The sequence below is a fragment of the Erythrobacter sp. SG61-1L genome (assembly GCF_001305965.1).
Classification (GTDB): domain Bacteria; phylum Pseudomonadota; class Alphaproteobacteria; order Sphingomonadales; family Sphingomonadaceae; genus Andeanibacterium.
The window spans coordinates 2,988,473-3,044,602 of sequence record NZ_JXQC01000003.1; the positions used below are offsets into that span (position 1 = coordinate 2,988,473).

Here is a 56,130-nt window from a genome sequence, read left to right on the forward strand (position 1 = left end):
GCGGCTTCGATGCCTATCGGTCCAACAGCTTCACCTACAAGACGAAGGTCACGCTCGACATGGGCGGGGGCGTTACCCAGACCGAGACGCAGGATGTGACCGACAAGGGCCGCGCCTATCACTCCAGCTATTTCGAGATGCTGGGCGAACAGGGTTGGCCCGGCTTCATCCTGTGGATCTGGCTGCATGCGCTGGGCCTGTGGCAGATGGAGCGGCTGCGGCGGCGCTATATCCAGCGGGCAAAGACCGATCCCCGGCCGGAGGATGCGTGGAAAGCCCCGCTCGCCACGGCACTGCAGCAGGCGCAGATCGTCTATCTGGTCGGCTCGCTGTTCGTGGGCATTGCCTATCAGCCCTTCATCCTGATGCTGATCGGCCTGCAATGCGCGCTGTGGGCCTATCTCAATCGGGTCGATTCGCCGGTGCGCAAGCGGATCGGGCCGGGGCGGCGGCGCAGTGTCCCGGCGGCGGGCGGCGATGCCGTAGCGGCAGGGGCAGGCGCGTTGCACTGAGCCTCACAATGGGCCATGAATCCGCCAATTCCGCGATTGTTGGAGAGGCAGAGACATGACCCCGCAGGACTTCGCAGCCAAGGTTGGCGAAACCATCGGCACTTCGGAATGGCTGCTGGTCGATCAGGAAATGATCGACAAGTTCGCCGATGCCACCGGCGATCACCAGTTCATCCATGTGAACCCGCAAATGGCGGCGATGACGCCCTTTGGCGGCACTATCGCCCATGGCTTCCTGACCCTTTCGCTGATCCCGGTACTGACCGAGAAGAGTGACATCCAGAAGCCGGAAGGGCTGAAGATGGCGCTGAACTACGGCGGCAATCGCGTGCGCTTCCTCCAGCCGGTCCGCTCCGGCAAGCAGGTGCGTGCCCATTTCAAGCTGATCGGCATGGCGGAAAAGCGCCCCGGCCAGTGGGAGCAGACCGTGGAGATCACGCTGGAGATCGAGGGCGAAAGCAAGCCTGGCTATGTCGCCGAATGGATCAGCCTGCTGTTCTTCTGATGGAAGTATAGTCATTGCGAGCGGCCGCAGGCCGCGCGGCAATCCAGGGCGGATCGCATTGTGCCATGGATCGCCACAGGGCTTCGCCCTTCGCGATGACGAAATTGTAGAATGCCCGTTGGGCACCCGCGCCAAGAGAGGATTCCGCCATGCGTGACGCAGTCATTGTTTCCACCGCCCGCACCGCCATCGGCCGCGCCTATAAGGGCGCCTTCAACGCCACGCAGGGACCGACGCTCGGCAGCCATTCGCTGAAGGCCGCAGTGGAGCGGGCCGGGGTTGAAGGCGGCGAAGTGGAAGACCTCGTCTGGGGCTGCGCCCTGCCGCAGGGCAGCCAGACGCCCAATATCGCCCGCCTCGTGGCCCTGCGCGCCGGGCTTCCGGTCACCGTGCCGGGCATGAGCGTGGACCGGCAATGCGCCTCGGGCCTGATGGCCATTGCCACCGCGTCCAAGCAGGTGGTGCTGGACGGGATGGATATCGTGGCCGCCGGCGGGCAGGAATCGATCAGCACGGTGCAGACCAAGGAACTGCGCGTGGCCTTCGACATGGAACTGATCGCCATGCACAACGCCACTTACATGCCCATGCTGCAGACGGCCGAAGTGGTGGCCAAACGCTATGGCATCAGCCGCGAGGCGCAGGATGCCTATGCCCTGCAATCGCAGCAGCGCACCGCCGCCGCGCAGGCCGCAGGCAAGTTCGATGACGAGATCGTTCCCGTCACCGCCACCATGGCCGTGGCGAACAAGGAAACGGGCGAAATCACGAAGCATGAAGTGACCATCGCCAAGGATGAAGGCAACCGGCCCGAGACTACGCTGGAAGGCCTCTCCAGCCTCAATCCGGTGGTGCCGGGCGGGGTGATCACCGCGGGCAATGCCAGCCAGCTTTCGGATGGTTCCAGTGCCGTTGTGGTGATGGAAGCCTCGCTTGCGGAAAAGCGCGGGCTGCAGCCGCTTGGCCGTTATGTCGGCATGGCCGTGGCCGGGACCGAGCCGGATGAAATGGGCATCGGCCCTGTCTTCGCCGTGCCGAAGCTGCTGGAACGCCACGGGCTGAAGATGGACGACATCGGCCTGTGGGAACTGAACGAGGCCTTCGCCGTGCAGGTTCTCTATTGCCGCGACCGGCTGGGCATTCCTGACGAGTTGCTCAACGTCAATGGCGGCTCGATTTCCATCGGCCACCCCTATGGCATGACGGGCGCGCGCTGCACTGGCCACGCCTTGATCGAGGGCAAGCGCCGGGGCGCGAAATATGCCGTGGTGACCATGTGCGTCGGCGGCGGCATGGGCGCGGCTGGCCTGTTCGAGATATTCTGAGGCCGGGTTATGGTCGGGGCCGAAGTTGGGGGCCGAAGTTTACGCAGAACGGCCCCCGAAACCCTGTGACCTTTCCCGGAGATTCAGTAGCATTTTCAAAGGGGTGTTCCAAAAATCCCGCATAAGGCGTGTGACCTTGCGCGAGAGAGGCGCCGCTGGGGGCACGGACTTGTGTGCCGGGCAATTTCGCGTGCGGGCCATGCTGACGATGGGAAAGAGCGGCGGGAAAGAGCGGCGGGAAAGAGCGGCGCCACCCCTAGCGGTTTTGGGGCATGTAGGAAAATGCGCCGTGCGGGCGGGGCAAGGGCCGGGTTCCGCTGGCGCCCATACCTTTCCGCAACAGAACTTGCGTGGCCGGTCAAGATCGCGCCGCGCCGATGTGTAGCTTCCTATTCGCCGGAAGGCCGAGCGAGGGAGCGCATCCATGCACATGACCTACACCACGTTTTTCACCCGCGATGTCAATCGCATGGCGGATTTCTATGTGGCGATCGGCCTGGAGGAGATCGAATCCTCCCGCTCCGAATTCTACCGCGAAGTCTCGGCCGGCGGCGCCAAGATCGGCTTTGCCGGGCAGGCGGCCTATACCAATCTCAATATTCCCGATGATGCCAACCCCACGGGCCTGCGCAATATCCTGACGCTGGATGTCGGCACGCCGGATAATGTCGGCCCCACGGTCGATAAGGCCGTGGCGGCGGGCGGTGAGCTGGTGAAGCCGGGGTTCGAAACCACTTTCGGCCAGTTCCTCGCCGTGGTGAAGGATCCCGAAGGCAATGCCGTGCGTCTGGCTGCGGCGGTTGCGGCATGATCCCCTATACCCCCGCCCGCGCGGCGACTCACATTCCGGTCATCGACCTTTCCGGCAGCTTCCAGCCCGGCCCCGCGCAGGACGAAGTGGCAGCCGCGATCCATCGCGCCTGCCGGGAAACCGGCTTCTTCTATGTCTCCGGCCATGGGATCGACCCGGAACTGGTCTCTGGCCAGATCGAGGCGGCGCAAAGCTTCTTCGCCCTTCCTGAAGAAACGAAGCTGGATGTCCATTCCAGCAAATCCCCCCACTGGCGCGGTTATCAGGGCACGGGCGGGCAAGTGCTGGATGAAGGTTCCGCGGCCGATTACAAGGAAAGCTATTCCATCGCCTGCGACTTGCCGGAAGATCACCCGCTGGTGGTGTCCGGCGTTCCCGGCCAGGGGCCAAACATGTGGCCACAGGGCCTGCCCGGCTTCAAGGAACAGATGAACGCCTATCAGGCGGCGGCGATCGATCTGGGGCGGCATTTGATGGGCCTGCTCGCCCGTTCGGTGGAACTGGAATATGATTATTTCGCCGATGGGCTGGGCGAGCCGCAATGCGGCGTGCGCCTGCTGCGCTATCCCCCGCAGCCCGAGGAAGCGGCGGGCAATATGCTGGGCGCCGGGGCGCATACGGATTGGGGCTCGATCACTATCCTGCTGCAGGACGGCAAGGCCGGGCTGGAAGTGTGCAATGCCGATGGCGAATGGATTCTGGCGACCCCGATCGAGGGTACTTTCGTGATCAATATCGGCCAGATGATGGAGCGCTTTACCGGCGGTATCTACAAGGCCAACCTGCACCGCGTGCGCAATGGCGCGCAGGATACGGCCCGGTATTCCGTGGCGACCTTCTTCGAGCTGGAGCCGTGGTATCGCATGGGCGTTGCCCCGACCTGCCGCGCAGACGATGCGGGTGAACCGGAGCCGGGCCTGACCGTCGCCGAACATATCGACCAGATGGTCAAGGCGACGATGAATACGGGCTATTGATGGGCGGCGACCTGATGGGCCGGTGTACACTCGATTGCGCGCCGGGGTGGCCCCCGTCGAAACGGGGGCCGGGGCAACCGGACCTGGTTCAGCAGGGCGCCTCGCCAGTGTGATATTCGACATAGGCGACCACGTTGGTGATCAGGCCGCCGCTGGAATAGAGCGTGCCGTCATCGCAATACATCTCGGCGCCGGACACGCCCCAGATGTAGTCGTAATAGACAATGTAATAAGCACCGGCAGGCGATGTCAGCAGCATCGACGTCAGGGCAGCGCCTGCGCCAAGAATAAGCTTGCGTGCAGAAATCATCATCCTCTCCTCAGTGTTATAACGCAACACCACGGCGGGGAATTTGGTTACTCAGCAATTAAGGATGTCGCGCAAATTGTTATATTTGCTGGTAATACGACTCGCTCCCCGCAGGAAACATAACATCACGGGGTTCTATTACTAATATAGATGCGGTGAATTCATCTGGCAGGCCGGGCATTGGCGCGGTTCATCTGCCGCGCAAGGCCAAGGATGCCCGGAATTGCGGGATTGTCGGCACGCCAGTGAAGGTCCGTATCGGATCAAAACATGCCGGTGAAGGCATCGGCGAGCATCGATCCAGCCATCAGCGATCCCGGTTTTCGCCGGATGGCCATGCAGGCCTGCCAAGGCGCCGGGAGGCCTGCCCCGTCACGCCACGGCGTGCAGCTTCGTTCCCTTTGCGCCCGGATTGGCCCGCATCCATTCTTCCACCACCGGAGCAATGCGCGCGCGCCATTTGCTGCCGTTGAAGATGCCGTAATGGCCGACATCGGGGGCGAGGTGATAGAGCTTCTTCGCCTCGGGCAGATTATGGGCAAGGTCCAGCGCGGCCTTGGTCTGGCCGATGCCGGAAATATCGTCGCGCTCGCCCTCGATCGCCAGCAGCGCCGTGTCGCGGATTGCGCCAAGGTCGATCGCCTTGCCGCGATGGACGAACTTGCCGCGCGGCAGGGAGTGTTCCTTGAACACATGCTCCACCGTCTGGAGATAGAATTCCGCCGTCAGATCGCAGACGGAGAGATATTCGTCATAGAAGGTCTTGTGCGCGGAGGCCCCATCGCCATCGCCTTCGATCAGATGATTGAAGTACTGGTAATGGCTCATCAAATGGCTGCCCAGGTTCATCGCGATGAAGCCGGAAAGCTGCAGGAAACCGGGATAGACCTGCCGTCCCGCGCCCGGATAGGCGACCGGAACGGTGGCGATCACATGATTGCGGAACCAGCTCAGCGGCCGGTCGGTCGCCACGTCGTTCACGCTGGTGGGCGATGCGCGCGTGTCGATCGGGCCGCCCATCATGGTCAGGCTGGCCGGGCGGCAGGGATGGTCTTCCGCGCCCATCACTGCCGTGGCGGCATAGGCGGGCACCGAAGGCTGGCACACGGCCATCACATGGGTGTTGGGGCCAAGGAAGGTCAGGAATTCGATCAGATAGTCGATGTAATCGTCCAGATCGAAACGGCCCTTGTGCATCGGCACCATCTTCGCATCGGCCCAGTCGGTAACATAGACGTCCTGGTTCTCGATCATGCGGGCCACCGTGCCGCGCAGCAGGGTGGCGTAATGGCCGCTCATCGGCGCGACCACCAGCAGGCGGGGCGCATCTTCGGGCAGGCCTTCGCGGCGGAAATGCTTGAGGTCGCAGAAGGGCTTGTGCAGCACCACGCTCTCATTCACCGGCCAGTCCTGCCCATCGACATAGGCATGGCCCAGATGCCATTCCGGCTTTCCGCGCGGGGCATAGGCATGGGCGAAGACTTCCAATGCGCTGGCCATCACTGGCGCGGCACCGGCATAGCCGAGCGGATTCGTGGGGTTGGAAAGGAATTCGGCCCAGACGGAGGCCCAGGTGCTCGCGCCCGAGAGCATGGCGCGCTGGATCTCGTATGTGTGGTAAAGCAAGCGACGCTCCTTCATGACCCACAGGGGCCTTGCTGGACCGACTCCGGACGGGCGGGAGCGGCCCTTTGCCAAGCATAGTGGCGCGTTTCGTTTCATTGTGCAATGCAGCAGAGATGGGCCGAGGCGGGGCATTGCGATCCGGGCGCCGATCTTCGCTTCATTCCGCCGCCGGATTGGGCTAGGCGCGCGCCATGGCACGCGCACCGCAGAACCGGCCCGATGTAGAACCCGCCAAGTCGCTCGGCCCGCTGGGCATGATCTGGCAGGCGGCTATGCGCTATCCGGGGCAGGTGGCACTCTCGCTGCTGGCCCTGACGGTGACGGCAGCGGCCACTCTGGCGATCCCCATGGGTTTCAGGCAAGTGATCGATCAGGGCTTTGCCCAGGGTGGTGATCCGGCCGGTATCGCGCGCTGGTTCCGCTATTTGTACCTTCTCGTATTTGTGCTGGCCATCGGCACAGGCTGCCGGTTCTATTTCGTCAGCTGGCTGGGCGAGCGGGTGGTCGCCGATATTCGCAAGGCGGTTCAATCCAATCTGTTGCGCCTGTCGCCCGGTTTCTTCGAAGAGAACAGCCCCAAGGAAATCTCTTCGCGCATGACGGCGGATACGTCCCAGATCGAACTGGTGGTGGGTACCACCGTGTCGGTCGCCCTGCGCAATCTCATCACCGTGATCGGCGGTATCGTAGTCTTACTGTTTCTTGCGCCGCAGCTCACCTTAATGCTCGTGATCGTGGTTCCGGTAGTGGTCCTGCCCATCGTCTGGTTCGGCCGCCGTCTGCGCAAGATTTCGCGCGAAAGTCAGGACCGGGTGGCCGATGTCGGCGCCATGACCACCGAAGTGCTGGGCGCGATGAAGATCGTGCAGGGCTTCAATCAGGAAGGCCGCGAGGCCGGGCGCTTCGCGGCGATCGTGGAGTTGACGTTCGACACGGCTCGCCGACGGATCCTGCTGCGCTCCTTGATGACCGCCATCATCATCCTGTTCATCTTCGGATCGATCACCGCCCTGATGTGGCGCGGCGCAATGCAGGTGGCCGAAGGCGCGCTTAGCGGCGGCACTATCGCCGCCTTCGTGCTCACCGGTGCGCTGGTGGCAGGGGCCTTCGGTTCGCTGACCGAAGTCTATGGCGATCTGCTGCGCGGTGCCGGGGCGGCCAGCCGCCTCAACGAACTGCTCAAGGAAAAGCCCGCCATCGCCCCGCCCGCGCGCCCGTTGGAACTGCCGGTTCCGCCGCGCGGCAGCCTTGCGTTTCAGGGCGTGACCTTCCGCTATCCCACACGGCCCGAAGTGGCGGCGGTGCAGGATTTCGACCTGACCATCGAGCCGGGCGAGACAGTGGCGATTGTCGGCCCGTCCGGCGCGGGCAAATCCAGCCTGTTCCAGCTGGCAGAGCGTTTCTACGATCCGCAGGCCGGCACTATCCGGCTGGACGGTGTGCCGCTGACCAGCGTGGACCCAGCCGAAGTGCGCCGCCGCATGGCGCTGGTGCCGCAGGAAGGCACTCTGTTTGCCGCCAATGCGCGCGACAATCTGCGTTACGGCGCGTGGGACGCCAGCGACGAGGCGATCTGGGAAGCGGCCCGTGCGGCCAATGCCGAGGAATTCCTCACGGCTCTGCCGCAGGGCCTGGACACATATCTGGGCGAAGGCGGCGCGCGCCTTTCGGGCGGCCAGCGCCAGCGCGTGGCGATTGCCCGCGCCCTGCTGCGCGATGCGCCGATCCTGCTGCTGGACGAAGCGACCAGCGCGCTCGACGCGGAAAGCGAACGGCTGGTGCAGCAGGCGCTCGAGCGGCTGATGGAGCATCGCACCACGCTGGTCATCGCCCACCGCCTCGCCACTGTGCGCGCGGCGGACCGGATCGTGGTGATGGATGGCGGCCGGATCGTGGAACAGGGCACCCATTCCGAACTGACGGCGGCTGGCGGCCTCTACGCACGCCTTGCCTCGCTCCAGTTCGACGATGTGGCTTTTGCCCCCGCGAAATAGGGCGCGCATTCGGCCCCGGCAGGGCTTGCATTCCGTCGCCTTTTTCGACCAAGTAACAAATGCAACCGATTAACGACGGCCTTTCGCCGTCCGACATCGCTATGGCATTGCCCATGTCCCCCTGACGGAGTCAGGTGCGCCCCCGCGCCTGGCCCGCTTGATCGAAGGCTGATTGATGATCCGATCCCTGATCCTGGCCGGCGCCTCTGCCGCCGCGCTTGCAATTTCCGCCCCTGCCCTTGCTGCTCCGGCCGCCAATGCTCCCGCGCTCGAAACGCTCGAGCATGAATTCGACGCGGCCCCTGCCGCGGAAGGCGCCGCCGCCCCGGAAATGAGCTTCGGCACATGGGGTTTCGATCCGGCCACGCTCGACCCCGCGGTGAAGCCGGGCGACGATTTCTTCGCTTACGTCAACGGCAAGTGGGTGCGCGATAATCCGATCCCGCCGGAATATACCCGCTATGGCGCTTTCAACTATCTCGACGAAAAGTCGAAGGGCGACGTGAAGACGCTGATCGACGAACTGGTTTCCAAGAAGCAGCAGCCCGGATCGGGCGAACAGCGCATCGTCGATGCCTATAATGCCTATCTCGATACGGCGGCGATCGACGCCAAGGGCCTCGCCCCGGCCTATCCCTATCTCACTCGCATCTTCCAGGCGAAGGATCTGGCCGAACTGAACCAGCTCTTCGCCGTGCCCGGCATTCCGGGGCTGGTCGGCGCGGGTATCACTGTCGATGACAAGGATCCGGACGCCTATATCCCCGCCATGGGCTTTTCAGGCATGGGCCTGCCCGATCGCGACATGTATCTGGTGGACAGCGAGAAGAACCGCGAGATCCAGGCCAAGTACAAGGATTACCTCGGCTGGATGCTCGGCAAGGCCGGCTATGCCGATCCGAAGCCGGCGGCCGAAGCGGTCTATGCCTTCGAACACAAGGTGGCCGAACTCGAATGGGCACGCACCGCCCTGCGCAACAGCGATCTGACCTATCACAAGCTGAGCCGCGCGGAGCTGGAAGCACTGGCGCCCGGCTATCCGCTGGCGACGCTGCTTGATGCCTCGGGCCTCGGCAAGGCCGACTATTTCCTCGCCGCGCAGATTCCGCCGACGAAGGAAAAGGCAGAGGAACTGGGGCTGACCACCGATCAGCTTGCCGAAATCGGCGGCGGCCTGCCCGCGATGATGAAGCTGCTGGGCGAAACTCCGCTGCCCACGCTCAAGGCCTATATGGCCGTGCGCTTCCTCTCCGCCCATGCCGATGTGCTGCCCAGCGAGATCGATCAGGCCAATTTCGATTTCTACGGCAAGGTGCTCAACGGCGCGCAGGAACAGCGCCCGCGCTGGAAGCGCGCGATCGAAGCCACGGAAGCCCAGTTGGGCGAAGTGCTGGGCAAGGCCTATGCCGCGCGGTATTTCCCGGCGGACAGCAAGGCATCGATGCAGGAACTGGTCGCCAATCTGCGCAAGGCGCTGGGCCAGAGCCTGGAAGAAAACAGCTGGATGAGCGCCGAAACCAAGGTGCAGGCAGAGGCCAAGCTGGCCAGCTTCTTCCCCAAGATCGGCTATCCCGACAAGTTCGAGACCTATGAAGGGCTGACCATCAGCCCCACCGATCCGCTGGGCAACGAAATCGCCGCGGGCGATTGGCAGTGGAAGAAGGACCTCTCCCGCCTCGGCACCCCGCCGGACCGGGCCGAATGGTTCATGCTGCCGCAGACGGTGAACGCCTATTACAACCCCTCTTTCAACGAAATCGTGTTCCCGGCCGCGATCCTGCAGCAGCCTTTCTTCGGGCCGAGCGCGGACATGGCGGTGAACTATGGCGCCATCGGCGGGGTGATCGGCCATGAAATGGGCCATGGCTTTGACGATCAGGGTTCGAAATACGATGCCAAGGGCCGTCTGGAAGACTGGTGGACCGATGCGGACCGAAAGGCCTTTGACGCCAAGGGCGACAAGCTGGCCGGTCAGTATGACAAGTTCTGTCCGCTGGACGAAGGCAAGACCTGTGTGAACGGCCGCCTGACGCTGGGCGAGAACATCGGCGATCTTTCGGGCCTCAGCCTTGCCTATCGCGCCTACAAGATGGCGCTGGGCGGCAAGGAGGATAAGGTGATCGACGGCTTGACCGGCGATCAGCGCTTCTTCCTGTCCTGGGCGCAGGCGTGGCGTTCCTCGATCCGGCCCGAGCGGCTGCGCCAGCAGATGCTGACCGATCCGCACTCCCCGGCGGAGTTCCGCGTCAACGGGCCGCTGCCCAATGTGGATGCGTGGTACAAGGCGTTCGACGTGAAGCCGGGCGACAAGCTGTATCTGCCGCCGGAAGAACGCGTCCATATCTGGTGATCGGGCATATCTGGTAATCGGGCTGTTCGTCATTGCGAGGGCCAATTGGCCCGAAGCAATCCAGGGCACCACGCGTTGGGCCCTGGATTGCCGCGCGACCTGCGGTCGCTCGCAATGACGATTGGGGCTGATGGCGATGCCAGATGACGACGGCAGATGGCGATGAAAATGCGTGAAGAATGGCGTGGCTGGCCGCAGTCCTCTTGACTTGGCCCGGCCAGCCGCCATCACCGCCAACCTATGGACCTTACCCTTACCGCGATCCTCCTCGGCATAGTCGAGGGCCTGACCGAATTCGTGCCGGTATCCTCTACCGGGCACCTGATCCTCGCCACGGAGCTGTTCGGTTATGACGCGCACCAATGGGCGATGTTCAATGTCGTGATCCAGCTCGGCGCCATCCTCGCGGTGGTGGTGCAATACTGGCCGACTTTCTGGAGCGCCGGGATCGGCATGTTGCGGATGGAGCGCGGCAGCCTGCTGTTCGTGCGCAATATCCTCGCCGCCTTCCTGCCGTCTGCCGTGCTCGGCCTGCTCCTGAAGGATTATATCGATGTGCTGCTGGGCAGCCCGTCGGTGGTTGCATGGGCACTGATCCTTGGCGGCATTGCGATCCTTGCGATCGAAAAGAACGCCCATCCCGGCCCGGAACAGGGCGTGGCGGCCCTGCCGCTGAAGCAGGCGCTGGGCGTGGGCTTTGCGCAATGCCTGGCCATGGTGCCCGGCGTCAGCCGGTCCGGCGCCACGATCATGGGGGCACTCGCCATGGGCATTGGCCGCAAGACGGCGGCGGAACTGTCGTTCTTCCTGGCCGTGCCGACCATGATCGGCGCCTCAACGCTGGAACTGGCCGGCGGGCATGAGGAAATCGCCAGTGGCGTGGCAACGGTGGGCTGGGGCGAAATCGCCATCGGCTTCGTGGTCAGCTTCGTGGTCGCGCTGATCGTGATCCGGGCCTTCATTGCCTATGTCAGCCGCCACGGCTTCTCTCCCTTCGGATGGTATCGCATCCTGCTGGGCGGGGCGGCCGTCGCCTGGCTCGCCTTGCGCTGAGCGTCGGGGCGGGGCTACAACACCCGCCTCTGGGGGGAGCGCGCGGATCATGGGCAAGCTCAAGGGCAAGAAATACGAAGAACTGCTGGAGCCGCTGCAGATCGGCCTGATCTCCATGGCGCAATGGGCCAAGGTCACCGGTGCGCGGGTGCTGGTGCTGTTCGAAGGGCGCGACGCGGCAGGCAAAAGCGGCGTCATCAATGCCATCACCGCCCCGCTCAATCCGCGCCAGTGCCGCACCGTAGCCCTCGCCAAGCCGAGCGAGCGCGAGGCCGGGCAATGGTATTTCCAGCGCTATATCGAACATCTGCCCAGTGCCGGGGAAATCGTGCTGTTCGACCGCAGCTGGTATAACCGCGCGGGCGTCGAGAAGGTCATGGGCTATGCCAGCGACGAGCAGGTGGATACCTTCCTCGCGCAGGTGCCGGTGTTCGAGAAGCAGCTGGTGGACGATGGTCTGCTGCTGTTCAAATACTGGCTCACCACCGATCAGGCCGAACAGGAACAGCGGCTGGCGGAACGCTATGACGATCCGCTCAAGCGCTGGAAGCTCTCGCCCGTGGATATGGCGGCGCGGGAACGGTATATTGCCTATACCGTCGCGCGCGAGGCGATGCTGAAGGCCAGCCACAAGGAATATGCGCCCTGGACGCTGGTCGATTTCAACGACCAGAAACGCGGCAGGCTGACGGTGATCAACAATCTGCTCGCCCGGCTGCCGGACGTTTCCGTCCCCGCGCCGGACTTCGCCTTCGATCCGCTCGATTACGAACCGGCAGAGGAATATTACAGCGTGGTCAAGCCGATCCCGTCCTTCGACATCGAGGACTGAAATCGGCGCCTGTCTGCCTGCAATCAGGCGTCAGGAATGACAGGCTGCATCCACTTTCATCACCTGTCGCCCATCGGCAGCGAAAGCGCCCAGTTCCAGTGCGTCACGCGGGCCACGAAGCGCCAGCACCAGTTCCTCATCCGCGACGGCCGGGCTTAGTCCCCTGAACGAGAAGCGCGCCAGCCGGTTTTCTCCGCAGGCCCGCGCGGCAAGGCGCAGCAGCAGAGTGGCGGTCAGCGGGCCGTGGACCACAGGGCCGCGATAATTCTCAACCTCGCGCACGTAATCGGCATCGTAATGGATGCGGTGCGTGTTGAAGGTCAGTGCGGAATAACGGAACAGCAGCGGCAGGTTCGGCACGAAGCGTTCCACGGCATCCCATTCGCTGTCATTGAAGCGCGTATCGCCAAGTGGCGGCGGCGCGGGCGGGGTGCCGGGCGGCGGGGCGTCGCGATAGACCAGCGTCTGCTTTTCGCTCACCGCCGGGGCATTGTCCGACCGTGTTTCATGCGCCAGCGTCACGAAGGTCAGCTTGCCGCTGCTGCCCTCTTTCTCCTCGATGGATTCGATGCGGCTGATCCGCTCGATCCGGGCGCCGATCTGGATGGGGTTGTGGAAGGTCAGCGAACTGCCCGCCCACATGCGCCGCGGCGCCGCGACCGGGCGCAGGAAGCTGCCGGGCGATCCGTCCGCCGCGGGGTGGCCATCCGGCCCCAGTCGCGCAGTCGGCGTTTCGGGCACGCACAGGCACCAGTGAATGCCCTGCGGCATCGGGCCTTCCCCGCGCGGCGTGAGGTCGAGCGTGGCCAGCCAGCGATGGGCCAGCGGCACGCCCATCCGGTCGGTCTGGCGTTCCTCGCGGCCGATCCAGTCTTGTGCGTCGGTCATCTGCCGGTCCTGCCTATTGCTCGCCAGTGGCCTGCGGGCCGGGAGTGTCGCCATCCGCGGGCGAGGCAGAAGGTTCCGCCAGTGCTTCGGGGGGAAGGCGGCGCTGCTCGATCATCTCGGCGGCTTCGTCCAGCGCGCGGGCTTCCGCCACGGTAACGCCGCCGGGGCCGGGATCGGTATCGTTGGGTCCGCAGGCTGCCAGCAGCAGGGCCGGTGCGATCGGCAGGAAAGCTAGTGAGCGCATGGGGCGATCATAATGCATTGCGGCCAAAGAAAAAGCGGGCGCGAACCCTTAGATTCGCACCCGCCAGATTCCATTCCGGCTCAGGGCCGGAAGCCATGCGCCTCAGTTGGCGTTGTCAGCCTCGGCGGCGGCGGCCTCGACATCGGCAACCGCTGCAGCGGCTTCATCGCTGGCGGCGTTCGCAGCAGTGGTCGCATCGGCGGCCGGTTCTGCATCCTCGGTCGCGCTGGCATCGGCCGTGGGCAGGGCGCCCGCGTCTTCAGGCCCGCTCATCGCTTCGTCCGCGCTCACTTCGACATCGTCTGCCATCGCATCGGTGGAGGCGTCGTCGGAGCTGCCGCAGCCGGCCAGCGTCAGGGCGACGGCCGATGCCAAGGCGATGTGTGCAATCTTCTTCATGGGAATCCCTCTTCCAATCCAGGAATGGCGGGAGGCGAAAACAGGCGCTCCCTGTCGGCAAACCTAGTCACGGCGGCCAGTGATGCAAACCCCCTTTGCCCCCAGCCGATTTCGTTTGACCGCGTTCCGAGTGAAAAATATGATATCATAATTATATCATTCAGGGGAGATTCGCCATGTCGGATTCCAACCGGGCGATGACTGTCAGCCGGGAAATGCCGGCCAATACGTTCAACGGATATGCCTTCCTGCTGGCCTTGCTGGTGCCCGTCGCCATCGTCGTGTGGCGCATCGCGGCCTTCAACAATGGCGGCGGCGCATGGTGGGGCGGAATCCTGCTGGTGCTGGCGATCCTGGCCTTCATCCTCACTCTGGCAGGTTTCTACATGATCCAGCCCAACCAGGCCTATGTCATCACCCAGTTCGGCGCCTATCGCGGGACGGACCGGACGCAGGGCCTGCGCTGGGTGTGGTTCTGGCAGGGACGGCGCAAGATCAATGTGCGCGCGCATAACGTTCATTCGGAACGGGTGAAGATCAACGATTTGCGCGGCAATCCCATCGAAGTGGCGTGCAACGTGGTGTGGCGCGTGCAGGATACGGCGCAGGCCAGTTTCGACGTGGACGATTACCGCGAATTCGTGAACATCCAGATCGAGGCGGGGCTGCGCACCGTGGGCGCGCGCCATCCCTATGACGACATGAGCGATGACGACAAGACGACCCTGCGCGGCAGCGCGGACGTGATCAGTTCCGAATTGCAGGCCGAATTGAATGACCGGCTGAAGGTGGCGGGCATCATCGTGGATGAGGCGGGGCTTACTCACCTTGCCTATGCCCCCGAAATCGCCGGGGCGATGCTGCGGCGCCAGCAGGCAGAGGCTGTGATCGCCGCGCGCACCAAGCTGGTGATGGGCGCGGTCGGCATGGTGGAAGATGCGCTGACCAAGCTGGCCGAGGATGGCGTGGTTGACCTTGATGACGAGCGCAAGGCCGCCATGGTCTCCAACCTCATGGTGGTGCTGTGCGGCGACCGCGAGGCGCAGCCGGTGGTGAACACGGGCACGCTCTACCAGTGATCTGAACCATGGCCGGCCCTGCAAAGAAAGCCTTCGCCCTCAGGCTCGATCCCGCGCTTTACGCCGCGCTGGAACGCATGGCCGCGCAGGATCTGCGCTCGGTCAATGCCGAGGTGGAAGTGCTGCTGCGCGAGGCACTGGCCCGGCGCGGAGTGAAGGTTCCGGTGGGCGATGCACCGCGCCGGGGCCGACCGCCCAAAGAGACGGAGTAAACCCGATGCTGCACAAGTTCTTCGAACCGGGCGATTGGTTCGCCCCCAAGAAATACGGTTATGGCGCGGGTATGCCCATCGCCTGGCAGGGCTGGGTAGTGCTGGCGGCTTACCTGCTGGTGGTATTCGGCGCCGCTCTGGCGATGCCGGTCCACGATCCGAACGGGATTCTCGCCACATCCGGGGTCATTCTCTTCGCCACGGCGATCCTGCTGTTCATTGCCCGCAAGCGCACGCGGGGCGGGTGGAAATGGCGTTCCGGCAAGGATGATGACGATGCACCCAAGGGCGGCAGTCGGGGTGGACGCCAGCGCCCGAAGGGTCAGCGCTGAAACGCGGTTAGCCGCTCCTTAACCGCGCAAATGCTAGGGCCACCGCCATGGAGACCCGTTTTCGCCTATCGCTCGCCCTTGGTGTCGCCGCGCTTGCCGTGGCCACCGGCCCGGCCATTCTCGCCCAGAGCGGCAGCGCGCCCTATCAGGTGGTTGAGACCGGGCGCAGCTATGCCAAATTGCAGCAGGCGGTCGATGCGATCGGCGGGGGCAAGGGATCGATTTCTATCGCTCCCGGCCTCCATGCCGATTGCGCGGTTCAGACGGCGGGGAGCATTTCCTACATTGCGGCAGAGCCGGGCAAGGCCGTGCTGGATGGCGTGACCTGTGAAGGCAAGGCGGCGCTGGTGCTGCGCGGCCGGAATGCAACCATCACCGGCCTCGTCTTCCAGAACCTGCGCGTGCCCGATGGCAATGGCGCTGGCATTCGGCTGGAACAGGGCAACCTCACCATCGCGCAGAGCTGGTTCCGCGACAGCCAGCAGGGTATCCTGACGGGCGAGGCGCAGAACGGGCGCATCGTGATCGACAAGTCTACCTTTACCCGGCTGGGCACTTGCGAGGGCGCGGGCGGCTGTGCCCATTCGATCTATATCGGCGATTACGGCCAGCTGCGCGTTACTCGCAGTCGCTTCGAACAGGGGCGCGGCGGCCATTATGTGAAATCGCGCGCGGCACAGGTGCAGATCGCTTCGTGCAGCTTTGACGATACGGGTGGGCGCGGCACCAATTACATGATCGATCTGCCGGCGGGCGCGACGGGCCAGATCACCAATAACTGGTTCGTACAGGGGACTGACAAGGAAAACCGCTCTGCCCTGATCGCAGTCGGTGCGGAAGATTTGCGGCATACGGCTGACGGTTTGCAGATCGCCGGTAACGACGCCCGTCTTGCTCCGCGTGCCCAGCCGACGGTGTTCGTGGCAGACTGGACGGGGCACCGCATCGCCATCGGCCAGAACAAACTCGGGCCGGGCCTGACGCGTTACGAGCGGCGGTGATACGCATCATCTGTCACCGCGGACCCGTTCCGGGGTCCAGCTTCAATTGAAAAGAAAAAGCGGGATCCCGGAACAAGTCCGGGATGACCAAGGCTTGCCTAAACCAGCAGATGCCCCGCCCCGTCGCGCTTGGTGTCGAGATAGCGCTGGTTATGCGGATTGGCGGGCAGTTGGTGGGGCACGCGTTCGATCACGTTCACTCCGGCTGCTGAGAGCGCTGCGACCTTTTCCGGATTATTCGTCATCAGCCGCACAGCGGGTACGCCCAGCAGGTCCAGCATCCGGGCCGCCGTGGCGAAATCACGGGCCTCTTCCGGGAAGCCCAGCCTGCGGTTCGCTTCCAGCGTATCGAAGCCCTGATCCTGCAGGCGATAGGCACGCAGCTTGTTGACCAGGCCGATGCCGCGCCCTTCCTGCCTCAGATAAAGCAGCACGCCCCAGCCGCCGTCGCGCGCCTCGTGCGCCATTGCGTGGAGCGCGGCGTCCAGCTGCGGCCCGCAGTCGCATTTCAGGCTGCCCAGAATGTCGCCGGTCAGGCATTCGGAATGGAGCCGCACCAGCGGCGGGCGATCCGCATTCTGCTGCCCGATGACCAGCGCGACATGTTCGCGCAGATCGTCGGCACTCCGGAAGGCGACGATTTCCGCATCCTCGCTCGCCGAGACAGGCAGGCGTGCTCTGGTGGCAATGACAAGGCGCTGCGCATCCGCCAGCGCGGCGACATCAGCAGGGGAAACCTTCTGGGCTTCCCCGGCGTTCACCGGGTCCACTAGAAAGGCCGGGAGGATGCCCGCAATCCTCGCCAGCTCCAGCGCCGCAACGGCGGCCTCACGCCAGTCCAGATGCTCGGCAAGGAACGGGCCCTTCATCGGGGCCGACAGGTCGAGCGAAGGGTCTGCAATCGGCAGGGCGGCGGCAAGGTCGAACGGTTCAGCACCGCGCATCAGCACCGGGGCATGCGGTTCGGCCGCTTCGCGCTGATTGGCGAGCTTGAGCGTTGCCGCGCGCGCGGCGGAGATCAGCATCTGGCACGACGAGGCACCCGGCGCGATGGCAGTTTCCACCGGCAGCAGGATGGGGCCGCCCTCCAGTGCCAGCGGCCAGCCATGGCGCAACGCGTCCACGGCCTGAGCCGCCCGGCGCGATGGCGAGGGATCGCTCAGAGCGCGAACTCCGTGATCAGCGGCACATGGTCGCTCGGCTTTTCCCAGTCGCGCGCTGCTTCCAGCACGGAATGGGCGACAGCCTGCTTCGCCAGCTCGGGCGATGCCCACATATGGTCCAGACGGCGACCGCGATCATTGGCCTTCCAATCCGGCGAGCGATAGCTCCACCAGCTGTAATAGCGTTCAGGGGCCTTGATCAGCTCCCGCCCGATATCCACCCAGCCATGCGCGTCCTTGAAGCGCTGGAGGGTTTCGACCTCGATCGGGGTGTGGCTGACCACCTTGAGCAATTGCTTGTGGTTCCACACATCGCATTCGAGCGGGGCGACATTGAAATCGCCCACGATCAGGGTCGGCCGGTCCACCGTGTCGGCCCAGCGGGTCATCCGCTCGAAGAAATCGAGTTTCTGGCCGAACTTGGGATTGATCGTGCGGTCCGGTTCGTCGCCGCCCGCGGGAATGTAGACGTTCTCGAGGATCATGCCCTGGCCCGGGCCGAGCAGCTCCACGCCAACATGGCGGGCCTCGCCATTATCCTGCCAGTCGTGCCGCGAAAATTCGCGCAAGGGGATGCGGCTAACGGTGGCGACGCCGTGATAGCCCTTCTGCCCGTGAATCGCGCGGTGGGTATATCCCAGCGCATCGAATGCCTTGTGCGGGAAGCTTTCCTCGATCGTCTTGATTTCCTGCAGGCAGAGCACGTCGGGCGCCTCTTCCTGAAGAAAGCGTTCGACGATCGGCATGCGCAGGCGCACCGAATTGATGTTCCAGGAAGCGATCTTGACCATGGCCGGGGGAGATAGGGGGGATGGAACGGGGCGGCAAGGGTGAGGGTGTTACATCTGGTGCGTCCCCGGCGGACCAACGCATGCCATGCGCGGGCTGGCTGCATGACCGCCGGAAAGCAAAAAAGAACCCCCGTCCCGGGGGCATTGGGACGGGGGTTCCGTTTGAGCGTTCGTCACGCTGTACAAGGCAGCTTGCTTGGCGGAGGTCAGGGCAACAGGGGGGAAACCCTCCTCGCGCCGCCTTGTGAGTTTGTTTTAGGCCCCGCCAGCTTGCTGCCTCCTGAACAGGTGAGAGCAGTTCATCGCAGGCCAGTTTCGGCTTGCTGTCAGGCCGTTTAGCCCGGGCGACGAGTCGTTACGCGCGGGTCACGCCACTTGAACGTCGAGTCGGGAAGAGCGACTCCGTAGCGGTGGTCGGACAGGCGCACGGTGGTGCGCTGATTCTGCGAATCGAGGGCCACCCAGCTCACCAGTTCCATCCCGCCCGGCGCGCCTGCCTTCTTCATGAAGATCAGGGTGATCACGCCATATTCCGGCTTGTTCGGATCCTTCACCTCGACACTGATGACATCGGGGCTGGAAGTGGGCTGGACCTTGCCGAACTGCGCCACGTCGCGCTTCGGGTCCAGCAGGGCGCCCAGCGGGGAATTCTTGATCGGCCAGCGCTGCACCTGCGCCACATCGTAATCGATCATGGTCAGCGAACTGCCATTGCCGACGATCAGCAGGTTCACGCCCTTTTCGTATTCGAAACGGATCTTGCCCGGCTGCTTCAGGCTGAGCACGCCCTTCACCCGCTGGCCATTGCGGTCCGTCTGGGTGAAATTTGCCCGCAGCGTGGAAATCGCACGCAGCGCGGCAACCGCCTGATCCAGCCGCGCATCGGTTGCGGCGGCGGCGGGCGCAGGCATGGTGGGGGCGAGTGCCAGCGAAGGCACGACGAGCGCCAGCGCACCGGCAATAACCGGGCGGATGGCGCTCTTCGAAAATGCAGAGATCGTGTTCATGCCCCGCCTGTTAGCACGAAGCCTTGAACTGTGCGTGAATTCCGGACCGGGCCGGAATTCAGCTTACTTGATCTTGGCTTCCTTGAACTCGACGTGCTTGCGAGCAACCGGATCGTACTTGCGGAAGCTGAACTTTTCGGTCGTGTTGCGCGGGTTCTTCTTGGTCACATAGAAGAAACCGGTGTCGGCGGTGGAGACCAGCCGGATCTTGACGGTTGCGGGCTTCGCCATGGCTCTATCCTAAATCTATCTGATGGCCACAGCGGGCCAAAACAACAAAGCGGCGCCCGTGGCACCGCCCTACAGGGGCCGGCCATTGCGTCAGAAGCGCCCGAAAGTCAAGCGGAGTGAGTCACTTCACCACTCCACCTTGCCGCGTCCGGCCTTTACGCTGCCGCGTTTCTTCTTCGATTGCAGGCGGGCTTCCTTGCCGATGCGGTTGAGGCGGCTCTTGGCGCGCTTCTTCGGCTCGCGCTGGGCCTCTTCCAGCAGTTGGGTGAGTCGCGCGCGGGCATCGGCGCGATTCATTTCCTGCGTGCGGTGATTGCGGGCGGCGATCACGATCTCGCCCTTCGCGTTCATCCGGCTGCCCGCCAGTTCCTTCAGCCGGTGGAACACCGGCGGGGACAGGCGTAGCGCATAGACATTCACCCGCAACTGGACAGCGGTGGCCACCTTGTTGACGTTCTGCCCGCCGGGGCCGGATGCGGCGATGAAGCTCTCTTCCGCCAGCGCCAGCGCACGCGGAACGAGATCGTCCTCAGTCATCGCCGCCGGTGAAGCCGAACACGGCGAAATCGGCGGGCATCGGCGCAGTGGCGGCGATGGCTTCCTTGCCCTCGCGCTCCATCAGCAAGGCCGAGGCGTGCAGCATGGTGCGCCCCACGCGCGAATCGCGCTTGCCGTAAACAGGATCGCAAACAAGCGGAAAACCGATGCCCGATGCGGCATGGACGCGAATCTGGTGAGTGCGCCCGGTAACGGGTTTGAATTCCACCAGCGTCACGCCGTTCTGCACGGCGATTCGCCGCCAATGCGTGATGGCGGGCTTGCCCTTGCGCGCCGGGATCATGTGCCAGCCATCGGCCGCGCTGCTGATCTTGGAGAGGGCCAGTTCCACCGTGCCTTCTTCCTGAGCCACTTCCCCGGCCAGAATGCCCAGATAGGTCTTCTCCACCCGACGTTCCTCGAAGGCCTGGGAGAAGCGCTTCAGCGCCCGGGGGTTGCGGGCCAGCAGCAGGCAGCCTGACGTGTCCATATCCAGACGGTGCGCTGGTGCGGGCGGGCGCTGGAAGCCCAGCTTCAGCTCTTCCAGATGATCGTCCAGCGATTCGCCCCCGGCGCGCGGCCGGTCCAGCGGCATACCGCCGGGCTTGTCGATCACCAGCGCTTCGGCATCCTCGAACAGGATGCGGTCGGCAAGGTTCGGCCAGCGGCTCATGCCAGTGCTCCTGCGATTCGCCGCATGGCTTCGGCCAGCACGGCATCGTCGGCGGCAAAGCTGATGCGGAAGCCATCGCGTCCACCGAAGGCCGATGCGGCGACCACGGCCACGCCATGATCGAGCAGGTGCATCGCCAGTGCTTCATCGTCGCCAAAACGCTCCATCAAGGGAGCAGCGTCGATGAAGCAATAGAAGGCTCCATCGGGCACGGGCGTGGACAGGCCGGGGATCGCGTTGATCGCGCCAACCACCATGTCGCGCCGCGCGCGGAAGCGCTCACGCCATTCGCCGAGGAACTCCTGCGGCCCTTCGAAGGCGGCCACGGCAGCGGCCTGGCTGATCGAGGCGGGATTGCCCGAACTGTGTGACTGGAGACGGCCCATGGCGGAGATCAGCCATTCAGGCCCGGTGGCCACGCCGATGCGGAAGCCGGTCATCGCGTGGCTCTTCGATACGCCCGAGACAGTGCAGATGCGGTCCGCCAGATCGGGGCAGAGATTGGCCAGCGTCGCGTGGGGCTGGCCGGTATAGATCAGCGGCGCATAGATATCGTCCGACAGCACCAGCACGCGCGGATGGCGGCGCAGCACTTCGCCGATGCCCAGAAGCATGTCCGCCGGATAGACCGCGCCGGTGGGATTGCCGGGGCTGTTGAGCATCAGCCACTGCGTCTGCGGCGTGATCAGCGCCTCCACATCGGCGGGGCTGAAACGGAAATTGTCCTTCGCACGGGTGATCAGCGGAACCACGCGGCCACCGGCAAAGCGGATGATCTGCGGATAGCTGACCCACCACGGCGCAGGCACAATCACTTCCTCACCGGGGCTGAGCGTGGCCAGCAGCGCATGGAAGATCGCCTGCTTGCCGCCCGCGCTGACGATCACATTCTTCGGATCGGCATCGATCCCCAGATCGCGCTTGTAGTGGAGCGCGGCGGCTTCCTTCAGCCGCATCGTGCCGGTGACAGGGGTATATTTCGTGTGCCCCGCATCCAGCGCGGCCTTGGCCGCCGCGATTACATGGGCAGGCGTGGCGAAATCCGGCTCGCCCACGGAAAGGGAGATGATGTCACGCCCCTGTTCGCGCAGTTCGGTCGCGCGGTCGGTCATGGCCGTGGTGCGCGAAGGCTCGATCCGGGAGAGCGCCTGCGAAAGGTGCGGCGAACTCATTGGCCATTCTCCATCAATTGCGCGGCCATCAGCCCGCGCGTGGCATTGCCCAGCAGGAAACCGCCTGCAAGATCGGCCAGCGTCAGTTCCGCTTCCACCGCCTTGCCCGCTTCGATCAGCGACCGGCGCAGCACGCCGGGAAGCAGGCCGAGTCTGAGCGGCGGAGTCAGCAGCATCCCGTCGCGTTGGACAAAGATATTGGTGAAGCTGCCTTCGGTAACCAGCCCATCGTCGCGCAGCAGCAGGGCCTCGTTTGCGCCGGACTGCTTCGCCAGATCGAAAGCCATTTCATAAAAGGCGCGATCCGTGGATTTATGGCGCAGGCGCCAGTCCCCGGTGACGACCGGCAGCGGCACCGGCGCGCAGCGCATCGGGCCGGTGGCAGGCGCGGGCATGGGCGTGGTTTCCAGCGAAGTGGCCCCGCCGCGGGCCAGCAGCAGGCGCAGCTTGGCGGGTTCTTCCAGTTCGAAGCACAGCGCCTGAATCTGATTGCGCGTCGCGTGGCGATCGAAGGCGAAGCCCAGTTCGGCGGCGCTGGCCTTCAACCGTTCCAGATGGAGCTCCAGCAGCGGAATGCCCTTTTCGGGATCGAAGCCCATCGTCTCGATCAGGTCGAACCCGGCGGCGGCCTGCCGCACGAAATCGGCCTTCACCAGGCATTCGCGCCATTCGGACATGGCCGTGCTGTCAGCCACGATAGCCCCGCCCACGCCCATCACTGCCGTACCCCGGCCGTTTTCTTCAGGCGTCAGGCGGATGGTGCGGATGGCCACGTTGAAGGCAGCATCGCCATTCGCGTCGATCCGGCCGATGGCGCCGCAATAGGGGCCGCGCACGTCGCGTTCCGTTTCGTCGATCAGTTCCATTGCGCGGATTTTCGGCGCCCCGGTGATCGAACCGCAGGGGAAGAGCGCGCCGATCATGTCCATCGCGCCCAGCCCCGGCTGCAATTGCGCGCAGACCGTGGTCGTCATGGTGTGGACGGTGGGATAGGTTTCCACCAGGAACGGCTTTTCCACGCGCACTGTGCCGGCCACGGCCACGCGGCTGAGATCGTTGCGCATCAGGTCAACGATCATCAGATTTTCGGCCCGGTCTTTCACCGAAGCGGCCAGCTCCTCCGCCAGCGCGGCGTCTTCCTCCGCGTCGCGCCCGCGCGGGCGGGTGCCCTTCATCGGCTTGCAGCGCGCGGCATCGCCCTTCAGGCTGAAGAACAGTTCCGGGCTGAACGACAGCAGCCAGTGCGATCCGTCGAAGATCACCCCGCCATAGCCCGCATTGGCCGAGGGGCGAATCGCCCCATACAGCGCCAGCGGATCGCCCCGGGTGGAACCCGAAAGCTGCATGGTGAAATTGGCCTGATAGATGTCGCCCGCCTGGATCGCATCCTGCAGGCGATTGAACTGTTCGATATAGGCGCCGGTGGAAATCTGCGGCTGCATCGGGCCGATGGAAGGCGGCAGCCCGGCTTCGGCATGGTCTTCCAGCCAGCGCGGCACATCGGCGGCGGGGATGATCTGCGGATCGCCGAACAGCGCCAGCCAGACGAGCGGCCCCGCCCCGCCGGTGCGAGGCTCTGCCAGCGGCATCAGCCGGGCTTCCAGTGCAAGTCCCGCCTCATATGCTAAATATCCGGCCAGCGTGCCGCCCTGCTCGCGCCGGGCAGCCTCAGCCGCTTCCAGCACGGGGGACACTTCCTCCGGGCGGCGCGCGACAAAGATCGCGCGCGGGTTCTCGAACAGTTGCGCGTCGCTCGCACCATGCTCGCGCGCGTCATCGAACAGGACAAAGGGTTGCCGCGTGGCCATGCGCCCGGCTTTAGTAAGTTTCCCGCGCAAGTCGAGCGCTTGACCGCGCCCAAGTGCATCCGCATCACCATGCGGCAGCAAATTCAGGGAGCCGGATATCCATGGCAGACATCTTCATCGGACTTGGCGCCAATGGTGAAAGGCAGGTGCTCACCCTGTCGCGCGCGAACCGCCACGGGTTGATCGCGGGCGCGACCGGCACCGGCAAGACCGTGACCCTGCAGGGCATTGCCGAAAGCTTTTCCGCCGAGGGCGTTCCCGTTTTCGTGGCGGATGTGAAGGGCGATCTTTCCGGCATCTCCATGGCCGGATCGCCCACTTTCAAGAATGCCGACAAGCTGGAGGCGCGGGCGAAAGAACTGGGCATGGATGATTATGCCTATTCCGATAATCCGGCGGTGTTCTGGGATCTCTATGGCGAACAGGGCCATCCCATCCGCACCACGATCAGCGAAATGGGCCCGCTGCTGCTTTCCCGCCTGATGGACCTCAATGAAACGCAGGAAGGCGTGCTGAACATCGTGTTCCGCTATGCCGACGAACAGGGCCTGCTGCTGCTCGATCTGGAAGATTTGCAGGCGATGCTGGCCCATGCGGTGGAAAATGCCGGGGAACTTTCCGCTAAATACGGCAATGTCACCAAGGCCAGCGTGGGCACGATCCAGCGCGCGCTACTGACGCTGGACAGCCAGGGCGGGGCGCAGTTCTTCGGAGAGCCCGCACTGGAGATAAACGATTTCCTGCAGGTGGACGATCAGGGGCGCGGCTACATCAATGTGCTGGCCGCCGACAAATTGATGCGCAGCCCCAAGCTCTACGCCACCTTCCTGCTGTGGCTGCTGGCAGAACTGTTCGAGACGCTGCCCGAAGTTGGCGACCCGGAAAAGCCGAAGCTGGTGTTCTTCTTTGATGAGGCACACCTGCTGTTCGACGATGCGCCCAAGGCTTTGCAGGAAAAGATCGAACAGGTGGTGCGCCTGATCCGGTCCAAGGGCGTGGGCGTCTATTTCGTTACCCAGAACCCGATCGACATTCCCGAGGAAGTGGCGGGCCAGTTGGGCAACCGCGTGCAGCATGCCCTGCGCGCCTTCACGCCGCGCGATCAGAAGGCGATCAAGGCCGCTGCCGAAACCTTCCGCATCAACCCCGATCTGAACGTGGCTCAGGCGATCACCGAACTGAAAGTGGGCGAGGCACTGGTTTCCACTCTGCTGGAAGACGGCGCGCCCTCCATCGTGCAGCGCACTCTGGTAAAGCCGCCCCGCTCGCGCCTCGGCCCCGTGACCGAGAAGGAGCGTGCCATCATCCGTTCGATCAGCCCGGTGGACGGGAAGTATGATGAGCGCGTCGATCGGGAAAGCGCTGAGGAAGTGCTGGCCCAGAAGGCCGCCGACGCCGCCGCAACCGCACAGGAAGTGGCCGAAAAGGGCAAGGAAGAAGTGGCGAAGCGGGAGCGCAAGTCCACCAGCATCTGGGACGGGCTTGGCGGCAAGGTGACCAAGGCCGCCGTGGGCGCCGCCGCAGCTTCGGCCGGCTCGATCCTCGCCAGTTCGATCCAGGGCAAGAAGAGCCGGGCCAATCCGCAGGCCAGCGCCGCCAGTGCGGCGGCGGGCACTGTTGCAACAGAGATCGGCAAGGCTTTTGGCGTGCCGGGCCTAGGTCGCTTCGCGCGCAATCTGATCGGCGGGCTGATGCGGTAGGCAAGCCCTTCGTCGATCCCTGACGCTGCCTAACGAAAGTTACGGTTGAAATCGGCTGGCATTTAAGGTGAGGCAGGGGGATTCCCGTTCGTCACCGAAAAGGCCCCCCGATGCGCGCCAGACTGCTTGCTGCCTCCTTCCTCGTCTCCGCCTTCGCCTGCGGGGCACAGCCTGCCTTGGCGCAGGAAAAGTCTGCCGAGGTCGCGGCTGTCGAGGCGCTCGGCCCCGTGCCGGCCGGCCGGCTGACCGATGCGGTGGTGCCTTCGGCCTATCGGCTGGATCTGGTGATCGATCCTGCGCGCGAGGCCTATTCCGGCCGCACGCAGATCGATGTGACGATTGCCCGGCCCGCAACCTATATCGACCTGCACGGCCTCGATCTCACCATGCTTTCCGCCACGGCGACCATCGGGGGCAAGGCCTATGCCGGGCGCTGGACCCAGCTCGATGAAACAGGCGTGGGCCGGCTGGTGTTCGACGAGCAGCTTCCGGCGGGCGAGGCCGTGCTGGAATTCACTTACACCCATCACTTCAATGAAGGCCCGGCGGGCATCTTCCGTACTAAGGTGGGCGATCAGTGGTTTGCGTGGACGCAGTTCGAATCGATCGACGCGCGCCAGGCCTTCCCTTCGTTTGACGAGCCGGGCTTCAAGGTGCACTTCACCGTAACCCTGCGCACGCCGCGCGGGCTGGTTGCCGTGTCGAACACGCCAGAGGTTTCCAGCAGCACGGACGGCGAGTGGGACGTGCACCATTATGCCCAGACCAAGCCGCTGCCGACCTATCTGGCGGCCTTCATGGTCGGCCCGTTCTCGGTTGCCGAAGGGACGATCCCGGCCACGCCGGAACGGCCCGCCCCGCTTGCCCAGCGCCTGATCACCACGCCGCAAAATGCCGGGCAGAGCGACTTCGCTCTGGATGCAACAGCCAGGATCATTCCGCTGCTGGAACGCTATTTCGGCATTCCGTATCCTTATGAAAAGCTTGACCAGATCACCTCGCCGATCATGCCCGGCGCGATGGAGAATGCGGGCGCGGTGCTTTATGCAGATCAGATCGTCATGCTGGACGAAAGCGCGCCGGTTTCATCCAAGCGGGTGGCGGGCATGGTGCTGGCACATGAGCTGGGCCATCAGTGGTTCGGCGATCTCGTCACGCCCGAATGGTGGGATGATATCTGGCTGAACGAAAGCTTCGCCAACTGGGTGGGCTATTACGTCGCCGATCAGTGGCGGCCCGATCTGCGCGTGTGGGAAGGCGCGCTGGGCGAAGGCTTCGAAGCGATGGATACCGATGCGCTGGTGGCCGGTCGGCCGATCCGTGAGCCGATCCTGACCAATGGCCAGATCGATGCGGCCTTCGATACGATCACCTATGGCAAGGGCGGCCATGTCATTGCGATGATCGCCGCCTTCATGGGCGAGGAGAAGTTCCGCGCCGGTGTGCACCAGCACCTTACCAACCATGCCTTCGCCAATGCCACGGGCGACGATTTCTTTTCCGCCCTGGCAGGCGCTGCGGGCGATCCGCGCATTGTTTCGGCGATGAAGAGCTTTGTCGAACAGCAGGGCGTGCCGCTGGTTACCGTCAGCGGTTCGCAGGGCACCTACACAGTCAGCCAGAGCCGCTATGTCCGCTATGGCAGCAAGGGGCCGGATGTGCAGTGGCAAGTGCCCTTGTGCATGCGGACAATAGGTTCGGCGGCGGAGCGCAAGTGCGAACTGCTGGCCGACAAGTCGATGCCCTTCGCGATTGCGGGTGATGGGGCGCTGCTGCCCAACGCCGGGGGCACGGGCTATTACCGGTTCGAACTGCCCGCCGAAGAATGGGACAGGCTGATCGCCACTGCCGATACTCTGACCGGGGGTGAAGCACAGGCCGTGGCGGACAGCCTGCGGGCCAGCTACCTCGCCGGGCGCGCCAGCCCGGAACAGCTGATTGCCCTGACCCGCAAGCTGGCAGCCAATCCCGATTCCTACGCCTTCGCGGAAGCCGGGTCGACGCTGGCCCTGCTCGACACGGGCGGATCGCTGGAAGGAAAATCCGAAGAGGCATTCCGCCAACTGGTAGACGGCCTTTATGCAAGCCAGCTCAAGGAGATCGGCTTCGATCCCCGGCGCGGGGCCTATGCCGGTGCCGATGCAGAAACGAGCGAACGGCGCGACCGGCTCGTCACCCGCCTGACCAGCGCGGCGCATGACGCGGGCGTGCGCGCAACCCTGCTCAATGCGGCTCGGGCCTATCTGGGCGGGGATCAGGCGGCGCTGGACGATGCCTTCATGGCCGATGCGCTGGCCGTCTATATCGACGAAGGGGATCTTGCCAGAGTGAAGGATCTGGCGGGCAAGGCGCTCGCCTCGCAGGATCCGGTGTTCCGCCCGGCCGCCCTCGGCGCGCTGGCGGGCAAGGGCGATGCGAAGATCGCGGACTGGCTGCTCAACGGCTTTAAGGATGAAAGGCTGCGACCCACCGAAAAGCTGCGTCTGATCACCGGCGTGTTGCGCCGCGAGAAGACGCGCGATTTCGGCGCAGAATGGCTGCGCACCAATTATCGCGATCTGGTGCAGCAGATGGGCGGCATTTTCGTGACCCGTTCGATCCCGGGCATGCTGTCCGGCTTCTGCTCGGCCAAGCGGGCAAGCGAGTTTGAAAGCCAGTTCGGCGAACTGGTGGCCAATACGCCCGCGCAATTGCCCTTTGAGCGCACGATGGAAGAAGTGCGCGATTGCGATGCGCTGGTTGCCGCGCGCGGGGAAGCGGCCCGTGCGGCGGTGCTGTCCGCAAAGTAGGTAGGGGGCTCAGGCCAGCGGAACGCGGATTTCGGCGGTCAGGCCAATTACCTCGCCGCCGGGGCCGTGGCGATTGACAAGGCGCAGGCTGCCATCGTGCTGATCCGCAATCGCGCGGGCCAGCGTCAGGCCAAGGCCCGATCCGCCTGTGCCGCGATTGCGGGAGCTTTCGCCCCGGCGGAACGGTTCCATCATCGCGCCGATCTCGTGTTCGGGAATGCCGGGGCCATCGTCTTCCACGCGCAGCACGGCCATGCGGCCTTCGCGTAGCAGGGAAACGCGTGCCTTGCCCCCGCCATAGCGCAGGGCATTGGCCACCAGATTGCGCAGGGCGCGGCGCAGCCAGGTGGTGCGGATCAGCGCGGCGATGCGGCTGGTTTCGCCGAATTCCACATCCTCGCCCATATCCTCGAACTCCTCCACCACCGATGCCGTCAGGGCGGCAAGATCGGTGGTTTCGGGCTGGTCCGACGGGCGGCCGACACGGGCGAGCGACAGGATGTCGTCCAGCGTGCGGGTGATGTCTTCGATCGTGGCGGCCATGCGGTCGCGCTCGGTCGGGTCTTCCACGGATTCGATGCGCACGCGCAGCGCAGCCAGCGGGGTCTTCAGATCGTGACCGATGGCGCCCAGCATCACGTCCTTTTCGTCCAGCAGGGCGGCAATGCGGGCTTCCATCTCGTTATGGGCCTCGATCAGGCGGCGCGTGTCGTCCGGCCCGGCGGGTTGCAACTGCCCATCCGTCTCACGCGTGCGGGCGAATTGTTCCATGCGCCGCGTCAGGGCGGCCAGCGGCCGGGTGATGCGGCGCAGCAGCAGGGCAAGGCCGCCAACCAGCACGGCATAGATAATCATGGTCTGCCCGATGATCCCGCCCAGCGCACCCGGTTCGGGCGCAGGGTGGGGCATGCGGGCCACGGTCCAGTCCTTCTCGCCCTTGCGCTGGAGGCCGGCGACAATCAGATCGCGTTCGGCCCAGTCCGGGCGGACACGCCACCTGTCCGTGTCGCGCAGGCGCTGTTCCACATAGGGGTCGTCCGACACGTTGCGGCTCGTCACCACAAGTTGGGCAGGTTCGATTCCCTGTTCGGCCAAAATGGCGCGCAATTGTTCTTCACGCGCGGCGTCGCGCATCTCGCCGGGGTGAAGCGGATTGTCTGCCGTATGTTCCACACGCAGGCGCTGCCAGCGGCGGGGCCGGTCTTCATCGCGGCGTTCAATCTCTCGCTTGTCCTGCGATGCGTGGTTCGGCTCTGTCTCGCGGTAATCGATGCGCGGTTCGGAAACGAGCTGGAAGGCGAGGCCATTGGCCACGCCCATCTGCCGGCGCTGTTCGGACGCGCGATAGAGCAGGGCAGCGGAAATCGCCTGCGCCACCAGCAGGGCCACGGCCACCGCCAGCAGCATTTGGCCCAGCAGGCTGCGAGGATAGAGGCGCAGCTTCACGTGCCGGTTCCCGGCAGAGTGCGCCGCACGTCCGTTGCCAGCACATAGCCGCCGCCGCGCACGGTCTGGATCAGGCGCGGTTCGCGCGAATCCACTTCGATCTTGCGGCGCAGGCGGCTCACCTGGTTGTCGACCGCGCGATCGAACAGATGCGCTTCGCGGCCCTGCACCATGTCCAGCAGGCGGTCGCGGTCCATCACCTGGCGCGGATGGTCGAGAAAGGCGACCAGCAGGCGGAACTCGGCCGAGGAAATCGGCACCAGCACCCCTTGCGGGTCGATCAGGCGGCGCTTGACCGGATCAAGCCGCCAGCCTTCGAATTCGTAATGTGCATCTTCCTGCGGCACGGGGCCGCCGCGTGTGGCGCGGCGCAGCACGCTCTTGATCCGGGCGACCAGTTCGCGCGGCTCGAAGGGCTTCACCACGTAATCGTCCGCCCCGATTTCAAGGCCGACGATCCGATCCATCGCCTCGCCCTTGGCGGTCAGCAGGATAACGGGAAGTTCCTTCGCCTCGGTCAGGTGGCGGCAGAGCGAAAGGCCGTCCTCGCCGGGCATCATGATGTCCAGCAGCACAAGCTCCGGTGTCTGGCTGAGCAGCACGGTGCGTGCTTCCGCTGCGCTGGCGGCCTGGGTCACGGCAAACCCCTGGCGGATGAGATATTCCGCCAGGGGCTCGCGCAGGCCCGGTTCGTCGTCCACCAGCAGGATGCGGATCGGTGCCGCATTCTCGCTCGTCATATCGCGCCCCCTTGTGCCTTACTGATTACCTGGCCGACTTGCCGTCCGGCGCCTGGCGCTTGGCGCGCCCTTCTGCCTTGCGTTCGGCCTTGTGGGCCTGCTTGGCGGACTTGCGCTCGGCTTTAGAGATCGTGCCGTCATGATCGGTATCGATCTTGTCGAAACGGGCAAGGGCAGCCGCCCTGAACTCGTCCTTCGAAATCGCACCGTCCTTGTTCGTATCGGCTGCCTGCGGGTCCATCATCGGGCCGGGGCCGCCAAAGGCCATGCCGGGATGGCCCTTCTTGCCGTGGCCTTTCATGCCCTTGCCCGGACCCTTGCCGTCCATCGGCGGGGGCGGGCCATCGGGGCCAGGGCGTGCATCGGCAAATTCCTGGCGGCTGATCTGGCCGTTGCCGTCCTTGTCGATCTTGGCGAAGTGTTCCGCGCCGCGGGCTTCGCGGTCCTTGGCATCCAGCTTGCCGTCCTTGTTCGCATCCATCTGGGCGAACATGGCGTCGACATGCTTTTCGACCTCGGCGCGAGTCTGCGGGGCATTGCCGGGGCCATTGGGGGCAGCGCCCGGCTGGGCGAAAGCGGCGCCGGCCATTGCCAGCGCGGCGGCCGAAAGTGCGAGAGTGATCTTGCGCATCGTAGGGGGCTCCATAATCCGAAAGGATGGAATTGGGGAGCTGCGAGGCCCAGTGGGAGGGAGGGGACTGAAGCGGACCCCGCAGCTCATGAGACAGGTTTTACTGCGCGCATGTCGCTGGTTTATGCCGGGCTGCGGCAAAATTGTCGCAAAGTGTCGCGTCTGAACGGGCGTGTTCATCGGGCTGCAAGATGGCGGCGGGCGAGCTTAGCGCGGGCGGTGCTGCGTGCCTTCACCGGCAGTGATGAACAGGCCGGTCGCCTCCCCCTCAATATCCGCCGTGTGCCAAGTGCCGGGCGGGTTGATCGCATATTCGCCTGGGGAAAGGCGGGTGTGCACATGGGTGCCGTCCTCCAGTTCCTGGATCAGCTCCATCGTGCCGGAAAGGCAGACCACCACTTCATCGCCCGCCGGGTGCATTTCCCAGCCGGGCCAGCTTTCGGTGAAGCGAAACAGGGAAACCAGCCGTCCCTCGGCCCCGTCATCCCCGTGGCGCGCGGTGTAATCGGCATACCATTGCATTGCCCGCTCATCGCGCGGGAATTCCGGCTGAGGGATCGCGCTGGCGCCCCTGCCCAGATGGATGGGGTTGGTTTCCAGCACGTGTCTGGCCATGGCGGCCTCTCCCCTTTGTTTTATGTCGTCAGAGCGGTGCGCATTGCTCTTCCAGCCAGGCGAGTACCTCGCCTTCCAGCTGGGGAGAGATCACGTCCCACACCCGCGCGCAATAGAAGTCCCACCAGGCGCGTTCATTGTCGGTCACTTGGTCGACGTCGATCAGGCGGCGGTCGATGGGAACCAGAGTGAGCGTTTCGAAGCCCAGCCAGGCCCCTTCCGCGCCGTGGATGTGGCGTTCTTCCACCACCACCAGATTTTCCACCCGGATGCCGTATTCGCCGGTCTTGTAATAGCCTGGCTCGTTGGAAAGGATCATGCCGGGCAGCAATTCCTGCTCGCCGCCTGCCTGCGCGCCGCGCGCCTTGGCAATGCGCTGCGGGCCTTCATGCACGGACAGGAAGCTGCCTACGCCGTGGCCGGTGCCATGGGCATAATCCAGCCCGGCCCGCCACAGGAACTGGCGCGCCAGCGTATCGAGCTGGCTGCCGGTGGTGCCGGTGGGGAAGGTCTGGGTGGCAAGCGCCAGATTGCCACGCAGCACGCGGCTGAACCGGTCCTTCACTTCATGCGGCGGCTCGTCCGGGCCGATCCACACGGTGCGGGTGATGTCGGTGGTGCCATCGGGATATTGTCCGCCCGAATCGACCAGATAGACGCTGTTCGGTTCCAGCGTGCGGTCAGTCTCCTCGCTCACGCGGTAATGCACGATGGCGCCATTCGGGCCGGAGCCGGAAATCGTGTCGAAGGACAGGTCGCGCAGATCGCCGCATTCGCGGCGGAACTGGTGCAGCTTTTCCGCTGCGGACATTTCGGTGACAGTGCCCTTCGGCCCTTCGAGCGACAGCCAATGGAGGAAGCGGGTGACGGCAGCCCCGTCGCGCGCCTGTGCGGCGCGGTGGCCGTCCAGTTCCACCTGATTCTTGATCGCCTTGGGCAGCACGCAGGGATCGCCGGTTTCGACCACTACCGCGCCCGCATTGTCCAGCGCGGCGAAAATGCCTGCCACGCAATTGGTGGGATCGGCCGCCACGCGCTTGCCGTGCAGTTCTTCGAGAGCGGAAACGAACTCCGCCTTGTTGCGCAGGCGCACGGCATTGCCCAGATGGGCCACCAGTTCGGGAGTGACCTTCTCGGGCGCGATGAACAGATCGGCCGTGCCGTCCGCATGGGCGACCACGTAGGACAGCGTCACCGGCGTGCGCTCCACATCGGTGCCGCGGATGTTGAGCAGCCAGGCAACGGAATCGAGCGCTGCGATCACCGCGGCATCGAGGCCATAGGTCTTCAGCCATTCGCCCAGTTCGGCGCGCTTTTCCGCGCTGGGCTTGCCGGAATAGGCATCTTCATGGACGAGGGCGGGGGCCAGCGAGGGCTCGGGTCGGTCCTGCCACACGGCGTCCACCGGATTGCTGTCCACCGCGACGAGCCTGCTGCCCTTGGGTGCCAGCGCGCGGGCCACGGCGTCTGCCCAGCCCTTGGAATGGAGCCAGGCATCATAGCCGATGGTCGCGCCATCGGGCGCATTCGCGCCCAGCCATTTGGCGGGGCTGGTTTCGGGCACGCCCTGATATTCCCAATGGGCGCCGTCCACCTGATCGCGCACCTGCAATGTATAGCGGCCATCGACGAAGATCGCCGCCTTGTCGGCAAGGACGACCGCCGTGCCGGCCGAACCGCCGAAGCCGGTCAGCCATTCAAGCCTCTGGGCATAGGCGCCGACATATTCGCTCATATGCTCGTCGCTGATTGGCACCACGAAGCCATCGAGCCCGCGTGAGGCGAGTTCCTTCCTCAGGGCGGTGAGACGGGCTTCGTGAGTCTGCATCAGCATTGCTTGCGGTCCTTTCCGCACCAACATAGGGCGGGATCATGGCCGATACCACACCCGCAACGCCCGTTACTGCCCCTCTCGCGGCAAAGAAGCCCCATTCCGTCACCCATCACGGCATCACCGTGACCGACGATTACGCATGGCTGCGCGATCCCGGTTATCCCGAAGTGACGGACAAGGAAGTGCTCGCCCATCTGGAGGCGGAGAATACGTGGTTCGAAGCGCGGATGAAACCGCACCAGCCGCTGATCGACAGCCTGTTCACCGAAATGCGCGCCCGCATCAAGGAAGCGGACAAGTCCGTGCCGCAGAAGGACGGCGACTGGCTCTACTGGATCGAGTTCGAGGAAGGCGCGGAATACAAGAAATGGTGGCGCCGCCCGGTCGGCGCGCCGGACGATGGCAGCGCGGACGAACTGATCCTGGATGAAGTCGCGCTGGCGGGCGATCTGGAATATTTCCGCCTCGGCGCTTTGTCGCTCAGCCAGAACGGCATGATGCTGGCCTATGCGGTGGACGATAACGGCTCCGAACGCTTCACCGTGCGGATCAAGGATCTGGCCACGGGCGAATTGCTGCCCGATACGATTCCCGGCACGCTTTCCTCGCTCGTGTGGGTCGCGGGCGACAAGGGCCTGATCTATTCGCTGGCAAATGAACAATGGCGCACGGACAATGTCCGCCTGCACTGGCTGGGCCAGCCATTGGAACAGGATGTGGAGCTGTATCACGAGGATGATGAAGGCTTCCGCGTCGGCTCCGGCCTGTCCGCCAATGAGAAATGGGTGGTCATTTCCACGGGCGACCATGAAACCAGCGAAGCGCGGCTGATCCCGGCCAACGATCCGCTGGCCACGCCGATCCTGATCAAGGCGCGGCAGGCTGGCGTGGAATATGACGTGGACGAGCGGGACGGCACGCTGTTCATCCATACCAACGACACGCATGAGAATTTCCGCCTCGCCACGGCGCCGCTGGCCGATCCGGGCAGTTGGACCACGCTGATTGAAGGGACGGACGAGTTCTATCTCACTGGCTTCGATCTCTTTAGGGATTTCTACGTAATCGAAGGCCGCCGCGCCGGGCTCGATCAGGTGGAAATTCGCTATTACGACGATCCTGCGCGGATCGAGCCGATCACTTTCCCCGAAGCGAGCTATGTCGCCGGGCTGGGCGACAATCCCGAATGGGCAATGGAAAAGCTGCGCCTTTCCTATGAAAGCATGGTCAGCCCGCGCTCGGTCTATGATTACACCGTGGCGGATCGCAGCATGGACCTGCTCAAGGTGCAGGAAATCCCCTCGGGCTACGATGCTTCGCTCTATGCGACGGAACGGCTGGAAATCGCCGCGCGCGATGGTACGAAGATCCCGGTCAGCGTGGTCTATCGCAAGGATCGCGCCCAAATGAATACGGGGAGCCCCGGCCCGCTGCATCTCTATGGCTATGGTGCCTATGGCATTTCGATAGAGCCGGGCTTTTCCACCACGCGGCTCAGCCTGGTGGATCGCGGCTTTACCTATGCCATCGCCCATATTCGCGGCGGGGACGATCTGGGCCGCGCCTGGTACAAGGCGGGCAAGCTGGAACGGCGGACCAACACCTTCAACGATTTTGTGGATGTGGCGCAGGGCCTGATCGCGCTGGGCTATACGCAGGCTGGGCAGATCAGCATTTCCGGCGGTTCGGCAGGCGGGGAACTGATGGGCGCGGTCGCCAATTCGGACCCGGGCCTGTGGGGCGCCGTGGTGGCGCATGTGCCATTCGTGGATGTGCTGGCCACCATGCTGGATGCTTCTTTGCCGCTCACTCCCGGCGAATGGCCCGAATGGGGCAACCCGATCGAGGACAAGGCCGCCTTCGAACTGATCCGCAGCTATTCGCCCTATGATCAGGTAAAGGCGCAGGCCTATCCGCCGATCATGGTGACGGCAGGTCTCAACGATCCGCGCGTGACCTATTGGGAGCCGGCCAAATGGGTGGCGAAGCTGCGCGAGCTGAAGACCGACGGCAATGAACTGATCCTCAAGACCAATATGGGCGCGGGCCATGGCGGGAAATCCGGCCGTTTCGAAAGCCTGAAGGAAACAGCAGAGGAATTCGCCTTCATTTTGTGGCAGCTTGGCGCGGGGCGCTAGGAATCACGCAATGAGCAACAGCTACACGATGAGCTTCACGGCCGGGCCGGAGCACATCGACTTCAACGGGCATGTGAACAACATGGTGTGGCTGCAATGGGTGCAGGACATCGCCACGGCCCATTGGGAAGCGGTGGCCCCGCCGGAGCATCAGGCGAAATATGTCTGGTTCGTCACCCGGCACGAGATCGATTATCGCGGCAATATCGTGGAGGGCGAGGAAGTGACCGCGCGCACCTTCATCCCCGATCCGCCGCAGGGTGCGCGTTTCCTGCGCTGTGTGGATTTCACCAATGCAGCCGGAAAGCCCATCGTGAAGGTGCGTTCGATCTGGGCGATGATCGACCGGGAAACCGGCCGCCCCCAGCGCATCACGCCGGATATATCCGCGCCTTTCATGCCGGCCTGATCAGGCGCTCTTGCTGCGCCCCGCACTGCCTTGGGTGCGCCTTTCCTGCCGGCGCCTGTCGTTGCCGCGTCGGTCTTTCCCATGGGCATCGAACAGGGTCAGCTTTTCGCCGATAGTGCGATTGCGCCCGGCCTGCTTGGCTTCGTAGAGCAGCTTGTCGGCACGGGAATAGAGCGTACGGAAGGAACTGGCGGCCATGGCTTCGGGCGGGCCTTCCACCACGCCCATGCTTGCCGTGACCAGGCGGCTGAGCCCCGGAACTTCTTCCGCGATCCGGATCGGCAGCATCTGGCGGCGCTGTTCGGCGCGGGCGCGGGCATCGGGTCCACGCAGCAGCAGCAGGAATTCCTCCCCGCCCAGCCGCATCACCAGCGTATCTTCATCGGGCAACAGATTGCGGGCGGCGGCGCGCAGCACTTCGTCGCCCATGGCATGGCCGTGCAGATCGTTGATCGCCTTGAAGTGATCCAGATCGAGCAGGGCGTAAGTGGAAAAGCCGTGCTGGCACAATTGATGGAAGCGCGGCTCGATCGCGCGGCGGTTCAGCAGCCCGGTCAGCGGATCGTGATCGGCCAGAGTTTCCAGCACCTGCGCGCGGGTGCGGGCAGTGTCGCGCTGATCGCGCAGGGTCATCATGCGGTCGGCCACGCCCATCGCGGAAATGATCACTTCCACCACCAGCGCGGCATAGAACAGCTCGTCCACCAGCGAAGGCGCGCCATAGAAACCGACACCGCGGACTATCCGTTCGACCGCGCACAGGAAGATCGGCGCCCATGCCGCGATCTGGAACTTCACCGCACGGCTGCCGCGCCGCAGCGCCTGGGCCATGGCCAGCACATGGATGGCCAGCGCGGGAATGAAGCCGATGAAATAGAACTGGTGCGAGCGATAATCGAGGAAGGGCGGATGCAGCGTGATCAGCCCCGGCCCTATCACCACCAGCGCGCTGGCGATCCGCAAGGCGAGGCGCATATTGGGGCTCAGCTTTTCCGGCTCGAGATAATCGGCAACGAAAAAGCCCGCCAGCGCCACTGCCAATGCGGGGGCGAACCCGTTGATCTTGGCCAGCGTGACCACACCGAAATCGGCGTAAAGCACGATCAGCCCGGAAAAGCTGATGACGTATGCGATCATCGAGACGACCAGCGTCGCATGCCACAGCACGAAGCGCTGGCGCAGCACCGAATAGATCGCGAGATCGAAAATCAGCGGAGCCAACAGCAGGCCTGCCAGCATGCCGAAAGCTGTCAGCATCGCTGTAGACCAACCGCCGCCTTCCCACGAGCTGGAAAGGCGAGCGTCGGAAAGCACGGCCGCATTCCAAGGCCGTTCGAAGCGCACCACGATGGCCACCGTGTCGGCGGACACTTTAGGCAATGGCGCGGAAAAGACGGAGCGGCCCGCACGCGGTGTAACATCCTGCGGGCCAAGGCCCAGTGCCTCCACCGTGCCATCGCGATTGACGGAGAAGATACTCAATTTGTCGAACTTGGTGACGCGGGTCACCAGGGCCGCAGGCAAAGGCTGCCCACGCCACGCACTCGCTTCGAAGCGCAGCCAGCCGGCGGGCTGCAAGTCTTTCCAATGGGTGGAATTGCAGATCCATGCGGATGGATCGGCCGCCAGTTCGGCATAGGAAGTGGTGGCGGGGCTGAAGGCGTGACAGGTCGGCTGGATCTTGGCCGCCCCTTCTTCATGGGCAACAGCAGGGGAGGGAATGGCCAAGGTGGCCGCGATCAGCAGCGCAAGGCATGCAAGCATGCGCGTGAAAACACCTATCCCCATGGAGGCGGACTAGGCCTGAGAAGTTAACCTGAAGCTAAGCATGCGATGAACCGAGCGGCGCAGTTCCGCCGCCCGGTGCCATTTCTCGGAAAGTGGGCCAGGTCTGGCGGTTCAGTGCGCCTTGAACAGCTTCAAGTCGATCGAATCGCCCACGGCTTTCAGCCCGGCATCGCTGCCATGCAGATGGTCGCCCATGTGATAGCCTTCGCGCATCTGGCGCGGGTCGGCCGGGTCGGCAAAGGCGGTATCGAGCCGCACGATCCCGTCGAAGGCCCCGCCGGTGAGAATCCAGTGATTGATCTGCTCGCGCGCGGCTTCGCCTTCCTCGGTCCAGTAGCTGGCGCCCTTATAGGGGCCGATTGGCGAACCGATCACCTTGATGCCCTTTTCATGGGCGCGGGCGATGATCTGCTTGTAGCCGGCAATCATCTGCTCCGCCGTGATCTGCGGCTGGTCCAGCCCCGGCAGCTGCGGCCCGCCGCTGCGCACGCCGAAGCGGTTGCCGATGTCATTCACCCCTTCGAACACGATCATGTATTTCACATTGGGCAGGCTCAGCACGTCCTCGTCGAAGCGGGCCAGTGCCGCCTCGCCCATGCCGGGGCTGAGGATGCGGTTGCCGCTGATCGCCGCATTGGCCACAGCCCATTCCTTGCCCGCGGCCTGCAGCCGGTCGGCCAGAATATCGGGCCAGCGGCGATTGGCGCCGGGAGTGGAGCCCACCCCGTCTGTGATCGAATCGCCAAAGGCCACGATAGTGCCCAGCGCATCGGGCGAATCCACTTCCACCACGCTCAGGAACGCGCGGAACTGCGCCTTGGACACAGGCTCGAAGGGTTTGCCCACGTGATTGCCGGGGGGCGACACGGCCAGCTCGTCCATGCCGGTAAGGTGGCAGGTGCAGGGGCCGGTCGGCTTGGGCAGGTAGAATTCCACTTTCAACCGCGCCAGATCGGGCAGGTCCAGCTTCACGGCATCGCTGACGAAAGGCGCGCCGCGCGGGATCACTGCCCCGGCCTCGCCGCCGAAAGTCAGCATGCGGGCGCTGCCGGGCACTTCCTTGCCCGCATCGTCGATCCGCACGATCCGCGCCGCGCCGATTTCCAGCGGGCCGGGGCCATAGCGGTTGGAAAAGCGCAGCCGAACGCTGGTGCCGCCCTCGCTCAGGCGCAGGATCTGGCTGAGCGTGACATTGTCATAAGAAGCGGCGGCAAAGGGCCCTTCCGTGCCCAGCGGCGCATGGGGCGATGCCGTCCAGCTGGCGACCCATTCGGCCTGTGCTGGCGCGGCGGCGGCTAGCCCGATTGCGGCGGCGGCAAGGCCTGCCCCCTTGAGTGTGGTAAAACGCATCCCCCAGTTCCTTCCTCTCATGCGGATTTTTCCGCATCATGGGATGGCACAAGGGGGATGCGCAAGACTTGCCTTGGAGCGCAGCCTTCGCTCAGCCCTTGTAGACCCAATAATTCGGGCCGAAGCGCTGTTCGAGATCGACCAGACATTCGCGGTGAATCTCGCGCACACGTTCGGGCGTCATATATTCGGCCGGGTCGATTTCCTCGATGGTGAGGGTGGATTTGTCTTCATACAGGTGCTCGCCCGTCAGCAGCGCCTTGTCATTATAGGGCCAGATGAAGGCCTGGCGGCTGGAGACGAGATAGAGCCCCTCTTCCTTTTCCGCCTTGATTCCGATCTTGGCCAGTTCCGCGCCGGTGGACATCTGGTGGAACCACATCTCGTCGGCAATGCCCCAATCGGCCACGGCCACCTGATCGCCGCTGTTCCACAGCACGATGTCGCCGATGGACGAATAGAAATCGAACACGCCCTGCTTGCCGTGGACCTGCACGGGATTATCGCCCCAGCACACGTGATAGACGGGATCGTCCGCCATCATGTCGTCGGCAGTGATTTCCTTGAACATCGCCGCGCCTTCCAGATGCACGTGGCGGCAATAATTGAGCAGGATCGCGCGGTGCAGAGGGTTTTCCGTCCGCTCGATCAGGTCGAGCGTCGGGTTCATGCAATCATAGACTTCCTGTTCGTATTTGCTGGCCATGGCCTCTCTCCGATCTGTTTGAGCCAGCTTGTGCCACGCAAGCCAGCCCACCCGCTAGGAGCGGGGCGCAGAAACGGTGTGACGGCAGCGCAAGCGCGGCGAGCGGTGCAGGTTTGGGGCCTCAGTCGGTCGAGCGGCGGTCGATCCGGGCGATGGCGCTATCCAGAGACTTCACCCGTTCCGCCCCGGCAAAGCGCGGTTCGGCACGGGCGAGGGTTTCCCACACACCGGGCTGCATGTCGCACAGGATCACTCGCGTCTGGCGTTCCTTCGCCTGCCGCACGAAGGTTTCGAGCACGGCAAGGCCTGAGGAATCCATGTAGGGCACCCGGTCCAGCCGCAGGATCACCGCACGCGGCACCTGGCCGATGCGGGTCAGCGTATCCAGCATGTCGCCCGCCACGCCGAAGAACATCGGCCCTGCAATGCGGAACACTTCCACGCCCTGCGGCAGGGCGGCGCGCTGGCCCGGGTCCTCGATGCTGCGATCGTCCGCCAGCACGCCGGTGGCGCTGGAAATGCGAGCCATGAACAGCAGCGAGGCCAGCGTCACGCCCACGCCGATCGCCACGGTCAGGTCCACCAGCACGGTCAGCGCGAAGGTGAGCAGCAGCAGCGCGCGTTCGCCCACATCCATGCGCAGCAACATGCGGAAGCGTTCCACTTCGCTCATGCCCCAGGCCACGATCAGCAGGATCGCGGCAAGCGCGGGCATGGGCACATAGGCCACCAGACCGCCTGCCACCAGCAGCACCACCAGCAGGGCCAGCGAATGGAAGATGCCCGCCATGGGCGTCTGCGCGCCGGCGCGGATATTGGTTGCGGTGCGGGCAATCGCGCCGGTGGCGGGCAGCCCGCCGAACAAGGCAGAGGCGAGATTGGCCACGCCCTGCCCGATCAGTTCCTGATTGGGGCGGTGCTTGTATCCGGTCATCCCGTCGGCCACCACGGCGGACAGCAGCGCCTCGATCCCGGCAAGGAAGGCGATGGTGAAGGCCGATGGCAGCACGTCGCGCAGCATGGCCATGGTGAAGCGCGGCATTTCCGGCATGGGCAGGCTGGTGGGCATATCGGGGAAGCGCGCCCCCACGGTCTCCACCGGTAGGCCGAGCAGCAGCACGGCCAGCGATGCGACGCCAATGGCGATCAGATAGCCGGGCAGCTTGGGGTTGATGCGCTTCAGCAGCAGGATCACCGCCAGCGATCCGGCACCCACGCCCAGCGCGGGCCAGCTCATCGTGCCTATGGCGTTGAGATAGGCTTCCCACTTGCCCAGGAATTCGGCCGGCACCTTGCCCGCCTGCAGGCCAAGGAAATCGCCCACCTGGCTGGAGGCGATGATCACGGCGATGCCCGCGGTAAAGCCCGTCACCACCGGCATGGGCACGAATTTCATCAGCTGGCCCAGCCGCGCATAGCCCGCCACGATCAGGATGATCCCGGCAAGGATTGTGGCCAGCACCAGCCCGGAATAGCCATGCTGCGCGATCACGCCCGCGATCACCACCACGAAGGCGCCGGTCGGCCCGCCCACCTGCACGCGCGATCCGCCCAGTGCCGAAATGAAGAAGCCCGCCACTACGGCCGTCACCAGCCCCTTGTCGGGCGAGGCGCCGCTGGCGATGGCCAGAGCCATGGAAAGCGGCAGAGCCACGATCGCCACGGTCAGCCCGGCCATGGCATCGGCGCGCAGCCGGGCGAGCGTGTAGCCTTCGCGGAAGGCCGTGATCAGCTTGGGGGTGAAGGCGGAGGGCAGGCTGGCCATCATTCGTGCCTCGGGCTGCCCTTAGGGGCGGGGGCCGGTTGCGGGGCCTGCTTGTCATAAAGCAGCGATGCATCTGCACCGCTGGACGCTCCCGCGATGGTCTCGCGCAGGCGCACGCCCCGGCCGATCCCGGCGCTGGGCGAATGTTCGCCGATGATCTCGATCCCGGCCTTTTCCAGCCCGCCGATTACTTTCACCAGCGTATCCACCGTGCCGCGCACCTGCCCCTCGCTCGCCTCCATCCGCTGGATGGTGGGCAGGGAGACACCCGCCAGTTCGGCCAGCTGCTTCTGGTCGATCCCGAGAAGCGCGCGGGCGGCGCGGATTTGCTGGGCAGTGATCATCTGTGATTCCTGATGTATGAAACATCTATATAGCGGTCTAGAGGTGGGATGTGCAAGAGATGTGCATCATGGGGATTTCATGGAGTCACCCCAGCCTTGTGCCGCGCGCCAGAAAGACCGGCACGGCCCCGTCCGCTCGGTTGTTCTCCACCCGGCGTTACTCCGCATTCGCCAGCGCAGGGTGCGGCGTGTCTCCACTCTTCGTCATTCCCGCGCAGGCGGGAAGCCAGTTCCGGCGGTTGCTGCTGGATCCCCGCCTGCGCGGGGATGACGAAAGAGGGCGCAAGCTTGCGGGATCCCGGATCAAGCCCGGGATGACGCAGGGGGCGACTGGAAAACCCTACTCCGCCGCCTCGTCCTGCCATGCGCCGCCCAGCGACTTGTACAAAGCGATGGCCGATGCGGCCTTGCCTGCGCGGGCCTGTGCATCCTGTCGTTCGGCTTGGGTCAGCCGCAGCCTTGCCTGTTCCAGCTGCAGCTTGCTGGTTTCGCCCCGTTCGAACAGCAGTCCCGCAAGGGTCCATGCCTGTTGCTCGCGCTGCAGGGCCGTGGCGGCATTGGCGCCGGACCGGGCGGAAGCGGCGAAGCGGTTGGCCGCGCCTTCGCTTTCGGACAGGGCCTTCACGATTGCCGCCTCATAGGCTGCCGCCGCACCGTCCGCCTTGGCGTCCGCCGCGCGGATCTGCGCGCGGATGCGGCCGAAGTTGAAGATCGGCCAGCGGAAGAAGCCGCCGGCCATGTAGCGCAGGCTTTCCCCCGTCAGGAGATCGTCTGCCGACTGGGCTTGCAAGCCGATGCTGCCCTGCAGGGTAAAGCGGGGATAGAGGTCCGCCTTGGCCACGCCGATCCCGGCGGTGGCGGCGGCAAGGTCCATTTCCGCGCGGCGAATGTCGGGCCGCCGTTCCAGCAGGTCTGACCGGATGCCGCTGGCCACTGCATCGGGCGCGGCGGGCACGGGGCCGCTGCTGGCCAGCAGGTCTGGCACGATCTCTTCGGGTGGCGTGCCCACCAGCGCGGCAAGGCGATAGGCCGCCCCCGCAACATCGGCTTGGGCTTGCGCGACCGCGCCTGCCCGTGCCTCGCGTTCGGCGCTAACCTGTTCCGCCTCCAGCCGCGATCCTTCGCCTGCCTTGGCCCGCAGCGCGGTCAGTTCGGCCAGCGCAGTGCTGGCCTGCTGTTCGGTGCGCGCGGTGGCGAGCTGTTCCTGCGCAAGCCGGAAGTCGACATAGGTGCGCGCGATTTCCGCCGTGAGCGAGACGACCGCATCGCGCTGTGCCCATTGCGCGGCATGTTCCACGGCACGCGCGCGCTCTATCTCGCGGGTGGTGCGGCCCCATGTGTCCACTTCCCAGCTGGCGTCGAAGCCGCTGTCGATCAGCGGAAATTCCGGGTCGAAGCCGGGAATGTTGCCTACAGGGATCTGCCCGTTTTCGCTGATGCGGTTGAGCGTGGTGTCCCGCGTCATGGTCACCTGCGGCTTGCGCCCGCCCTGTGCTGCTTCGCGCATGGCGCGCGCCTCTGCAATGCGGGCCGTGGCCTGCCGGATGTCGGGGCTGGTGGCCAATGCGCGCTCCACCAGTGCGGTCAGCTGCGGATCGCCGAATTGTTCCCACCATGCCGAAGTTACCGGCGCGGTGGATGCGGGCTCCAGCCAGTCGCCGGCCATGGCGGTTTGCGGCCGTTCGTAATCGGGTCCGACGGTGCAGGCTGCCAGGGCGAGCAAGGGGAGCGGGAGGAGAAGGCGGAAACGCATCGGATTACTCCATTCGCGACCGGAACAGCCAGGCCGAGGCCGACAGGGTGACGAGCGCGATCAGCACCAGCGGCCAGAGCTGATGCAGCACATCGGTGGCGGGCATGCCCTTCAGGAACAGGCCCTGCACGATGATCAGGAAATAACGCGCCGGATTGATGTAGGTTACGGTCTGCAGCCATTCCGGCATGTTGGCGATGGGGCTGGCATAGCCGGAAAGCAGCATCAGCGGCGTGGTGGCCACGAAGCTGCCGAGGAAGCTCTGCTGCTGGGTCATCGACAGGGAGGAGACGAACAGCCCCACCCCGATCAGCGCGAGCAGATAGGTCGCCAGCGAAATGAAGAACAGTAGATAGGAACCGGTGAAGGGCACGCCGAACACCGCCTGCGCCACGAACAGATAGAGCGTGCCGTTGGTGGCCCCCACCAGAAATGGTGGGACGATCTTGCCGATCACGATCTCATGCACGCGCAGGGGGCTGACCAGCAGTTGGTCGAAAGTGCCCAGCTCGCGCTCGCGCGCCACGGTTTGGCTGGTGATGGCCAGGCCTGCGATGGATACGATAATCACGATCAGCGCGGGCAAGGTGAACCAGATGAAGTCCAGCGTGGGATTGAACCAGTTGGTCACCTGCGCGCCGCCCTGCATCCGGGGCATGGCATCCGCGTCCATTCCGGCCGTGATCTGTCCGATATAGCCGGCCACGATCTGCGCCGCGTTGGAGCGCCGCCCGTCCAGCACCAGCCCGACCCGGGCAGGCTGGCCCTTGTCCAGCGCGCGGTCAAACCCTTCCTCGATCACCAGCGCGGCGATCACCTGCTGGTTGTCGATCGCGTGGCGCAGTTCCTCGGAAGACCGCAGATAGAGGATGTTGCGGAAATTGGGGCTGCCGGAAATGCGCTGCACCAGTTCGGCCGCATGGGTGCCGCCCGACCGGTCGAGCACGGCAACGTCCACATTCTTCACATCCAGCGTGGTGGCGAACGTGAAGATGAACAATTGCAGCAGCGGTGGCAGCACCAGCACGATGCGCGCCTTCGGATCGCGCAGCAGCGACCAGATTTCCTTGATGATGCTGGCTTTCAGGCGCTGCATCAGTCGAGGCTCCTTTTCGTGACCCGGAAGGACAGGGCGAAGAACAGGAAGCCGAAGCCCAGCATCACCGCGATATTGGGCAGGAAATGCGCCCAGATGTCGCCGGTTAGGAACAGCGTCTGCAGCGGGGGGATCAGATAGCGGGCAGGCACTGCGTAAGTGATCGCCTGAATCCACACCGGCATGGAACTTATCTCGTAAATGAAGCCGGACAGCAGGAAGGTGGGCAGGAAGGAAGACAGCAGCGCCACTTGGCTGGCCACGAACTGGTTCTTCGTGGCCGAGGAAATGAACAGCCCCAGCCCCAGCGCGGGCATCAGGAAGGCCGATGCGATGAGGTAAAGCGCCAGCAGCGATCCACGGAACGGCAGGCCGAACATCGTTACCCCGATCACCGTGCACAGCGTCATCGAGGCAAGCGCGAGCAGGTAATAGGGCAGGATCTTGCTGGCGATGAATTCGGCCATGCTCACCGGCGTGGCAAGGATCGCCTCCATCGTGCCGCGTTCCCATTCGCGCGCCACCACCAGTGCGGTCAGCAAGGTGCCGATCATGGTCATCACGATGGCGATGGCGCCGGGGACGAGGAAATAGCGGCTCTTGAGGCCGGGATTGAACCAGAAGCGGGCCGAAAGCTCTATCTGCGGGGCCTTGGCGATTACGCCGGGCAGGCCTTCGTTTGCGGCCCATGTCTGGAACACGCCCTGCGCGTGGCTGGCCACGAAAATGGCGGTGTTGGGCTGCGAACCGTCGGTAACGATCTGAATGTCGGGCAGGCGTCCGTCATGTACCACCTTGCCGAAATCCTGCGGGATCACCACCACGCCGCTGATCTCGTCACCGATCATCATGCGCCGCGCCTGTTCGCGGTTGCGCAGGTGAGTGACGGAGAAATAGCTCGATGCTTCGTAGCTGTTGGCAAGGGCCAGTGCCGGGGCGCTGGAATCCTCCATCACCACGGCCACCTTTGTGCCCTGCGTATCCAGCGACACGGCATAGCCGAACAGGAACAGCAGCAGCAGGGGCATGGCCAGCGCGATCAGGAAGGTGGAGGGATCGCGCACGATCTGAGCCAATTCCTTCACCATCATCGCCTTCAGGCGCCGCATGTCGAAACGGATCTGGTTGCCGGGGGCACTCATGCCGGTGGGCCTCCGTTCGCTTCCAGTTCAAGATCGCTCGCCTCGATCAGGGCGATGAAGGCATCCTCCATCGTCGGATCGGCCGTGCCGGTCAGTTCAGCAGCCTTGGCCTTCAGCGAATCGGGCGTGCCGGTGGCGATCTGCCGCGCGCGGTAGATCAGCGAAACGTCGTCGCAATATTCGGCCTCGTCCATGAAATGGGTGGTGACCAGCACGGTCACGCCCTTTTCAACCAGGCCGTTGATATGGGTCCAGAACATGCGCCGCGTGACCGGATCGACGCCCGATGTCGGCTCGTCGAGGAACAGCACGGGCGGCTGGTGCATCACTGCGCAGGCCAGCGCGAGGCGCTGCTTGAAGCCCAGCGGCAGGGCGCCGGAATTCATGTTGAGCTTGTCGGCCAGATCGAAGATCTCGATCATGGCATCCTTGGCCCGCCGGGCCCCGCTGCGCGACAGATTATAGGCGCCGGCGAAGAAATCGAGATTCTGCGCCACGCTGAGATCGCCATAGAGCGAGAATTTCTGCGCCATGTAACCCAGCGATGCACGCGCTTCTGCCGCCGCCCTGCGCAGATCGTTGCCAGCCACCGCACCGCGCCCTTCGGTGGGGGTCAGCAGGCCGCACAGCATCTTGAAGGTAGTGGACTTGCCCGCGCCATTGGGGCCGAGCAGGCCGTAGATCTGGCCCTGCGGGATGGCAAAATCCATCGACTGGGCGGCAGTGAAGGCGCCGAAGCGCTTGGTCAGGCCCACTGCCTCGATCGCGTGATTCTCGCCCCGCTCTACCGTGCGGTAATTCTCCGCCAATGCGCTGGTGCCTTTGGGGCCGCCGCCCAGAATCTCGATGAATCCGTCCTCGAACCGCGGCTGCGCGGGGAGCACCGTGGTGGCGGGGCCTGCCGCGAAATCGCCTGCGGTTGGCACGGCATGCCCGTCGCGCACCAGCAGGCGCACGGAACGGCCCTGAATCGTGCCGTCGATGATGTCGGGCCGGTCCAGCGTCTGGGTCAGGAAGCGGCGGCGGCGCGGTTCGAAGCCGGATACTTGAATCACGCGGTCTTCGACGCGGCCGGTCAGTTCGCCCGGTGCGCCGTCGAACAGCAGCCTGCCTTCGTTGAGCAGATAGACCCGGTCGCACTTCTCCGCTTCGTCGAGATAGGCGGTGGACCACAGGATGCCGATGCCCTGATCGGTCAGCTGATCCACCATTGCCCACAGCTCGCGCCGGGAAATGGGATCGACGCCAACGCCCGGCTCGTCCAGCAGCATCAGGCGGGGCGCGCGTACCAGCGTGCAGGCAAGGCCCAGCTTCTGCTTCATGCCGCCGGACAGATTGCCCGCCAGCCGGTCCTGAAACCGGGCAAGGTCAGTGAATGCCAGCAGCCGGGCGAAAGTCTCCTCGTGCTCTTCCTTCGGCAGGGCGCGAAGTTCGGCATAGAGGCTGAGATTTTCCAGAACCGTCAGGTCTTCATACAGGCCGAAGCGCTGGGGCATGTAACCCAGCTGGTCGAGCATGGCGGCTGGCGGCTGGCCCAGAATCGCCACTTCGCCCTGATCGGGATGGAGCAGACCTGCCAGCAGGCGAATCAGCGTGGTCTTGCCCGCGCCGTCCGGCCCGACCAGCCCGGTGATCTTCCCGGCCTGAACCGTCATGGATACGCCGGCCAGCGCATCAATATCCATGCCCTTGAAGCGCTTGGTCAGGCCGATGGCCTCGGCAACCGCCTCGGGCTTCGGGACCTGAGAGGGCACTTCAGGGGGCTGAAGGGTGGCGGAAGGCATGGCGAAGCCCCTCGAGCCCTTACTTGCCGGTCACCGTTACTGTCACCGGCTGGCCCTGGCGCAGCTTGTCGTCCGGATCGGTCACGGTGATGCGCATGCGATAGACAAGGTCCGTGCGCAGATCTTCGGTCTGCACCGTCTTGGGTGTGAATTCGGCGCGCGGCGAAATGAAGCCGATCGTGCCCTGGTAGGTCTTGTGGTTGCCGTCGGCCTTCACCTGCACCTTCATGCCCGGCGCGACGCGCGAAAGATCGCTCTCTGCAACATAGGCGCGTACGCGCAGCGGGCGGTCGATAGACAGGGTCAGCACGGTCTGCCCCGACTGAACGATGGCGCCCGGTTCCTGCGCGCGGGTAACTACGGTGCCGGCAGTCGCGGCGCGCAGGGCAGTGTCGCCCCGGTCCACCATCAGACTGCCGCGCGCGGCCATCGCGCTCTTGAGCTGGGCCTTGGCCGCGTCGATCTGTTCTACGCGCGCGCCCTGATTGAGCTTGGACAGTGCCTGTTGTGCTTCATTGAGCTGGGCCTGAGCCTGATCGCGCTGGGCCAGCGTTGCCTGCCACACATCGCGGCTGATCGCGCCCGGCTCCACCAGTGACTGGCGCCGGTCCACATCCTGCTGGGCCTTGCGCAATGCGGCCTGCGCGGCATCCACCCGGGCGCGGGCCTGGCCGACGTCCTGTGCGCGGCTGCCGTTCATCAGTTCGGCCAGCTGGGCGCGGGCCTGAGAGATCATGGCATCCGATTCGGCGATCCGGCTGTCGAGCGGCGCCGGATCGATCAGGGCGAGCATCTGGCCCGGTTCCACCTTGTCGCCTTCGTCCACGTCGATGGCGGCGATGCGGCCCGGCACGCGGAAGGCCATGTCCACCTCGCGGATGTCGACATTGCCGTAGAGAGTCAGGTCACCGCCATTGCCCTTGCCCACCAGGCCGAAACCGTTGGTGGCGATGGCAGCGATCAGCAGGGCTGCCGCGGCGAGGATGGGAATGAGACGCTTCCTGTTCATTCTGTCCCTCCGGTGAGGATGGCGATAATGTTGCGGCGCAACTGGCCGCGCAGCATGTTGCCTTCGTCCGGGCCGAGTTCGCCCACTTCCAGCGCCTTGCACACGGTGGCGCGTGCCGCCCGCATTACCAGAGCCTGGCCAAAGATCATGAGGCCCAACGCGCGCAATTGCTTGCGTTCCAGCTTTGGCCGGATGCGGCGCAGCAGCGCCTCGAACCCGTTCAGCAGATCCTGCATCACACCGCGATAAAGCCGTTCGAACGCTTCGGTCGGTTCCAGCTGTTCGCGCACCACGAAGCGGGACCATGCGGCCGAATCATCGTGCAGCATCATCATGGCCACGCTGTCCATCGCCTGCAGTATGCGCTCCAGCGCTTCGTTCGGGCTAAGCTTCTCCGCATCGTCGGCAAGGGCGAGCGTGGCGGTCTGGCGGCTGCGGATCTGGCAGGCGATATGATCGGCGCAGGCCAGGTACAGCCCTTCCTTGCCGCCGAAATGATAAGTGATGGACGACATGGCCGTATCGGATGCGCGCGCAATGTCCCGCGTGCTGGCCCCATCGAAGCCCAGCCGCCCGAACCGGTCGATCGCGGTGTTGAGAAGGCGGTCCTGAAGCATGGGCAGGCCATAATTCGTTCGAACGAACAAATCAATCGCCAGTAAGGCGATCCGCGCATTTCGGCGTGCGTGGACAGCAGACAAGGCTCAAGCCCCGCAGGCCTTGGGGCCGGGGGCTGTAACCTTGGATTTTCAGAAATTGGTGCGCGACGCAGTCCGGAGCGGACCAGTCTCTTCCCTACAGAAAGCAGATTCTAGGGAATTTCGCAGGAAATCGGTCGTTTCGGTCGAGCACCGAACAAAGTCTGGGCGTGGCATCAGAGGTTTATCGAAGAAATTCCCTGTCCTGCATGTAGGGAAAGATATTCGCCCATGTAGGCAACGGCCACCCCTTGTGCAGCGACGCTGTCGGCATCCACAGGCAAGGCGCTCAGCGCCCGCTTGATGCTGGGGGGGGGAGGGGTCTTGTCGGAGTGAACGATTTGTGGTGCTTCTTGTTCAGCGCCAAACCTCGTTCAACACTCAACACTGGAAGGATTCCAGATCATGATAAACTACGTAGGGGCGTTACGCAGATCCGGTGTAGGCCGGCCTGAGATAGGGGATCGTGAGCAGATCCTCGGTCACTTTGCAGTTGAACTCGCCAAGAAACGGACAGTTCGGGAAATCGCTAAGGACGGCTTGAAAATCTACGGCTACGTATCTGGATCGGATGGCAAGCCAGTATTGTCGGTTATTCGAGCGTTGCGTGGAGCGACGCTCGAACGGCGCTATCGGGAGCTGCGCAAGGAATTGGATGATGCGCTGCGATGGGCGATCACGGCACCGCTCCTCGCGAACGCCAGCTACATTGGCGTAAGCACACCAAAGGCTCCGCTGTCATTTGGCGCCAAACCCGATCTGAAGCGTGGGCGTCCACGAAAGAATCGTACACGCTGAGCATTTTCCTCTTTTTCCGCCGATTTTTCGCAGTTCAATGAACCCCCCTCCATTTCGAATCAGGAGGGTAAAATGCAAAAATCGAAGTGTAATGATGACAGTGGTTCGGACCCGATCGGGCACAACCGGACCACGATGGTTCGGGCTGCCGTAGCACAGTTCAAATTGCTCGACGGCGAGCCGAGAAAACACAGTAAGCATGATGTCGATCTAGCAACGGGCGTCCTGCCTCAATTGCCGCAGGGCGTTCCGCTACCGGTCGTCGTGAACGATCAAAACGAGGTGCTAGTCGGCGGCTTGTTCGTGCTTGCAGCCCGCAAACTCGGTCTCGAAACCCTGCTCGTAGTTCGCCATGACGGGTTGAGCGAGATCGAGCAGAAGCACTATGCGATCGCGGTCAACCAGTTGCTCAGCAAAGGCGAATGGGACCCTCTCGCGCTCGATGTCTGGGTTCGCGAATTTGAAGGCCAGTTAGAAGATTTCAGCCACGCGACGATCGGGTTCGAAGCCGGCGAACTCGATCGCGCTTTGGGCTTTGGCAAGCTGAGCGGCGGGTCAGGCGATCCGAACAGCCTTCCGCCGCTTGCTGAGGTGGCGGTAACGAAACTTGGGCAGAAATGGCTCGCCGGCTGCCACCATATTTTATGTGGTAGCGCGACGGAGACCGTCGCCGTTGCACGGCTAATGGACGAACAGGCAGCCGCCATGGCGATCACTGACCCACCTTATGGCTGTAAGGTCGACGGGTTTGTTTCGAAGAAGGGCCTTCATCGCGACTTCGTTGAAGGCGCAGGCGACATGGGCCCGGTCGCGCTCGAGCGGTTTTTCCGCGAGTTCGCGGGGCATCTAGCTGTGGCCTCACGGCCCGGCGCACTGGTATATATCTTCATTGACTGGCGCAGCCTCGATCTTCTGCTGCGGGCCTGCGAGGGTGTATTCGGCCCGCTTGTCCAGATGTGCTGCTGGATCAAGGACCGCGCGGGAATGGGAAGTTTCTACCGCTCGCAGCACGAACTGGTGCTGGTCTTCAAGGTTCCTGGCGCCAAACACGTCAACAATGTGAAGCTTGGCGTCAACGGCCGGAACCGGTCTAACGTCTGGCAATATCCATGCGCAGCCTCCAGCCGGTCGGGGCGGGAGGGGGACCTCTTAAAGAAGCATCCCACACCTAAGGGCGTGGAAATGATCGCCGATGCGATCCTCGACTGCACCAAGCGCGGTGACCGGGTAATCGATTGCTTCCTCGGCTCCGGGACCACTCTGATCGCGGCCGAACGTACCGGGCGCATTTGCCACGGCATGGAACTCGATCCGCTCTACGTCGATGTTGCGATCCGGCGCTGGCAGGCTTGGACTGGCCAGTTCGCGATCGATGCCGAGACGGGCCGGACCTTCGATGAACTGGCGGCTGAGGCCGCCCGAGCAGAGGAGGGCGACCATGAGCAAGAATGATGGTTCCGGGGGTAAGGACTACGAGATCGGCTATAAGAAGCCGCCCAAACACAGCCGGTGGGTTCCGGGTCAGTCGGGTTTCAAGGGACATAAGAAGAGGCCGCCAGAAACCCAGGCGCAGATCGTCGCACGGGTGCGCGATGAGCTGGTTACCGTGAACGGCAAGACCATGACCAAGTTCGAACTGGCGGTCGCTAGCGTGCTCAATCAGACGATCCGGTCGGGCAAACCGCGCGACCTGAAGCTGTTGTTCGAGTTGCTCGATAAACACGGCGGGATCCCGCAGGGCGATTTGGCCGCACAAAAGGCGGCCGACTCTGACTACGTTATGCAGAAGATCGGACAGATCGTGGAGCGTACCTTAAACATTGATCCGAAAGACGTTGCGCTCATCGACGATCTTAATGCCGAAGAGGTTAGCTTGGTCATGAGTTGCAATAGTTGTGGTCCAGAATTGCGGCGTCGTTGGGCCGATCCGGAATACACCGAGGTCAGGAAGCGGCATGGTGCAACCGGCCTCCATCGCCAGATCTTGAACGGGGAAACGAAGCGCAAACTCCGGTCTTATAGACCCGGGAAGCTGCGAAGCGAAAAATAATGCCGAACCGCCCGGCGGCGCATTCGGCGTCAGGACGGGGAGCCGCCAGCGACCGGGCGGCTCCCATCGCTCGTTTTGAGTTTTGCCGGTGCCATTCATGTCTTGGGACCCGTAAGAACTCTAATTCGGGTATTCTGCATCCGAAAAGCTTGAGATCATCGGGATCGTCGAGCAGTCGCACCTGCCAGCCAAGGGTAGTGGGTTAGATTGCCAGTACCATTATCGGCTTTGAGCCTCAGTACACCTTGGAAAAGTTTACCTGACAATCCCCCTGTGGGGCTCGCCCAGGCGAAGATCGGGCTGGCCGGGATCATTGCCGGGGCAGGTCCACACTCGCCTTGAGGCCGCCAAGGCCGCTTTGCCCCAGGGTGAGGCTCCCTCCCATAACTGCCAGCGCCCTCGTGGCGGAGGCGAGGCCTAGGCCAGCGCCTCCCCTCTGTTGTCCCCGGCTGGTGTCGAGCCTTCTGAATGGCAGGACTGCCTCTCCTCGTTTGTCGGCCGGAATCCCCGGACCATCGTCCTCCACATCGATGGTGAAACGATCCGGGGCGCTTTCCTGCAGCGTGACCTCGATCCTGGCCGCGTGGCGGCAGGCATTGTCGACCAAGTTCGACAGGGCGCGCTTGAATGCAAGCGGGCGGACCCTTGCCTGCAAGGTATCCGCACCGAGATAGTGGACGTCCGCGCCCAGGTCCGCCGCCGTATCCGCCACCGTCATCGCGATGGCGGCCACATCGACCAGCCGGGGCTCCTCATCCTTTCCATTCCGGAAATAGGAGAGGGTCGCTTCGATGAAATGTTCCATTTCGTCTAGATCGGCGGCCATCGCCACACTCGTTTCCGTATCTTCGATCAGCGATGCGCGCAGGATTAGCCGCTGTATCGGTGTGCGCAGATCGTGCGATACAGCGACCAGCGCTTGAGTCTGGTCATCCATCGTCTTGAGGAGGCGGGCCTGCATCTCCGAGAAGGCGGTGGCAACGCGCTGGATCTCCGGCGGTCCTTCGATGCGGAAGCGGCCGATGCGTCCTTGCTCGGTCGCATCGGCCGCTTCCGCAAGGGCGCGCAGCGGCTGGACCAGTGCACGGACCATCAAGGCCGCAATGCCAAGTACCACGACGATCAGCAGGATATGCATCATCACCACCGTCCCCGGACGAGGAGGGGAGGCGAGGTAGGGGCTGAAGCGAAAGGTGGCGAACGATCCGTCGGACAGTCGCAGGGCGCCGAGAAGATCGCGTTGTCCGGGCGCAACCGAGGGCATCAGCGTCATGCGCAGTTCTCGCTGGCCGAGGCCGGCTTCGGCTCGGACGATATCCTCGTGCAGCCGTTCGAGTTGGGGCAGGGATGGAGTGAAGTCGGTGATGACGGTCCGTGGCACCCAGTTAAGCGTCATACCGCCGATCGCCAGTTCATGCATCGCATGGCTGCGTTCAGGCCGGGGGGTGGACAGGACTGTCTGCTCCGCTTTTGCGAGACGGGCCGCGATCATGCGGATTTGCGGCGCGGAGATCAGTTCCGGCTCCTGCCAGCGATGCAGGACGATATTGCCCAGCAGTTCCAGCAGGACGGCCACTACCAGAACGAGGAGGATCCGTCCTACCATGCCAACGGAGCGGAAACGTTTCATGCTCAGTCAGTTTGGATCGGGACAGCCAGCATGTAACCGACGCCGCGAATGGTGCGGATGATCGGCCGCGATTTCCTGCTGTCGCCCAGCTTCCGGCGCAAACGGCTGATCAGTACGTCGACACTGCGGTCGGTGGGGGCGCCGATCCGGCTGCGCGTCATTTCGATCAACCGCTCGCGGCTGATCATGCGCTGCGGATAGCGCAGCAGCGTGACCAGCAGGTCATGTTCCGCGGCGGTCAATTCTACCTCCGCCCCGGACGGCGCGATCAGTTCTAGGCGGCGGGAATGATAGCGCCAGCCCGCGAAGTCGAACTGCTCAGGCGCAGGGATGTCGAGCGGCACGTGCGGGTCGCTGACGCGACGCAGGACCGCGCGGACGCGCGCCAGGACTTCCGAGCGGCCGAACGGCTTGGCGATATAATCGTCTGCGCCCAGATCCAGGCCGGCAACCTTGTCGCCCTCATCCCGTCGAGCACTGATCATGATGATCGGCACTCGGCTGCGAGTGCGGATCATGCCGCAGATTTCCAGACCGCTTTCACCGGGGAGCATGATGTCGAGCAGCACGAGATCGACCTGCCTTTCGCCCATCGCGGCATCCAGTTCCCGAGCGCTGGCCGCGCCGGTCACGCTGTATCCGCATTCGCGTAGGATGCGGGCCAGCAATGTTCGGACCCCCGCATCATCGTCCACCACTACGATGTGAGGAGGGAACGCCGAGGGCCAGGTGTCGGTGATCGGCTGGTTGCGCGAAGGCAATTGTAACAAAGTGTTGCTCCCGCCCATTAAGTTCACGTTCACGATTGACCGGCCCTGCGCTCGGTATCAGGGCGCAATCCGATTTTGCTAATTATTCTCAATATCGGGAGCTTTCAATGAGCATGTTCAGTAAACCGCTTGCCGCGCGTCTAGCTTGCGGTGCGGGTTCCTTGGAACTGGCCCTTTGCCTTGCATCGCCTTCAATCGCCGCCGAGGCCATGCCGGAGACGCCGGTGGGTTCGGACATCGTCGTCACCGCGGCCGGTTTCGAACAGAAGATCACAGATGCGCCCGCCAGCATCACTGTTGTTACCGCGGAAGAACTGCGCCAGCGCCCCTACATGACGCTGATCGATGCGGTGCGCGACATCGAAGGTGTCGATGTAGGCGAGACATCCGACAAGACCGGCCAGCGCACGATCAGCATTCGCGGTATGGGTTCGGACTATACGTTGATCCTGATCGACGGCCGCCGCCAGAACAACCACGGCGACATCTATCCCAATAGCTTCGGCGGCAACCAGTTTAACCACATTCCGCCGCTCGATGCGATCGAGCGGATCGAGGTCATCCGTGGCCCCGCTTCCACCCTCTACGGCGCGGATGCGCTAGGCGGGGTGATCAACATCATCACCAAGAAGACGTTGGACCGCTGGACCGGTTCCGCCACTTTCGGGCGGAGCATCCAGGAAGACACCGCATTCGGCGATGAAATGACGTTCGATGCCAATGTAAGCGGCCCGCTCGTCAAGGGGCTCATCGGCCTCAAGCTGCGCGGTTCGTTCTACAAGCGCTATCCATCCGATCCAGATTTCGAGCCGTCGATCGATCCGGCAGGCGTATCGCATGTGCGCGGCCTGGGCTTCGGCGGGGGTGGGAAGACGGTCGAGAACACTAACCGCAGCTATGGCGGCTCGATCACCTTAACTCCGTCGCCCGACCACAGCTTCGAATTTGACATCGATTATTCGAAGCAGGTTTACGACAACACGCCCATCGTCGATCCTGATACGGGTGCTATCAGTTATCCGCTGGGAACGCTGGACGGGATCGCAAGCATCTGGCGCGCCAGCGGCGGCGTCGTGCAGCCGCGCGTCGGCTACACCGAGAAACAGGTGTTCGACCGCCTGAACTGGGCGGTTACTCATCATGGCGACTGGGGCTTCGGCAGCAGCTTCGTCTCGCTGGCCTACATCAAAACGAACAATAAGGGCCGCACCATGCCCTTCTCGGTCGCGGAACGCTTGCTGTTGCAGGAAATGTATAGTGGCACCGGCGACTATGCGGGTATGACCACGGCTGAACGGCGCGCCATTGCAGAG

Annotated in this window: 53 protein-coding genes (2 of these 53 only partly in view); 21 read left to right on the forward strand and 32 right to left on the reverse strand. The window is 64.1% G+C overall.

Features of this window, described 5'->3' with window-relative positions:
* A protein-coding gene (locus SZ64_RS14640; protein WP_054531503.1) for a DUF5935 domain-containing protein crosses the window boundary here: on the forward strand, positions 1-512 show its 3' end. It extends 901 nt beyond the left edge of the window; only the last 512 of its 1,413 coding nucleotides appear in the window; its start codon lies off the left edge, out of view; its stop codon occupies positions 510-512.
* Between the two features lie 55 nt (positions 513-567).
* On the forward strand, positions 568-1,017 hold the full coding sequence (locus SZ64_RS14645) for a MaoC family dehydratase (RefSeq protein WP_054531504.1): 450 nt from the start codon (positions 568-570) through the stop codon (positions 1,015-1,017).
* Here SZ64_RS14645 and SZ64_RS18885 read toward each other — a convergent pair.
* Positions 998-1,168 carry a hypothetical protein gene (locus SZ64_RS18885; protein WP_206742913.1) on the reverse strand — a complete coding sequence of 57 codons (171 nt, stop codon included), beginning with the start codon at positions 1,166-1,168 and terminating at the stop codon, positions 998-1,000. The two genes, SZ64_RS14645 and SZ64_RS18885, sit on opposite strands and share 20 nt — an antisense overlap.
* Between SZ64_RS18885 and SZ64_RS14650 the strand changes: the two genes are divergently transcribed.
* From SZ64_RS14650 to SZ64_RS14660, 3 genes are all read left to right on the forward strand, one after another.
* On the forward strand, positions 1,167-2,342 hold the full coding sequence (locus tag SZ64_RS14650) for an acetyl-CoA C-acyltransferase (protein WP_054531505.1): 1,176 nt from the start codon (positions 1,167-1,169) through the stop codon (positions 2,340-2,342). The two genes, SZ64_RS18885 and SZ64_RS14650, sit on opposite strands and share 2 nt — an antisense overlap.
* A gap of 424 nt (positions 2,343-2,766) precedes the next feature.
* Positions 2,767-3,153: a VOC family protein gene (locus tag SZ64_RS14655; protein WP_156313651.1), complete on the forward strand. Its 387-nt coding sequence runs from the start codon at positions 2,767-2,769 to the stop codon at positions 3,151-3,153.
* The gene (locus SZ64_RS14660) at positions 3,150-4,130 is read left to right on the forward strand and encodes a 2-oxoglutarate and iron-dependent oxygenase domain-containing protein (protein ID WP_054531507.1); all 981 of its coding nucleotides are present in this window, start codon (positions 3,150-3,152) and stop codon (positions 4,128-4,130) included. Before SZ64_RS14655 ends, SZ64_RS14660 begins: the two co-directional genes overlap by 4 nt.
* Positions 4,131-4,218: 88 nt before the next feature.
* Here the strand turns inward: SZ64_RS14660 and SZ64_RS14665 are convergent, their stop codons facing one another.
* Both SZ64_RS14665 and phaZ read right to left on the reverse strand, forming a co-directional pair.
* Positions 4,219-4,443, reverse strand: coding sequence for a hypothetical protein (locus SZ64_RS14665; RefSeq protein ID WP_054531508.1), 225 nt, complete (start codon positions 4,441-4,443; stop codon positions 4,219-4,221).
* A gap of 369 nt (positions 4,444-4,812) precedes the next feature.
* Positions 4,813-6,066: a polyhydroxyalkanoate depolymerase gene (phaZ, locus tag SZ64_RS14670; RefSeq protein WP_054532287.1), complete on the reverse strand. Its 1,254-nt coding sequence runs from the start codon at positions 6,064-6,066 to the stop codon at positions 4,813-4,815.
* Positions 6,067-6,257: 191 nt separating this feature from the next.
* Between phaZ and SZ64_RS14675 the strand changes: the two genes are divergently transcribed.
* From SZ64_RS14675 to ppk2, 4 genes are all read left to right on the forward strand, one after another.
* Complete coding sequence (locus SZ64_RS14675) at positions 6,258-8,060, forward strand: ABC transporter transmembrane domain-containing protein (RefSeq protein ID WP_054531509.1); 1,803 nt, start codon at positions 6,258-6,260, stop codon at positions 8,058-8,060.
* A gap of 175 nt (positions 8,061-8,235) precedes the next feature.
* Positions 8,236-10,410 carry a M13 family metallopeptidase gene (locus SZ64_RS14680; RefSeq protein ID WP_054531510.1) on the forward strand — a complete coding sequence of 725 codons (2,175 nt, stop codon included), beginning with the start codon at positions 8,236-8,238 and terminating at the stop codon, positions 10,408-10,410.
* A 240-nt stretch (positions 10,411-10,650) separates the two neighbouring features.
* Entirely contained in the window at positions 10,651-11,463 is an 813-nt protein-coding gene (locus SZ64_RS14685) for an undecaprenyl-diphosphate phosphatase (RefSeq protein WP_054531511.1), read from the forward strand.
* Between the two features lie 49 nt (positions 11,464-11,512).
* Positions 11,513-12,295 (forward strand): polyphosphate kinase 2, encoded by a 783-nt coding sequence (ppk2, locus tag SZ64_RS14690; protein ID WP_054531512.1) that lies wholly within the window; start codon positions 11,513-11,515, stop codon positions 12,293-12,295.
* Between the two features lie 30 nt (positions 12,296-12,325).
* Here the strand turns inward: ppk2 and SZ64_RS14695 are convergent, their stop codons facing one another.
* From SZ64_RS14695 to SZ64_RS14705, 3 genes are all read right to left on the reverse strand, one after another.
* Positions 12,326-13,183, reverse strand: a complete 858-nt coding sequence (locus SZ64_RS14695) for a MaoC family dehydratase N-terminal domain-containing protein (RefSeq protein WP_054531513.1) — start codon at positions 13,181-13,183, stop codon at positions 12,326-12,328.
* Positions 13,184-13,196: 13 nt separating this feature from the next.
* On the reverse strand, positions 13,197-13,427 hold the full coding sequence (locus SZ64_RS14700) for a hypothetical protein (RefSeq protein WP_156313652.1): 231 nt from the start codon (positions 13,425-13,427) through the stop codon (positions 13,197-13,199).
* Positions 13,428-13,529: 102 nt separating this feature from the next.
* Positions 13,530-13,826 (reverse strand): hypothetical protein, encoded by a 297-nt coding sequence (locus SZ64_RS14705; protein ID WP_054531515.1) that lies wholly within the window; start codon positions 13,824-13,826, stop codon positions 13,530-13,532.
* Positions 13,827-14,002: 176 nt separating this feature from the next.
* On the opposite strand from SZ64_RS14705, the gene SZ64_RS14710 reads away from it, so the two are divergent.
* From SZ64_RS14710 to SZ64_RS14725, 4 genes are read left to right on the forward strand one after another with little or no spacing between them, the layout of a single operon-like run.
* Positions 14,003-14,905 (forward strand): SPFH domain-containing protein, encoded by a 903-nt coding sequence (locus tag SZ64_RS14710; protein WP_054531516.1) that lies wholly within the window; start codon positions 14,003-14,005, stop codon positions 14,903-14,905.
* An 8-nt stretch (positions 14,906-14,913) separates the two neighbouring features.
* Complete coding sequence (locus tag SZ64_RS14715; RefSeq protein ID WP_054531517.1) at positions 14,914-15,117, forward strand: hypothetical protein; 204 nt, start codon at positions 14,914-14,916, stop codon at positions 15,115-15,117.
* Between the two features lie 5 nt (positions 15,118-15,122).
* Positions 15,123-15,449, forward strand: a complete 327-nt coding sequence (locus SZ64_RS14720; protein ID WP_054531518.1) for a hypothetical protein — start codon at positions 15,123-15,125, stop codon at positions 15,447-15,449.
* 47 nt (positions 15,450-15,496) lie between these two features.
* Positions 15,497-16,450, forward strand: coding sequence for a right-handed parallel beta-helix repeat-containing protein (locus SZ64_RS14725; protein WP_054531519.1), 954 nt, complete (start codon positions 15,497-15,499; stop codon positions 16,448-16,450).
* 98 nt (positions 16,451-16,548) lie between these two features.
* On the opposite strand, the gene ribA is transcribed toward SZ64_RS14725, so the two are convergent.
* The 8 genes from ribA to pabB form a co-directional block, all read right to left on the reverse strand.
* Positions 16,549-17,574, reverse strand: coding sequence for a GTP cyclohydrolase II (ribA, locus tag SZ64_RS14730; RefSeq protein ID WP_054531520.1), 1,026 nt, complete (start codon positions 17,572-17,574; stop codon positions 16,549-16,551).
* A 35-nt stretch (positions 17,575-17,609) separates the two neighbouring features.
* A complete protein-coding gene (locus tag SZ64_RS14735) occupies positions 17,610-18,404 on the reverse strand; it encodes an exodeoxyribonuclease III (protein WP_054531521.1) in 795 nt (264 codons plus the stop codon).
* A 335-nt stretch (positions 18,405-18,739) separates the two neighbouring features.
* Positions 18,740-19,411, reverse strand: coding sequence for an outer membrane lipoprotein carrier protein LolA (locus SZ64_RS14740; RefSeq protein ID WP_054531522.1), 672 nt, complete (start codon positions 19,409-19,411; stop codon positions 18,740-18,742).
* A 63-nt stretch (positions 19,412-19,474) separates the two neighbouring features.
* Complete coding sequence (gene rpmG, locus SZ64_RS14745; RefSeq protein WP_054531523.1) at positions 19,475-19,642, reverse strand: 50S ribosomal protein L33; 168 nt, start codon at positions 19,640-19,642, stop codon at positions 19,475-19,477.
* Positions 19,643-19,768: 126 nt separating this feature from the next.
* On the reverse strand, positions 19,769-20,179 hold the full coding sequence (gene arfB, locus SZ64_RS14750; protein ID WP_054531524.1) for an alternative ribosome rescue aminoacyl-tRNA hydrolase ArfB: 411 nt from the start codon (positions 20,177-20,179) through the stop codon (positions 19,769-19,771).
* A complete protein-coding gene (locus tag SZ64_RS14755) occupies positions 20,172-20,852 on the reverse strand; it encodes an RNA pseudouridine synthase (RefSeq protein ID WP_054531525.1) in 681 nt (226 codons plus the stop codon). Before SZ64_RS14755 ends, arfB begins: the two co-directional genes overlap by 8 nt.
* Positions 20,849-22,024, reverse strand: a complete 1,176-nt coding sequence (locus tag SZ64_RS14760) for a pyridoxal phosphate-dependent aminotransferase (RefSeq protein WP_054531526.1) — start codon at positions 22,022-22,024, stop codon at positions 20,849-20,851. The genes SZ64_RS14755 and SZ64_RS14760 overlap by 4 nt, the downstream gene beginning before the upstream one ends.
* A complete protein-coding gene (gene pabB, locus SZ64_RS14765; RefSeq protein ID WP_054531527.1) occupies positions 22,021-23,832 on the reverse strand; it encodes an aminodeoxychorismate synthase component I in 1,812 nt (603 codons plus the stop codon). Before pabB ends, SZ64_RS14760 begins: the two co-directional genes overlap by 4 nt.
* 101 nt (positions 23,833-23,933) lie before the next feature.
* Between pabB and SZ64_RS14770 the strand changes: the two genes are divergently transcribed.
* Positions 23,934-25,532, forward strand: a complete 1,599-nt coding sequence (locus SZ64_RS14770) for a helicase HerA-like domain-containing protein (RefSeq protein ID WP_054531528.1) — start codon at positions 23,934-23,936, stop codon at positions 25,530-25,532.
* 110 nt (positions 25,533-25,642) lie between these two features.
* Positions 25,643-28,321 carry a M1 family metallopeptidase gene (locus SZ64_RS14775; protein WP_054531529.1) on the forward strand — a complete coding sequence of 893 codons (2,679 nt, stop codon included), beginning with the start codon at positions 25,643-25,645 and terminating at the stop codon, positions 28,319-28,321.
* Between the two features lie 9 nt (positions 28,322-28,330).
* On the opposite strand, the gene SZ64_RS14780 is transcribed toward SZ64_RS14775, so the two are convergent.
* The 5 genes from SZ64_RS14780 to SZ64_RS14800 form a co-directional block, all read right to left on the reverse strand.
* Positions 28,331-29,767: an ATP-binding protein gene (locus SZ64_RS14780; protein ID WP_241773049.1), complete on the reverse strand. Its 1,437-nt coding sequence runs from the start codon at positions 29,765-29,767 to the stop codon at positions 28,331-28,333.
* A complete protein-coding gene (locus tag SZ64_RS14785) occupies positions 29,764-30,507 on the reverse strand; it encodes a response regulator (RefSeq protein ID WP_054531530.1) in 744 nt (247 codons plus the stop codon). Before SZ64_RS14785 ends, SZ64_RS14780 begins: the two co-directional genes overlap by 4 nt.
* A gap of 25 nt (positions 30,508-30,532) precedes the next feature.
* On the reverse strand, positions 30,533-31,138 hold the full coding sequence (locus SZ64_RS14790; protein ID WP_054531531.1) for an EF-hand domain-containing protein: 606 nt from the start codon (positions 31,136-31,138) through the stop codon (positions 30,533-30,535).
* A gap of 207 nt (positions 31,139-31,345) precedes the next feature.
* Positions 31,346-31,753, reverse strand: a complete 408-nt coding sequence (locus SZ64_RS14795) for a cupin domain-containing protein (protein WP_054531532.1) — start codon at positions 31,751-31,753, stop codon at positions 31,346-31,348.
* 28 nt (positions 31,754-31,781) lie between these two features.
* Entirely contained in the window at positions 31,782-33,587 is a 1,806-nt protein-coding gene (locus SZ64_RS14800; protein WP_193391531.1) for an aminopeptidase P family protein, read from the reverse strand.
* Positions 33,588-33,625: 38 nt separating this feature from the next.
* Between SZ64_RS14800 and SZ64_RS14805 the strand changes: the two genes are divergently transcribed.
* Together SZ64_RS14805 and SZ64_RS14810 are read left to right on the forward strand one after the other, a co-directional pair.
* Complete coding sequence (locus SZ64_RS14805; protein WP_054531533.1) at positions 33,626-35,725, forward strand: S9 family peptidase; 2,100 nt, start codon at positions 33,626-33,628, stop codon at positions 35,723-35,725.
* Positions 35,726-35,735: 10 nt separating this feature from the next.
* The gene (locus SZ64_RS14810) at positions 35,736-36,134 is read left to right on the forward strand and encodes an acyl-CoA thioesterase (RefSeq protein WP_054531534.1); all 399 of its coding nucleotides are present in this window, start codon (positions 35,736-35,738) and stop codon (positions 36,132-36,134) included.
* On the opposite strand, the gene SZ64_RS14815 is transcribed toward SZ64_RS14810, so the two are convergent.
* The 11 genes from SZ64_RS14815 to SZ64_RS14865 all read right to left on the reverse strand — a co-directional run bounded on the left by SZ64_RS14815 (position 36,135) and on the right by SZ64_RS14865 (position 49,488).
* On the reverse strand, positions 36,135-37,898 hold the full coding sequence (locus tag SZ64_RS14815) for a diguanylate cyclase (RefSeq protein WP_054531535.1): 1,764 nt from the start codon (positions 37,896-37,898) through the stop codon (positions 36,135-36,137).
* Positions 37,899-38,033: 135 nt separating this feature from the next.
* Complete coding sequence (locus tag SZ64_RS14820) at positions 38,034-39,272, reverse strand: SGNH/GDSL hydrolase family protein (RefSeq protein ID WP_054531536.1); 1,239 nt, start codon at positions 39,270-39,272, stop codon at positions 38,034-38,036.
* Positions 39,273-39,363: 91 nt separating this feature from the next.
* Positions 39,364-39,978 (reverse strand): hypothetical protein, encoded by a 615-nt coding sequence (locus SZ64_RS14825; RefSeq protein WP_054531537.1) that lies wholly within the window; start codon positions 39,976-39,978, stop codon positions 39,364-39,366.
* A 121-nt stretch (positions 39,979-40,099) separates the two neighbouring features.
* Positions 40,100-41,746 (reverse strand): SulP family inorganic anion transporter, encoded by a 1,647-nt coding sequence (locus tag SZ64_RS14830; RefSeq protein ID WP_054531538.1) that lies wholly within the window; start codon positions 41,744-41,746, stop codon positions 40,100-40,102.
* The gene (locus tag SZ64_RS14835) at positions 41,743-42,087 is read right to left on the reverse strand and encodes a helix-turn-helix transcriptional regulator (protein WP_054531539.1); all 345 of its coding nucleotides are present in this window, start codon (positions 42,085-42,087) and stop codon (positions 41,743-41,745) included. Before SZ64_RS14835 ends, SZ64_RS14830 begins: the two co-directional genes overlap by 4 nt.
* A gap of 340 nt (positions 42,088-42,427) precedes the next feature.
* The gene (locus SZ64_RS14840) at positions 42,428-43,840 is read right to left on the reverse strand and encodes an efflux transporter outer membrane subunit (protein ID WP_054531540.1); all 1,413 of its coding nucleotides are present in this window, start codon (positions 43,838-43,840) and stop codon (positions 42,428-42,430) included.
* A gap of 4 nt (positions 43,841-43,844) precedes the next feature.
* Complete coding sequence (locus tag SZ64_RS14845; protein WP_054531541.1) at positions 43,845-44,936, reverse strand: ABC transporter permease; 1,092 nt, start codon at positions 44,934-44,936, stop codon at positions 43,845-43,847.
* Positions 44,936-46,078 carry an ABC transporter permease gene (locus SZ64_RS14850; protein ID WP_054531542.1) on the reverse strand — a complete coding sequence of 381 codons (1,143 nt, stop codon included), beginning with the start codon at positions 46,076-46,078 and terminating at the stop codon, positions 44,936-44,938. Before SZ64_RS14850 ends, SZ64_RS14845 begins: the two co-directional genes overlap by 1 nt.
* Positions 46,075-47,862 carry an ATP-binding cassette domain-containing protein gene (locus SZ64_RS14855; RefSeq protein ID WP_082384610.1) on the reverse strand — a complete coding sequence of 596 codons (1,788 nt, stop codon included), beginning with the start codon at positions 47,860-47,862 and terminating at the stop codon, positions 46,075-46,077. Before SZ64_RS14855 ends, SZ64_RS14850 begins: the two co-directional genes overlap by 4 nt.
* A 19-nt stretch (positions 47,863-47,881) precedes the next feature.
* Positions 47,882-48,871, reverse strand: a complete 990-nt coding sequence (locus SZ64_RS14860) for an HlyD family efflux transporter periplasmic adaptor subunit (RefSeq protein ID WP_054531543.1) — start codon at positions 48,869-48,871, stop codon at positions 47,882-47,884.
* On the reverse strand, positions 48,868-49,488 hold the full coding sequence (locus SZ64_RS14865) for a CerR family C-terminal domain-containing protein (RefSeq protein ID WP_156313653.1): 621 nt from the start codon (positions 49,486-49,488) through the stop codon (positions 48,868-48,870). The genes SZ64_RS14860 and SZ64_RS14865 overlap by 4 nt, the downstream gene beginning before the upstream one ends.
* A 486-nt stretch (positions 49,489-49,974) precedes the next feature.
* On the opposite strand from SZ64_RS14865, the gene SZ64_RS18655 reads away from it, so the two are divergent.
* The 3 genes from SZ64_RS18655 (at position 49,975) to SZ64_RS14875 (ending at position 52,417) form a co-directional block, all read left to right on the forward strand.
* Positions 49,975-50,367, forward strand: coding sequence for a hypothetical protein (locus SZ64_RS18655; RefSeq protein ID WP_156313654.1), 393 nt, complete (start codon positions 49,975-49,977; stop codon positions 50,365-50,367).
* Between the two features lie 72 nt (positions 50,368-50,439).
* A complete protein-coding gene (locus SZ64_RS14870; RefSeq protein WP_082384611.1) occupies positions 50,440-51,819 on the forward strand; it encodes a DNA modification methylase in 1,380 nt (459 codons plus the stop codon).
* Positions 51,806-52,417: a DUF5681 domain-containing protein gene (locus tag SZ64_RS14875; RefSeq protein WP_156313655.1), complete on the forward strand. Its 612-nt coding sequence runs from the start codon at positions 51,806-51,808 to the stop codon at positions 52,415-52,417. The genes SZ64_RS14870 and SZ64_RS14875 overlap by 14 nt, the downstream gene beginning before the upstream one ends.
* A gap of 310 nt (positions 52,418-52,727) precedes the next feature.
* Here the strand turns inward: SZ64_RS14875 and SZ64_RS14880 are convergent, their stop codons facing one another.
* Together SZ64_RS14880 and SZ64_RS14885 are read right to left on the reverse strand one after the other, a co-directional pair.
* A complete protein-coding gene (locus SZ64_RS14880) occupies positions 52,728-54,023 on the reverse strand; it encodes an ATP-binding protein (protein ID WP_206742914.1) in 1,296 nt (431 codons plus the stop codon).
* Between the two features lie 26 nt (positions 54,024-54,049).
* Positions 54,050-54,835, reverse strand: coding sequence for a response regulator transcription factor (locus SZ64_RS14885; protein WP_082384612.1), 786 nt, complete (start codon positions 54,833-54,835; stop codon positions 54,050-54,052).
* An 89-nt stretch (positions 54,836-54,924) separates the two neighbouring features.
* Between SZ64_RS14885 and SZ64_RS14890 the strand changes: the two genes are divergently transcribed.
* Positions 54,925-56,130 carry the 5' portion of a TonB-dependent receptor gene (locus SZ64_RS14890; protein ID WP_082384613.1) on the forward strand. The gene runs 1,167 nt beyond the window's last position, so the window shows 1,206 of its 2,373 coding nt (coding positions 1-1,206); the start codon lies at positions 54,925-54,927; its stop codon lies beyond the right edge, outside the window.

What these genes read in the sequence shown, in the direction of transcription:
- SZ64_RS14720 (WP_054531518.1), top strand. Translation starts at nt 15,123, where the DNA reads ATGCTGCACAAGTTCTTCGAACCGGGCGATTGGTTCGCCCCCAAGAAA.
- SZ64_RS14710 (WP_054531516.1), top strand. Translation starts at nt 14,003, where the DNA reads ATGTCGGATTCCAACCGGGCGATGACTGTCAGCCGGGAAATGCCGGCC.
- SZ64_RS14740 (WP_054531522.1), bottom strand. Translation starts at nt 19,411, where the DNA reads ATGAACACGATCTCTGCATTTTCGAAGAGCGCCATCCGCCCGGTTATT.
- SZ64_RS14820 (WP_054531536.1), bottom strand. Translation starts at nt 39,272, where the DNA reads ATGCGTTTTACCACACTCAAGGGGGCAGGCCTTGCCGCCGCCGCAATC.
- SZ64_RS14785 (WP_054531530.1), bottom strand. Translation starts at nt 30,507, where the DNA reads ATGACGAGCGAGAATGCGGCACCGATCCGCATCCTGCTGGTGGACGAC.
- SZ64_RS14870 (WP_082384611.1), top strand. Translation starts at nt 50,440, where the DNA reads ATGCAAAAATCGAAGTGTAATGATGACAGTGGTTCGGACCCGATCGGG.
- SZ64_RS14705 (WP_054531515.1), bottom strand. Translation starts at nt 13,826, where the DNA reads ATGAAGAAGATTGCACACATCGCCTTGGCATCGGCCGTCGCCCTGACG.
- SZ64_RS14835 (WP_054531539.1), bottom strand. Translation starts at nt 42,087, where the DNA reads ATGATCACTGCCCAGCAAATCCGCGCCGCCCGCGCGCTTCTCGGGATC.
- SZ64_RS14880 (WP_206742914.1), bottom strand. Translation starts at nt 54,023, where the DNA reads ATGGTAGGACGGATCCTCCTCGTTCTGGTAGTGGCCGTCCTGCTGGAA.
- SZ64_RS14815 (WP_054531535.1), bottom strand. Translation starts at nt 37,898, where the DNA reads ATGCTTGCATGCCTTGCGCTGCTGATCGCGGCCACCTTGGCCATTCCC.
- SZ64_RS14770 (WP_054531528.1), top strand. Translation starts at nt 23,934, where the DNA reads ATGGCAGACATCTTCATCGGACTTGGCGCCAATGGTGAAAGGCAGGTG.
- SZ64_RS14725 (WP_054531519.1), top strand. Translation starts at nt 15,497, where the DNA reads ATGGAGACCCGTTTTCGCCTATCGCTCGCCCTTGGTGTCGCCGCGCTT.
- SZ64_RS14830 (WP_054531538.1), bottom strand. Translation starts at nt 41,746, where the DNA reads ATGATGGCCAGCCTGCCCTCCGCCTTCACCCCCAAGCTGATCACGGCC.
- SZ64_RS18655 (WP_156313654.1), top strand. Translation starts at nt 49,975, where the DNA reads ATGATAAACTACGTAGGGGCGTTACGCAGATCCGGTGTAGGCCGGCCT.
- pabB (WP_054531527.1), bottom strand. Translation starts at nt 23,832, where the DNA reads ATGGCCACGCGGCAACCCTTTGTCCTGTTCGATGACGCGCGCGAGCAT.
- SZ64_RS14715 (WP_054531517.1), top strand. Translation starts at nt 14,914, where the DNA reads ATGGCCGGCCCTGCAAAGAAAGCCTTCGCCCTCAGGCTCGATCCCGCG.
- SZ64_RS14840 (WP_054531540.1), bottom strand. Translation starts at nt 43,840, where the DNA reads ATGCGTTTCCGCCTTCTCCTCCCGCTCCCCTTGCTCGCCCTGGCAGCC.
- SZ64_RS14660 (WP_054531507.1), top strand. Translation starts at nt 3,150, where the DNA reads ATGATCCCCTATACCCCCGCCCGCGCGGCGACTCACATTCCGGTCATC.
- SZ64_RS14805 (WP_054531533.1), top strand. Translation starts at nt 33,626, where the DNA reads ATGGCCGATACCACACCCGCAACGCCCGTTACTGCCCCTCTCGCGGCA.
- SZ64_RS14665 (WP_054531508.1), bottom strand. Translation starts at nt 4,443, where the DNA reads ATGATGATTTCTGCACGCAAGCTTATTCTTGGCGCAGGCGCTGCCCTG.
- SZ64_RS14845 (WP_054531541.1), bottom strand. Translation starts at nt 44,936, where the DNA reads ATGCAGCGCCTGAAAGCCAGCATCATCAAGGAAATCTGGTCGCTGCTG.
- SZ64_RS14790 (WP_054531531.1), bottom strand. Translation starts at nt 31,138, where the DNA reads ATGCGCAAGATCACTCTCGCACTTTCGGCCGCCGCGCTGGCAATGGCC.
- SZ64_RS14825 (WP_054531537.1), bottom strand. Translation starts at nt 39,978, where the DNA reads ATGGCCAGCAAATACGAACAGGAAGTCTATGATTGCATGAACCCGACG.
- SZ64_RS14760 (WP_054531526.1), bottom strand. Translation starts at nt 22,024, where the DNA reads ATGAGTTCGCCGCACCTTTCGCAGGCGCTCTCCCGGATCGAGCCTTCG.
- SZ64_RS14875 (WP_156313655.1), top strand. Translation starts at nt 51,806, where the DNA reads ATGAGCAAGAATGATGGTTCCGGGGGTAAGGACTACGAGATCGGCTAT.
- SZ64_RS14800 (WP_193391531.1), bottom strand. Translation starts at nt 33,587, where the DNA reads ATGCTGATGCAGACTCACGAAGCCCGTCTCACCGCCCTGAGGAAGGAA.
- rpmG (WP_054531523.1), bottom strand. Translation starts at nt 19,642, where the DNA reads ATGGCGAAGCCCGCAACCGTCAAGATCCGGCTGGTCTCCACCGCCGAC.
- SZ64_RS14645 (WP_054531504.1), top strand. Translation starts at nt 568, where the DNA reads ATGACCCCGCAGGACTTCGCAGCCAAGGTTGGCGAAACCATCGGCACT.
- SZ64_RS14755 (WP_054531525.1), bottom strand. Translation starts at nt 20,852, where the DNA reads ATGAGCCGCTGGCCGAACCTTGCCGACCGCATCCTGTTCGAGGATGCC.
- SZ64_RS14700 (WP_156313652.1), bottom strand. Translation starts at nt 13,427, where the DNA reads ATGCGCTCACTAGCTTTCCTGCCGATCGCACCGGCCCTGCTGCTGGCA.
- SZ64_RS14735 (WP_054531521.1), bottom strand. Translation starts at nt 18,404, where the DNA reads ATGGTCAAGATCGCTTCCTGGAACATCAATTCGGTGCGCCTGCGCATG.
- SZ64_RS14650 (WP_054531505.1), top strand. Translation starts at nt 1,167, where the DNA reads ATGCGTGACGCAGTCATTGTTTCCACCGCCCGCACCGCCATCGGCCGC.
- SZ64_RS14685 (WP_054531511.1), top strand. Translation starts at nt 10,651, where the DNA reads ATGGACCTTACCCTTACCGCGATCCTCCTCGGCATAGTCGAGGGCCTG.
- SZ64_RS14795 (WP_054531532.1), bottom strand. Translation starts at nt 31,753, where the DNA reads ATGGCCAGACACGTGCTGGAAACCAACCCCATCCATCTGGGCAGGGGC.
- SZ64_RS14860 (WP_054531543.1), bottom strand. Translation starts at nt 48,871, where the DNA reads ATGAACAGGAAGCGTCTCATTCCCATCCTCGCCGCGGCAGCCCTGCTG.
- SZ64_RS14775 (WP_054531529.1), top strand. Translation starts at nt 25,643, where the DNA reads ATGCGCGCCAGACTGCTTGCTGCCTCCTTCCTCGTCTCCGCCTTCGCC.
- SZ64_RS14675 (WP_054531509.1), top strand. Translation starts at nt 6,258, where the DNA reads ATGGCACGCGCACCGCAGAACCGGCCCGATGTAGAACCCGCCAAGTCG.
- SZ64_RS18885 (WP_206742913.1), bottom strand. Translation starts at nt 1,168, where the DNA reads ATGGCGGAATCCTCTCTTGGCGCGGGTGCCCAACGGGCATTCTACAAT.
- ppk2 (WP_054531512.1), top strand. Translation starts at nt 11,513, where the DNA reads ATGGGCAAGCTCAAGGGCAAGAAATACGAAGAACTGCTGGAGCCGCTG.
- SZ64_RS14680 (WP_054531510.1), top strand. Translation starts at nt 8,236, where the DNA reads ATGATCCGATCCCTGATCCTGGCCGGCGCCTCTGCCGCCGCGCTTGCA.
- SZ64_RS14655 (WP_156313651.1), top strand. Translation starts at nt 2,767, where the DNA reads ATGCACATGACCTACACCACGTTTTTCACCCGCGATGTCAATCGCATG.
- SZ64_RS14695 (WP_054531513.1), bottom strand. Translation starts at nt 13,183, where the DNA reads ATGACCGACGCACAAGACTGGATCGGCCGCGAGGAACGCCAGACCGAC.
- SZ64_RS14885 (WP_082384612.1), bottom strand. Translation starts at nt 54,835, where the DNA reads ATGGGCGGGAGCAACACTTTGTTACAATTGCCTTCGCGCAACCAGCCG.
- SZ64_RS14810 (WP_054531534.1), top strand. Translation starts at nt 35,736, where the DNA reads ATGAGCAACAGCTACACGATGAGCTTCACGGCCGGGCCGGAGCACATC.
- arfB (WP_054531524.1), bottom strand. Translation starts at nt 20,179, where the DNA reads ATGACTGAGGACGATCTCGTTCCGCGTGCGCTGGCGCTGGCGGAAGAG.
- SZ64_RS14850 (WP_054531542.1), bottom strand. Translation starts at nt 46,078, where the DNA reads ATGAGTGCCCCCGGCAACCAGATCCGTTTCGACATGCGGCGCCTGAAG.
- SZ64_RS14865 (WP_156313653.1), bottom strand. Translation starts at nt 49,488, where the DNA reads ATGCTTCAGGACCGCCTTCTCAACACCGCGATCGACCGGTTCGGGCGG.
- SZ64_RS14855 (WP_082384610.1), bottom strand. Translation starts at nt 47,862, where the DNA reads ATGCCTTCCGCCACCCTTCAGCCCCCTGAAGTGCCCTCTCAGGTCCCG.